This is a genomic window from Agrobacterium sp. 22117 (genome assembly GCF_052045735.1).
Classification (GTDB): domain Bacteria; phylum Pseudomonadota; class Alphaproteobacteria; order Rhizobiales; family Rhizobiaceae; genus Agrobacterium; species Agrobacterium cavarae.
Genome location: NZ_JBQEPP010000008.1, coordinates 113,722 through 163,292, shown reverse-complemented (window position 1 = coordinate 163,292; position 49,571 = coordinate 113,722). Strand labels below are relative to the sequence as shown.

Annotated in this window: 38 protein-coding genes, 2 tRNA genes and 1 rRNA gene (1 of these 41 running past the window's edge); 23 read left to right on the top strand and 18 right to left on the bottom strand. The window is 54.8% G+C overall.

Translation table 11 applies throughout. From position 1 onward, the window contains the following. The 4 genes from rrf to ACTJKV_RS21525 all read left to right on the top strand — a co-directional run. A 5S ribosomal RNA gene (gene rrf, locus ACTJKV_RS21540) occupies positions 1-91 on the top strand; the annotation flags it as partial. Between the two features lie 130 nt (positions 92-221). Further along, positions 222-298, top strand: a tRNA-Met gene (locus tag ACTJKV_RS21535). A gap of 514 nt (positions 299-812) precedes the next feature. Then, positions 813-1,367, top strand: coding sequence for an acyltransferase (locus ACTJKV_RS21530; RefSeq protein ID WP_440599449.1), 555 nt, complete (start codon positions 813-815; stop codon positions 1,365-1,367). 352 nt (positions 1,368-1,719) lie between these two features. Further along, a complete protein-coding gene (locus tag ACTJKV_RS21525) occupies positions 1,720-2,493 on the top strand; it encodes a class I SAM-dependent methyltransferase (RefSeq protein WP_113328072.1) in 774 nt (257 codons plus the stop codon). Here the strand turns inward: ACTJKV_RS21525 and ACTJKV_RS21520 are convergent. From ACTJKV_RS21520 to ACTJKV_RS21510, 3 genes are read right to left on the bottom strand one after another with little or no spacing between them, the layout of a single operon-like run. Next, positions 2,451-3,863, bottom strand: a complete 1,413-nt coding sequence (locus tag ACTJKV_RS21520; RefSeq protein WP_440599448.1) for an O-antigen ligase family protein — start codon at positions 3,861-3,863, stop codon at positions 2,451-2,453. The genes ACTJKV_RS21525 and ACTJKV_RS21520 overlap by 43 nt on opposite strands. After that, on the bottom strand, positions 3,817-4,965 hold the full coding sequence (locus ACTJKV_RS21515; protein WP_440599447.1) for a glycosyltransferase family 4 protein: 1,149 nt from the start codon (positions 4,963-4,965) through the stop codon (positions 3,817-3,819). The genes ACTJKV_RS21520 and ACTJKV_RS21515 overlap by 47 nt, the downstream gene beginning before the upstream one ends. Further along, positions 4,919-6,091: a glycosyltransferase family 4 protein gene (locus ACTJKV_RS21510; RefSeq protein ID WP_440599450.1), complete on the bottom strand. Its 1,173-nt coding sequence runs from the start codon at positions 6,089-6,091 to the stop codon at positions 4,919-4,921. Before ACTJKV_RS21510 ends, ACTJKV_RS21515 begins: the two co-directional genes overlap by 47 nt. Before the next feature lie 453 nt (positions 6,092-6,544). Here ACTJKV_RS21510 and ACTJKV_RS21505 point away from each other — a divergent pair, with 453 nt between their 5' ends. The 10 genes from ACTJKV_RS21505 to ACTJKV_RS21460 all read left to right on the top strand — a co-directional run bounded on the left by ACTJKV_RS21505 (position 6,545) and on the right by ACTJKV_RS21460 (position 18,908). Beyond that, the gene (locus ACTJKV_RS21505) at positions 6,545-7,651 is read left to right on the top strand and encodes a calcium-binding protein (RefSeq protein ID WP_113226914.1); all 1,107 of its coding nucleotides are present in this window, start codon (positions 6,545-6,547) and stop codon (positions 7,649-7,651) included. A 120-nt stretch (positions 7,652-7,771) separates the two neighbouring features. Continuing rightward, entirely contained in the window at positions 7,772-9,034 is a 1,263-nt protein-coding gene (locus tag ACTJKV_RS21500; RefSeq protein ID WP_113226915.1) for a hypothetical protein, read from the top strand. Positions 9,035-9,046: 12 nt separating this feature from the next. Further along, positions 9,047-10,495, top strand: a complete 1,449-nt coding sequence (locus ACTJKV_RS21495; RefSeq protein ID WP_440599446.1) for a hypothetical protein — start codon at positions 9,047-9,049, stop codon at positions 10,493-10,495. Beyond that, on the top strand, positions 10,492-11,901 hold the full coding sequence (locus tag ACTJKV_RS21490; RefSeq protein WP_440599445.1) for a hypothetical protein: 1,410 nt from the start codon (positions 10,492-10,494) through the stop codon (positions 11,899-11,901). Before ACTJKV_RS21495 ends, ACTJKV_RS21490 begins: the two co-directional genes overlap by 4 nt. A gap of 645 nt (positions 11,902-12,546) precedes the next feature. Next, on the top strand, positions 12,547-13,755 hold the full coding sequence (locus tag ACTJKV_RS21485; protein ID WP_062597538.1) for a polysaccharide biosynthesis/export family protein: 1,209 nt from the start codon (positions 12,547-12,549) through the stop codon (positions 13,753-13,755). After that, the gene (locus ACTJKV_RS21480; RefSeq protein WP_156462176.1) at positions 13,715-14,494 is read left to right on the top strand and encodes a hypothetical protein; all 780 of its coding nucleotides are present in this window, start codon (positions 13,715-13,717) and stop codon (positions 14,492-14,494) included. Before ACTJKV_RS21485 ends, ACTJKV_RS21480 begins: the two co-directional genes overlap by 41 nt. A gap of 37 nt (positions 14,495-14,531) precedes the next feature. After that, positions 14,532-16,814 (top strand): polysaccharide biosynthesis tyrosine autokinase, encoded by a 2,283-nt coding sequence (locus ACTJKV_RS21475; protein WP_245495202.1) that lies wholly within the window; start codon positions 14,532-14,534, stop codon positions 16,812-16,814. A gap of 7 nt (positions 16,815-16,821) precedes the next feature. Then, positions 16,822-17,520, top strand: a complete 699-nt coding sequence (locus ACTJKV_RS21470; RefSeq protein ID WP_440599444.1) for a hypothetical protein — start codon at positions 16,822-16,824, stop codon at positions 17,518-17,520. 76 nt (positions 17,521-17,596) lie between these two features. Beyond that, entirely contained in the window at positions 17,597-17,809 is a 213-nt protein-coding gene (locus ACTJKV_RS21465; RefSeq protein ID WP_062597541.1) for a KTSC domain-containing protein, read from the top strand. A gap of 814 nt (positions 17,810-18,623) precedes the next feature. Then, positions 18,624-18,908, top strand: a complete 285-nt coding sequence (locus ACTJKV_RS21460) for a transposase (protein WP_440599443.1) — start codon at positions 18,624-18,626, stop codon at positions 18,906-18,908. Positions 18,909-19,101: 193 nt separating this feature from the next. Here ACTJKV_RS21460 and ACTJKV_RS21455 read toward each other — a convergent pair whose 3' ends face one another. Both ACTJKV_RS21455 and ACTJKV_RS21450 read right to left on the bottom strand, forming a co-directional pair. Further along, positions 19,102-20,406, bottom strand: a complete 1,305-nt coding sequence (locus ACTJKV_RS21455; RefSeq protein WP_130977469.1) for an HlyD family type I secretion periplasmic adaptor subunit — start codon at positions 20,404-20,406, stop codon at positions 19,102-19,104. A gap of 3 nt (positions 20,407-20,409) precedes the next feature. Beyond that, complete coding sequence (locus ACTJKV_RS21450) at positions 20,410-22,179, bottom strand: type I secretion system permease/ATPase (RefSeq protein WP_440599442.1); 1,770 nt, start codon at positions 22,177-22,179, stop codon at positions 20,410-20,412. A gap of 1,470 nt (positions 22,180-23,649) precedes the next feature. On the opposite strand from ACTJKV_RS21450, the gene ACTJKV_RS21445 reads away from it, so the two are divergent. Next, positions 23,650-24,375, top strand: a complete 726-nt coding sequence (locus ACTJKV_RS21445; RefSeq protein ID WP_440599441.1) for a transglutaminase-like cysteine peptidase — start codon at positions 23,650-23,652, stop codon at positions 24,373-24,375. A gap of 775 nt (positions 24,376-25,150) precedes the next feature. Here ACTJKV_RS21445 and ACTJKV_RS21440 read toward each other — a convergent pair. Next, entirely contained in the window at positions 25,151-25,864 is a 714-nt protein-coding gene (locus ACTJKV_RS21440) for a metallophosphoesterase family protein (protein WP_162743330.1), read from the bottom strand. A 1,442-nt stretch (positions 25,865-27,306) separates the two neighbouring features. Here ACTJKV_RS21440 and ACTJKV_RS21435 point away from each other — a divergent pair. Next, positions 27,307-27,927: a sugar transferase gene (locus ACTJKV_RS21435; protein WP_236760387.1), complete on the top strand. Its 621-nt coding sequence runs from the start codon at positions 27,307-27,309 to the stop codon at positions 27,925-27,927. A 1,101-nt stretch (positions 27,928-29,028) separates the two neighbouring features. Here ACTJKV_RS21435 and ACTJKV_RS21430 read toward each other — a convergent pair. Next, a complete protein-coding gene (locus ACTJKV_RS21430; protein WP_440599440.1) occupies positions 29,029-29,865 on the bottom strand; it encodes a helix-turn-helix domain-containing protein in 837 nt (278 codons plus the stop codon). 132 nt (positions 29,866-29,997) lie between these two features. On the opposite strand from ACTJKV_RS21430, the gene ACTJKV_RS21425 reads away from it, so the two are divergent. Continuing rightward, positions 29,998-31,041, top strand: coding sequence for a fatty acid desaturase (locus tag ACTJKV_RS21425; protein ID WP_440599439.1), 1,044 nt, complete (start codon positions 29,998-30,000; stop codon positions 31,039-31,041). Beyond that, positions 31,038-31,805: a phosphate/phosphite/phosphonate ABC transporter substrate-binding protein gene (locus tag ACTJKV_RS21420; protein ID WP_440599438.1), complete on the top strand. Its 768-nt coding sequence runs from the start codon at positions 31,038-31,040 to the stop codon at positions 31,803-31,805. The genes ACTJKV_RS21425 and ACTJKV_RS21420 overlap by 4 nt, the downstream gene beginning before the upstream one ends. A gap of 14 nt (positions 31,806-31,819) precedes the next feature. Here the strand turns inward: ACTJKV_RS21420 and ACTJKV_RS21415 are convergent, their stop codons facing one another. The 7 genes from ACTJKV_RS21415 to ACTJKV_RS21385 form a co-directional block, all read right to left on the bottom strand. Then, on the bottom strand, positions 31,820-33,316 hold the full coding sequence (locus ACTJKV_RS21415) for an HAL/PAL/TAL family ammonia-lyase (RefSeq protein WP_440599437.1): 1,497 nt from the start codon (positions 33,314-33,316) through the stop codon (positions 31,820-31,822). Positions 33,317-33,393: 77 nt separating this feature from the next. Then, positions 33,394-34,134, bottom strand: a complete 741-nt coding sequence (gene hutC, locus ACTJKV_RS21410; RefSeq protein WP_440599436.1) for a histidine utilization repressor — start codon at positions 34,132-34,134, stop codon at positions 33,394-33,396. Positions 34,135-34,226: 92 nt separating this feature from the next. Further along, positions 34,227-35,141, bottom strand: a complete 915-nt coding sequence (locus tag ACTJKV_RS21405) for an ABC transporter substrate-binding protein (RefSeq protein WP_062427649.1) — start codon at positions 35,139-35,141, stop codon at positions 34,227-34,229. A 63-nt stretch (positions 35,142-35,204) separates the two neighbouring features. Then, positions 35,205-35,876, bottom strand: coding sequence for an ABC transporter permease (locus ACTJKV_RS21400; protein ID WP_440599435.1), 672 nt, complete (start codon positions 35,874-35,876; stop codon positions 35,205-35,207). Beyond that, a complete protein-coding gene (locus ACTJKV_RS21395) occupies positions 35,873-36,523 on the bottom strand; it encodes an ABC transporter permease (RefSeq protein WP_062445271.1) in 651 nt (216 codons plus the stop codon). Before ACTJKV_RS21395 ends, ACTJKV_RS21400 begins: the two co-directional genes overlap by 4 nt. Further along, on the bottom strand, positions 36,520-37,635 hold the full coding sequence (locus ACTJKV_RS21390; protein WP_440599434.1) for an ABC transporter ATP-binding protein: 1,116 nt from the start codon (positions 37,633-37,635) through the stop codon (positions 36,520-36,522). Before ACTJKV_RS21390 ends, ACTJKV_RS21395 begins: the two co-directional genes overlap by 4 nt. Before the next feature lie 232 nt (positions 37,636-37,867). Further along, positions 37,868-39,733 (bottom strand): glycoside hydrolase family 15 protein, encoded by a 1,866-nt coding sequence (locus tag ACTJKV_RS21385; RefSeq protein ID WP_440599433.1) that lies wholly within the window; start codon positions 39,731-39,733, stop codon positions 37,868-37,870. A 406-nt stretch (positions 39,734-40,139) separates the two neighbouring features. On the opposite strand from ACTJKV_RS21385, the gene ACTJKV_RS21380 reads away from it, so the two are divergent. Continuing rightward, positions 40,140-42,635, top strand: a complete 2,496-nt coding sequence (locus ACTJKV_RS21380; protein ID WP_440599432.1) for a methyl-accepting chemotaxis protein — start codon at positions 40,140-40,142, stop codon at positions 42,633-42,635. 70 nt (positions 42,636-42,705) lie between these two features. Here ACTJKV_RS21380 and ACTJKV_RS21375 read toward each other — a convergent pair whose 3' ends face one another. Then, a complete protein-coding gene (locus ACTJKV_RS21375) occupies positions 42,706-43,062 on the bottom strand; it encodes a hypothetical protein (RefSeq protein ID WP_113180528.1) in 357 nt (118 codons plus the stop codon). A gap of 301 nt (positions 43,063-43,363) precedes the next feature. On the opposite strand from ACTJKV_RS21375, the gene ACTJKV_RS21370 reads away from it, so the two are divergent. The 3 genes from ACTJKV_RS21370 to ACTJKV_RS21360 all read left to right on the top strand — a co-directional run bounded on the left by ACTJKV_RS21370 (position 43,364) and on the right by ACTJKV_RS21360 (position 46,142). Then, entirely contained in the window at positions 43,364-43,693 is a 330-nt protein-coding gene (locus ACTJKV_RS21370) for a DUF2322 family protein (protein WP_111850774.1), read from the top strand. Positions 43,694-44,340: 647 nt separating this feature from the next. Then, entirely contained in the window at positions 44,341-45,657 is a 1,317-nt protein-coding gene (locus ACTJKV_RS21365; RefSeq protein WP_082447464.1) for an MFS transporter, read from the top strand. A gap of 218 nt (positions 45,658-45,875) precedes the next feature. Continuing rightward, complete coding sequence (locus ACTJKV_RS21360) at positions 45,876-46,142, top strand: hypothetical protein (RefSeq protein WP_162741044.1); 267 nt, start codon at positions 45,876-45,878, stop codon at positions 46,140-46,142. A gap of 104 nt (positions 46,143-46,246) precedes the next feature. Here the strand turns inward: ACTJKV_RS21360 and ACTJKV_RS21355 are convergent. Beyond that, positions 46,247-46,336 (bottom strand) — tRNA-Ser (locus tag ACTJKV_RS21355). A 498-nt stretch (positions 46,337-46,834) separates the two neighbouring features. On the opposite strand from ACTJKV_RS21355, the gene ACTJKV_RS21350 reads away from it, so the two are divergent. Then, a complete protein-coding gene (locus ACTJKV_RS21350) occupies positions 46,835-48,298 on the top strand; it encodes an HWE histidine kinase domain-containing protein (protein ID WP_427927920.1) in 1,464 nt (487 codons plus the stop codon). 37 nt (positions 48,299-48,335) lie between these two features. On the opposite strand, the gene ACTJKV_RS21345 is transcribed toward ACTJKV_RS21350, so the two are convergent. Together ACTJKV_RS21345 and ACTJKV_RS21340 are read right to left on the bottom strand one after the other, a co-directional pair. Beyond that, positions 48,336-48,779 (bottom strand): GNAT family N-acetyltransferase, encoded by a 444-nt coding sequence (locus ACTJKV_RS21345; RefSeq protein WP_113180530.1) that lies wholly within the window; start codon positions 48,777-48,779, stop codon positions 48,336-48,338. A gap of 8 nt (positions 48,780-48,787) precedes the next feature. After that, a protein-coding gene (locus ACTJKV_RS21340) for an aldo/keto reductase (protein WP_440599431.1) crosses the window boundary here: on the bottom strand, positions 48,788-49,571 show its 3' portion. The gene runs 167 nt beyond the window's last position; only the last 784 of its 951 coding nucleotides appear in the window; the start codon falls outside the window, past its right edge — the gene reads right to left on this strand; its stop codon occupies positions 48,788-48,790.

Genomic DNA, 49,571 nt, shown 5'->3' with positions numbered 1-49,571 from the left:
GCACCCGTTCCCATTCCGAACACGGCCGTGAAACGCCCCAGCGCCAATGGTACTCCGTCTTAAGACGCGGGAGAGTAGGTCGCTGCCAGGTCTGCTAAACGCAACTCAAATTATCTTCTCAATCACAAACCGCTCGGCACAAGCCGAATGCAAAAGCCGCCCTCAAAGCGGCTTTATCCAATTCTAAGACATATCCCGATCCAAATCGGGGACGCAGTCAACGCGGGGTGGAGCAGCCCGGTAGCTCGTCAGGCTCATAACCTGAAGGCCGCAGGTTCAAATCCTGCCCCCGCAACCAAAAAATTTTAAAAATTTCAATGTATCAAGCCCTCCCGAAAGGAGGGCTTTCTTGCGTTTTGGGCCTGGCGCGACGCTATCACGAAAAACCGTGGGCGGTTTGATGTAACAGTGCCCAGAAGTTCAATCTTGTTTTGAGTTCGCTCCGGCGGTTTTTAGTTGCTGTCTTTAGGGTGTTAGCCGTGGGTTGCGGCGCCAAGCCGTCCGGCGACTTGAACTCGCATCACGTATCTGATTGACAGCTCAGCGAACTTGAAGGATGTCAGCGACCAAGTCCAATATTGTTGATTATCGTTGTAATCGCTACGCCAGTTTGAGAGCGTTGATCAAGCGGGGGGCAGTGATGAGACAAGCTTTTCATTCAGGAGTACATCTAGCAATTACCGATTTGAGCTTTCGTTGAAGGCGTTCAGGGGCGGCTGAGCAGCTGCAATAGCTAGTTTCGACCGCAGTGGGATTGTAATCTCTTTGGCAAAGTGGTTTCTGAGCGCGACGCTGCTTGTTGGGGAAGTTTCGTGATTAAGAAAACGCTGAATAAAGCGATCGTGCATGGTCTCTACTATGTGAGTTGCCTCCTACCTCCTGATCCGGTGAGTAACCGGGCTCGAGCATACTTCTACAAGCTGAGCGGCGGACGGAGGTTTGGGAAGAATGTCGCTATCTTACCCTTCGTTTATATTAACAGTGGAAAGCTGACGCTCGGCGACAACGTCTATCTTAACCAACGTTGCTACATCGATCTCTCGGCAGAGGTCACAATTGGCGCTAACGTCAAGGTTGGGCCAGGTGTCAGCTTTGTCACTGCCAACCATGAGATAGGCGACAGCAGCACTCGATGTGGCAACGTCAAGCCCGCTCCGATTGTTGTCGGGGATGGTGCCTGGATCGGTGCCAATGCTGTCTTACTTGGCGGCTGCAAGATTGGCCGAGGAGCAATCGTTGCTGCCGGGGCAGTAGTCACCAAAGACGTTGCGCCGGACACAATGGTCGGCGGCGTGCCTGCTAGGCTAATTAGGGATCTGCAGCGAGAAAAGGATGCGATCGATATCTCTTCCCATCCAGCCCAATGAGATCACAACTCTACATGTGACGAAGCCCGAGTAACTGGGATCTGTGCAGCAGCGCGGATAGACACGCCCATTAAGCTGCGAGAATTGCCTCGCTGACTACGGATTTTCTACATGGGTGTCTGGATAGCAATTTATTGCTGCGTAAGTCTCTGATTGCACTTCCTAGAATCACAACCCTATTGGTGCGTGTTCTGGATGCGCCGGCGCGGGTTCCGTCAACAATCGACTTATGCTGGCAACAGTAATCGACAAATATTAGAGACTTGTGGGTTTCAACTCCAATAGTTCTTGCGCGAATCATCGATCAGTTCAACAACTTGTGAACTAGGGGTGAAAATTTTGGCTGGGGACTATGAACCGAAAGCTCGCTTATGAATTGCGAAGATATATTCCTGTCTCTATCGCTAACCGCCTTGCGCGCTATCGCAGGATGTTCCAGGTTCTCCGCGAGTTTAACGGCCGCCACAAGCGCGAGTGTCCTATTTGTGGATACAAGGGCTTCTTTTACGCGGTAGGAGTGCCACTCCGTTTCGACGCTGCGTGCTCGCAATGCAGTTCGGTTGAGCGCCACAGGCAGCATCATCTGTTGACCAAAAAGCACCCTGATTGGATTGATGGGGCGGAAATCCTGCATTTTGGTGCGGAGCGCTGCTTTGTCCCTGAATACAAGTCGCGAGCCTCTCGCTATGTCATGGCTGATGCGGTCCCGACTCGTGAGGAAACACAGGTCGATATCCAAAAAATCCAATATCCCGATAACACGTTTGATACCGTGATCTGCCATCAGATCCTGGAACACGTTGTAGACGACTCTGCTGCGATGCGAGAGCTTCATCGCGTAGTGCGGCCCTCTGGACGAGTGCTCTTAACCACGCCAGTCGTCACCAAGTGGAAGAGTTCACTGGTTGATATTGGCGCAAGTGATGCAAAAACGAGAGATTTACTGTTCGGTCAATCTGACCACCTCAGATACTACGGCGCTGATTTCAAGGATAGTCTCCAGCGGGTCGGCTTCGAGATCGATGAATATATTGCTCAAGAACCTGATGTTTCCAAATATAGTTTGGTGCGTGGTGAAACGATCTACGTAGCGACGAAGTCTGATCCGTCGTTACGCCCGCACTGAAGATTCTTTTTAGCAATTGAGGTCGATATCGCAATAATTGCTGCGAATAACCCTGATATCCCCGGAATCTCGAGCGAGAAATCGACGAAAGCATGTATGGCGACGAGAGCTAGCGAACTGATGCCCATCGCAACATAGGAACGTTGCCGCGGGGCTGCTTTAAGCGATGATATGAGAAGGAACGAGATCCAACCAATTGTCGCAACAATTAATACCGGTCCCATTACGCCAAGTTCAATCCAGGACTGTAAGTAGGTATTATGCGCTTTTTCCCAAATTCCTTGCAATCCGCATCTAGGATCGCGGTAAGGCGCAAAGACATCCCTGAATGTTCCAGCTCCGCTTCCCAGTATCATGTTTGCGTCGAGCGCGCGGAACATCCCCGGCAATGCGCACATGCGGGGCTCGCTCGATCCAATAGCCGTCGCCCGAAATACGACACGCTCGCCAATCAAGACGGTAGCTCCCACTGAAAGAACAGCAATAACTACGATCGAGCCGGCAATATGGCGCGCCAATTTTACTCCGGCATATCTCTGCTTTAATCTAAGCCACACGAGCAGAGATGCCAGCAGTAGTGCAGCGAAGATAGTCGACGCGATGGCGCCTCGCGATTTTGTCAGAAATAAAGCTACAGTTAGTGCGCAAAACAAGATCATGTAAAAATAGATCTTAGTCATTGAGCGGTCGGTAGATTTTGGCATAAACAGCACACCAGCGAAAATATCGCGGCTGCGAAAGTCACGGCACGCAGACCAAAGCTGCCGCACAACAAGTATGATCGTAAGCCCGACAAGAGTACCAGCACTATTTCGATTGATCAATGTTGCTGTGAAACTGTCGATATAAGCCTGTTTTTCGACTGTCAGAACGTATCCTGGGCTCAAAAGGAACTGAACAAACGACACCATGACAAGAGCGCTGCAACCTAACGTCAGCATGACGTTGAATTCTCTTGCATCAGTCTCTGTTTGTAAAACGACGACACCCGTCAAATAGATCAAGACCGGATACGCTAAGAATTGTACGGCGAAAATTGAATCGCTTGGTTGGACGGAGATCGTCCCAGAGCTTCCAGGTATGCCAAAATTTAGTAGTCCCGCTTGGATGAGAATCCATGCGATTGCAATACAGAGATAGCTTGATGCTACGATGACGGGGCTAGTACTCCGGCTCGGGATTCCTCGCAGACAAACGGCAAGAATGAGCAATATCGATATCGCGCAGCATGCGGTTGAAAGGGCGAAAGGACGCGCGGAGCCGAAAGCGACTATCCCTAACAGGATGATGGCGGTGTAAGCCGCCGACAGGAGAGAGGCCAATTTAAAGTGGCGACTTAACCACTTCGGTGGCCGAGGCATGTTGGCCATCGAGAAGCTCGCGATAGAGATGATGCACCGTTGTGTGGAGTTTGTGTTTACTAAAGTTCTTATTGATATGGTCGCGACCGGCGGTCATCATCGAACTAATCCTGGCCTCGTCAGAGATAATCGTTCGTATCGCGCTTTTGAAACCCTCTGCGTCTGTCGCTATGAAGCCAGTGACGCCATCAAGCACCATTTCCGTTGTGCCGCCCGTTGGTGTCGCGATCACTGGAAGCCCCATCGACATAGGCTCTAAAATCGTTCTGGCCAGTGGTTCCGCTGCCTGGGCAGGCGCGCAAATGACGTCCAAATTCTGATAGACAGCCTCTGGATCAGTGAAAAATCCCTCGAATGTGACATTCCGTGTCAAATCCAAAGCAGCGACCTGCGACTTGATTTCCGCCTCGTACTCAGGAGACTCAGCAGCGAACTTTCCACGGACAAACAGATGCGTCTCTAATCCCTCAGAATTTGATTGCTTCACCCAGTTAAGAAGTGTGTGGAGCCCCTTATGAGGATGAATGCGGCCGATGAAACCAACCCTCACCGGCGTACCGGGAGATAACGCAATTTGCGGACGCGGGTCGATGCCGTTAAATATAACTCTTCCATTGCTGGGAAGCTTCTCGTCTGGATAGCAAGCCCGAGAAACAAAAACCGCCCTCGACGCAAGTTTGGTGAGAAGTCGCCATACGGCCTTTTCTTGCGCCGTATAGGCGATGTCCCGAAAGTGCATGACAAGCTTTGGCGACTTGCCAAATTTCGTCAGCAGGGCGATCGAGTGAGCCTTGAGGCCATTCGTGTGAACGATATCAATGTTGTGACGCAAGGCGGTGGACCGCAGATCTCTCGAAGCACGCCAAGCGTCGGAAAGCGCCTTAAGTCCGTGCCATACTTTAAATGGCCGACGTACGTGATGAACAGAGCCAAAGTCGATGACCTCAACCGGAATACTCATGGCCCGCGCTCGCACGGCCAACTCCCCCTCTTCAGGGACAGCCAAAACCGGGTCGATATTCGGGTTTGCTAGAAGATCGAAAAGAGACCGTTCGGCGCCCCCCTTAAAATCTGGAACTGGCGAAAGATAGAGCGCTTTGATCTTCTGCATCTGGCAAGCCTAAATTCGGGAAATAATCCGCAACGAGGGTGGTAATGCCGCTTCTAAAACGTTGAGCGGAAAAATTCTCTGCATTCTTGACGCAATTCTCGACCGTAATTTCCGATCGATGATTTTCGAACTGCTTTACCGCGGCAATGATTGCATCGACTGTCTGTTCGTGAAAGTGGACTCCAGTGGGAGAAGCCTTATCCAAGCCTCTCACAGTTTCGAAAGTGCCGCCTTTCGAGAAAGCTATGACTGGCGTGCCGCAAGCTTGAGCTTCTACGGGGACAATTCCGAAGTCTTCCTCGGCCGCAAAAACAAACGCTTTCGCCTGAGCTATCTTCGATCGCAGCACGTCGCTGGTTTGGTATCCCATCAGCGTGACATTGCCGCTCGCGGCCTTACGAGCCTTCTCATAATCCGGACCCTCGCCAATAACGACAAGGTGCTTATCTGGCATCTGGGCGAAAGCTTCGATGATCAAAGGAATCTTCTTGTAAGGCACCATTCGGGATGCCGTAATATAATAATCCTGCTTTTCATAATGGGGTTTGAAAAAACGAAGATCTACCGGAGGATTGACGACCTTTGCTTCGAGGCCATAGGTCTTCTTAATTCGTCGAGCTACGAACGCTGAATTGGCAATCATTAGGTCGGGTCCGTGGGCGGTTCTTATGTCCCACATCCGTAAATAATGAAGTAGTATGCGAGCAATCCCCGATTTGATGCCTCTCTCCATCCGAGCTTCCTTGAGGTAAACCGCTTGCTGGTCCCAAGCATACCGCATCGGCGAGTGGACATAAGAGATGTGGATCTGTTGCGGCCCAGTTATTATCCCTTTGGCAACTGAACTCGAAGATGAGATCACGAGGTCAAAAGCAGAAAAATCGAACTGCTCAATAGCAAGGGGCATAATTCCAATGTACTGCCGGTGTTTGGTCCGCACCATGGGCATCTTCTGAAGGAAGCTCGTATGTATCTTCTTTGCCTCCAAGAAGCCCCTGTCCGCCTCCGGCAGAAAATCGATGAGGGTGAACAGCTCTGCCTGAGGGAAAATCTCGAATAGCTCCGCCAATACCTTTTCTGCCCCACCCATGACGTAGAGCCAGTCATGTACGATCGCGACTTTCAAGTTAGTATCCTTCCGGCAGGCGAATTGTTCGGGGCGAAGAGAAATCTGCGCCATTTCGATATTGTTAATCCCGAGAGTGCAGCGCAAAAAACAAATAAAGCGGCGCGGGCTAACATGCAAGGCTGTTTCGCCGGACTCACTGGATTATGCAATTTTAAGTTAAATCAATTAAACCGCCGTGCAAAATTAGATCGCAGAATCCCTTGAATCTTTAAGAAAAGTCATGATGGCAGGGAATATTGCTAACATTCTCAAAAATATTCAATTTTACCTTTTTTTCGAGAGCGGAAACTCCGCACTGGGCGATTTGAGCGTTAATTATAAAGTAAGTCTTCTGCGATTACTAGTTGACCATAGGTTAATGAAAAGTTAAATAGTTTCAGAACAGTTAATTTAGACGTGTTCGCTAATTAAAAATAGAGAGCTAGTTAACTTAAAAGAGAGGATTGCGACATGGTTTCGACCATAGCTGATATTGACGTCACGAAGATCGCGGCGGACGGCCAGGGGAACATCAATGGCTCCAGCAAAGATGATCTCCTGTTCATGAGTGGTGCTGGAATTGCGCAGGCCGGCGACGGCAACGACATCGTTTTCGGCGGCACTGGCAATGACACCCTGCGTGGGGACGCCGGGGACGACCTTCTCTACGGCGGCGCTGGCAATGACACGCTTAATGGTGGCGTAGGCGACGATATCCTTCTCGGCGGAGAAGGAAACGATGTACTGTTTGGCGGAGTCGGAAACGACATCCTTTCAGGTGGCAACGGTGCCGACAAGTTCTTCTTTGAAGCAAATGCCGGTAACGATCGCATCACCGATTTGAATTTTGGTGAAGGCGATGTCATCACATTTGCCGTCGGCACCTTGACCGAGATGGGAAACAAGCAGCTGACGATTTCTTCGCAGTCTGACCTGATGGCATTCCTCGGCCGCACCGATGTTTCGTCTGAGGTGAAGGGAAGCGATCTCGTCATCAAGTACGGCCCGAATGGTGACACCCTGACGTTGCAAGGCTTCGGCGACCAGTCGGCTGCCGGTGCTCATATCAACGGCAATTCCGCGGATAACACAATCTTCGGCGGCCAGAACGGCAACCTGATCAATGCCGGTAACGGCGACGATACGGTTTTTGCAGGCGCCGGTGGAACGAAGATTAGCGGCGGAGCAGATCATGATCTCATCGTGGGCGGTGCAGGGAATGACATTCTCGGCGGCCAGGGTGGCGACGACATGATCTTCGGCGGTGCCGGCAACGATGAAATCTCCGGGGGAACCGGTAACGATATCCTGACCGGCGGCAGCGGCAACGACACGTTCAACTTCAAGTTCGGCGACGGTAAAGACACAATCGCCGACTTCTCCGCTGGCGACAAGATCAATCTTTACGACGGGTATGTAGCTGGACAGGCAGTAGCTACGGTCAGCTCTGTCGATGATCTGCATGCTCTCGTCAATTCCGGCTCTGCGACGTATGATACCAATGGCGACTCGGTAACGTTCCACTTTGCCGGTGGCGATATCAAGTTCATCGGTATCGATTGGACGACGCCCGTATAATTGAGAAACTGAGAATGGCCGGCTCAAGCCGGCCATTCTCAATCAATTGGTTTGCTTGTTTGACTCTCAAATTGACAATAATAGATCTTCATGCAACAGCTCAAATACCCGGAGAGTTGAATGAAGCTTGTCTATCGTTGGCCTACGTTTTTTGAGCGATTAATTTATTACTTTCTTCTGCCAGATCTGATGGCAAAGATTGTGTATGAGATTATTCTGAAAGTCCCTGCAATTACTGTAAATCAGCCGAAGCAATTCGTGTTTTACGGACTTGTAGCGCTAGAGTACTTGATAATAGCCTTTCGCTACAAAACGTTTAGGCCTGCCTTGGCGCAGGTTAGTCCTATATGCATCATGCTAATAGTTATGATGTTTCACGGCATAGTTATTGGGCTATGGTGGGGAAACTCTATCTCTCGCATGGTGATCGATACGGTAAACGTCTTTGTAGTCTTTGCCAACGTTGTCATTCTCTCAGACCCACGCAAGATTGCGGATACTGCATTTGACCGCATCTTCTTCGTGAACCGCGTATATGCGGTCGTAATGGTCGCTCTTTCTGCCGTTGCTCTGGTTGTAAATCCCTCTTCCGTCATTTCCCTGGGAGGCTCGACTGCAACTGCGATCTCCGTGTCACTGATATTCACCGAGATCTACTTGATGCGCTCGCTGTCGGGCAGAGCGATATTGCGAGGGACGGTTGGATTGCTGATGCTCGCTGCGACCGTTCAGGGCTGGAATAGAACAACACTTGTATTTGTGGCCGCCGCAGTGCTCATCCTTTTCGCGAGAAAGGTTGGGCAGATGCCTTTCAAAATCGCCTACTTGTCGATGGCATCAGTTATGGTGGCCGCCGTCGCTTTAGCCGCCCTCCCGGAGGATAGTGCCCTCTCTCGTCGACTTGCGGGCCTTGAGGACGTCGATCTGTCAGCCCGTACTGGCTCGATCGGCGAACGTGAAGCAGAGTCCGACGCAGTAGGAGACAAAATTGCCGCGCTTGGACCAACCGGCAGGATTTTCGGCGCAGGTCATGGCGCGTCGTACGATGTGAAATATACGTGGGAATGGAAACTGGACTATTCTAATGCACATTATGGTTGGGTTCTATTTTATCTTCGATACGGGACCTTAGGCTACGTGTATTTAGGGCTTTGGATTTTCACCTTAATGATTTCGATCTTGAGAACATGGCGGTCAGGAAATCCAGCATCAATTTTTGTGTGCTTGCTGTCTATATGGAACGTCGGCTACCTCGGGACCTACGGCTATTTCTCCTTCTTTATCGCGGGCGTGCCTTTCGTTAGGCCCGCCTCTAGAGCCCAGAGGCGGGCGACCTTCAGTGTGACGGAGGGATCGCGTCGAGATCCTGTGCCGATCGCCTAGCAGAGAATGAAGATGGCCGCACGACGCAAAACCGCGATACTCCTTCCACTGGCACTTCTGCTGGCGAATTTCCTCAATATGGTGGGTATCGTTGTTCTTCCCAAGATCATCGACCCCAGCCAGTTTGCTCTCTTCAGCCTCGCCTCATCTTCAGGCCTTTTCCTCATCGCTGTCCTCTACGAATGGAATCGCATTACGATAATGCGATACAGCGTTGCCGTTGATCCCGAGGAGATGAGCCGTCGTAGGTCAGTATTGAAGCGCGCCAATATCGTTACCAGCATAGTTCTGCTCGTGATCAGCATTGTTGCCTACAGTTTTAGCAGTAACTGGTATGCTCTTGTTTTTAGTATGGCGTGCCTCTTCGCGGTATCCCAAGCTATGTTTGAAGCTCGCCAGGCGTTTTTTCGAGCAGACTTTCTGGACCGGAATTATGCTGTAAGCCTTGTCTCCAGAGCTCTTCTGGGGTTCTCTCTTTTATGCGCGATAGGGTATTTATCCAACGACGCTTTTTTCGTGATGTGCGGATGGGCGGCGTCCTACGTGGTGGTCCTGTTTTTTACCCGATCGCTTGCAGGAAAATCGGTCCCGCAGCCTACGGATTGGAAAACTCTCAGGTTCTTACTTGGTTTCGGGGTCGGGGTTGCAATGGCTGCGATCGCCAACACGCTGCTATCTCCGCTTGTGCGTCTTCTTGCTGCAGAGTTCATCACACTTTCGGACAGCGGAAAACTCATGCTCGCGATGGATATTTCACAGAAAATAGTCGGGGTAATCGGCGTCAGTATCAACATTCTAACTCTGCAAGCCACTTTCCGTGCGCGCGAGTTTGGGGAGCATGAGGTTGTCAGGCAGCGCATCGGCATGCAGCTTTCAGTGGTGGTAGCTACAATCTTGCCGGCCGTAGTTGGGTTCATCGCGGTACAAGACGGATTTACTTTCATCTTCATTCCCGATGCCTACCGCGATGTTTTTCTTCCAAACATCGCGTGGTGCATGGTTGCGGCTGGGTTGCTCGGATTTCGAGCTTTCGCACTCGACAGTATATTTATCGTTCTTGGTAGACCGTATACTGGACTGGTAGGGCCGCTCGTTACGGCCGCGGTTACGATTGCGTCCGTTTTTGCGCTTACTTCATTAGAAAATCCGTCAGCACTTCTATTTTCGAAAGCTCTCTGTTTCGGGGTCTTAGCGGGATCGATCTCGTCAATCATCGTTGCTCGGCGCTTGTTCCATTTCTCTTCGGATTTGCCAAACCTCATTCGAATCACGGTCGCGGCAATCACCATGTATGCTTCGATCCAGCTAGTTCGTTTTGATAACGCAATAGTCGACTTCGCGGCATCGGTCGCCGTAGGTGCCTTCGTCTACGGCGGCATACTTCTCGCCTCAAATGCCTTCGGTTCGCATAAACTTCTACGTCTAGCCCTAGCCCGGCTGAAAAGAGGAAACGTTACATGAGAAAGTTGTTCGCAGTCGCGTTTGCTCTAGGGCTCGGATATTCCAGCTGGGCACAGAGTTCAGACGGTGGGAAAGCGGGTTCGGAGTTTTTCGGTGTCGTGAGCCATTTCTTACACACCAGGCAAATCTACACAGATAAAGATGACAGTTGGTCGCTAACCCGGACCGCCCCACTTCAAGCTAGACTGGGAAATCCTTGGGTTACCGAGCAAATCTATGCATTGACGGCAAAGAGCCGAGCTCTCGTCGATGACGGCACAGCCAACAATGCCGATAAGTACAGAATATCCGAACGACGGAAACTGATAGACAAGTGGTTGTCAAACTACGACGAGGCCGGAACCAAGGTTCTGCTGACAGTGATGGCTGCTGCCCCTCGGGCGAAGAATTCCGATAAAATCAATGACGACTTCGGCAATTGGATTGCAGAACTTGTGTCGAGGCATAAGTCGATCAAAGTCGTACAACTTCATAACGAGCCAAATTTACGTTCGTTTTGGCCTGACAGTGCCGCTGACTATGTCGAGCTCTACCGTGGAATTGCGGGAAAGATAAAACAACAGAACCCGCAGGTCGCTATAACGGTCGGCGCGATATCGAGCCTTTCTTGGGAGCCGGGTCGAAAATGGCTTCGGGAGGCTATAAGCGCTGGCTTGCTGGAATTTGCCGACGGAGTTTCCGTTCATCCCTACAATCTCAAGGAAGCTCCAGAAATTGATCCGCACCTTAAGAGGGGCTCTCAAAAGGGCAGTCTCCGCGAAGGAATGCTGGCATTTTGGAAGGAGATGAAGGCCGCTTCCCCTGCAGGGAAAAATTTGAAAATTTACCTCACGGAGCTTGGATATTCCAGCGCCCCTAATGGTATAGCAGGAATTGGAAGCGAGGATCTACAGGCCAAATACTTGGCCCGATTGATGATGCTTCATCTAGACTTCAAAATACGTGACGGAATACCAACCGAAGCGGTCTTTTGGTACGATCTGAAAAACGACGGCGCAGATGCGAGCAATCAGGAGCACAATTTCGGACTTGTCTCTGCCGATTTGAAGCGTGAGAAGCCCGCCTTCGACGTCTATCGTCGAATTATGGAGGCATTGCCAGATGTCTCTGAGCTAAAACCGAGCAACGTGACACTCACGCCTGACGCCTCAGATGTACAGGTTCACCCGTGGGTCGATGCCAAAGGTAGGACCATAGTTGCCATCTGGCGCACAGGGCCATCGAAAGAGCCGGTTAATTTCGTACTCACCTCTACCGCAGGAGTTCAGTCCAATACTGGAGATAGTTTGGATGTCGTCTCGGGCGTGAAATCCAAACTAGAATTGAAGTCTGCTGCCGGTGGTCAGGCATTTACGCTTGAAGATCTTTCCGATGTAAAACTTGTCACTTTCAGCAATGGTTCGTGAACCGACTTTCTTTCGGTTCGTTGGCTCATTGATGTTTCGTGTCCTGAAGAAGGGAGCGGAAACGCCCTAAGCGACGAGGTAATTCTGCAACGTATTCGCTTGGGAAAGCCACGGCCTTTGGAGGAACCGGTGCCGAGTGGAGCGCAGCAACGGAGACGCTTGGATACCCTCATAGTCGATCTCCACTGACGAATCAGCGCAGCCGTGCTTTCGGGTTTCGGGACTGCATGTAGATACCCAGTGGCGAAAACATCCCTGCACGAGGCTTAGATTTGAAGAGCGAGACGCGTCCTTAATGCGTCTAGAAGGACGCGCGGCGCTCTAAGTTCGGTCGCTCGATGAAGAAACGGACCCGATGACACTGGCCCGGTTCGAGCGGTATCGAGGCGTAACGTCGGACTTTTCAAGATGACGGAAGCCGCGAAGCGTACGGTGCCTATTACCGGTCTCTACCGCCATTTGTTCGCTAAGCTTCGTATAATTTATGTAATACATACAACTGCCGAAGGCATCTCATCGAAACGAAAGAATCATTGTGTCCCCATAGACACATCCCTCTGATTATTGCCGAGGCTTATAATTAACTCCTTTTACAATAATCTGATCTATGTAATTCATGATCAATAACAATCCCACTGTTCGAGAATGAATTTGGCTAAATTTCTATTGCTAGCACTATTTGCATCAACGGCCGCATTGTCCGGATGCACGGCGTTACCTCGATCTGGGCCCGACGATGCTGCCGTTGAAAAGCAGGCGTCTGTCCGCGTGACGACTGAAGGTCGAAAAGTGGGAATCGACTACATTCTCGTTGATATCAACAAGACAATTTTGCCAAGTTTCCAGCAGCCGGCCGCGACGTCGATTCGTGATAGTTTCGGTGGCGGGCGCGGCGGTCCGCCTGATGTACCTCTCGGTATTGGTGATACCGTCCAGGTCTCCATTTTCGAAGCTCAGGCAGGTGGATTGTTCATTCCGACCGAAGCGGGTAGCCGTCCCGGAAACTACATCACATTGCCTTCTCAATCGATCGACAGAAGTGGAACACTTACGGTTCCGTATGCCGGACGAATCGTCGCGGCAGGACGACCGAAAGAGCAAGTCGAGCGGGAAATTGAAGAGAAGCTCTCAAACCGCGCGATCGAGCCGCAGGTCGTTATAACGACAGTCAACGGCCGATCGAGTGAGGTTGCAGTCCTGGGTGATGTCGCCAAGGCCGGTAAGTTTGAGGTGACATCGGCTGGGGAACGCGTTCTTGACCTGATTTCGGAAGCTGGGGGCATCAGTGCGCCGAGTATCGAAACCTATGTGACCCTCCAGCGCCGCGGGAAATCGGGGACAATTTCTTACGACAAGCTGCAAACAACGCCAGCTGAGAATATATATGCGTCTCCAGGCGACACTATCCTCGTGAATCGCGAGCGGCGGACCTACACCGTATATGGTGCTGCGGGCCTGAATGGCCGTTTCGATTTCGAAGAAACGAAACTTACTTTGGGTGAGGCGCTTGGGAAGGCTGGCGGCCTGTTGGACGCACGTGCCGATCCAGGCCAGGTCTTTCTCTATCGGAAGGTTTCTCGTAAGACGATGCAAGCGCTTAGCATAGACACCAGCCGCTTCGTTGGAGAAGATATACCTGTGATCTTCCGCGCAAACATGCGTGACCCGGGATCGTTCTTCGCCGTCCAACAATTCGCGATGCAGGACAAGGATATTATCTACATCTCGAATGCGGACTCTGTTGAAGTCGTCAAGTTCCTGAACGTCCTCAATTCGGTTACATCCAACACCTCGGGTGCTGTGACCGACGCAGTTGACGGACGTGACGCTGCCAAGAGAATTTTCCGCAATTAACCGTTTAACTCTTAATCCTAAAGCAAAGCCTGCTGGGCTTGCTTGTGCGACATTCTGGACGTATTGTATTTCCAGAAAAACCACGATGGTGATAGATAGTATGAGTAGATTAACGGTAGGTTCGGTTTTATTGGCATTGGCAATTATTGCGCCGGGTCAAGTATTCGCGCAATCTCATGCGGCTGGCTGTTTTATCGCTCCAGCTAAGGCAGGCGACGACGTGATCGGCGCTTTTTTGGGTGCGCCAGCGGAGATGGTCACCGTCTATCCTAGCGGCGGTTTCGAAATGGTAAGTCGCGTGCGCGCTCTCGCGGGCTCTAGTGCCGACGTGCTCGACCCGATGATTGGTCTTGTGCCGCAGTTCAATGCGACACAGAAGGCGGCATTGGGTACAGGGTTGGCGCGGGTTGCGCGCGCCTGTGCGGCTTCGACTCCTGAATACGCTCAGACAATTCAAGAAAAGGTTGCTGCTGCAAATTCGCCTGAGGTCACGACGGCATTCCTTTCTGCTTTGAATGAAGTGCAGACAGCGGCACTTGGCGCCGGCGCTGGCGGGGGTGCTGGGGGCGCAGCAGCCGGTGTTGGAGGCGGCGCTGCAGGCGACAGTTCAGGCGGTCTCGGAGGAGACAGCTCAACTGCGCAGACGGCTGGGGACTTCACGACCGGTTCGCGGTCCCGCAGGCTCGTGACCAACATCACAAACATTACAAACGAAGTTAACGGCACTAGCCCCTTCTAAGCAGCGGGCTGCCATCTGTCGCCACTTGGAGTATCCTGTGCAGTCACCCAATAGTAAATCGGGCTCGCAATTTGTATGGGAGGACAACGGGCCGCTTGTCAGTTCAATTGACCTTGATCGCGCATTCGCGATCATTCGGCGGCAATGGAGAGTGGTAGCGGGTATCACGCTGATTTCCATGCTACTGGGCTGCGCCTATGTCATTACTGCGGTTCCTCGTTATACTGCTACAGCCAGTGTGCTCATCGGCGGTTCGCCGGAAGGTCTCGTGACGAGGCTTTCGATGGACCAGGCCGCGGCAGATGATGATGCGACTATCTTGAGCCAAATCGAGATTTTGAAATCTGACACGATCGGCTTGGCCGTCGTCAATAAGTTGTCGCTTTCGACAAATGGCGAGTTCATGGCCTCTTCGGGAGGCGCGGTCGACACGCTGAAGCGTGCGTTCAACGTGCTCCTGGACTTGCCCTCTCTGTTTGTGAGTTCCGACCTGGCGCAGACTGACGAAGAAGAGGCCAGCCGCGATGCATTAAACGTCCTGCAGAGCAATATGACCATTGCGCGCGTGGGAAAGTCTTACGTCTTGGACGTCAGCTTCACCTCACCGAACCGGGAGATGTCCGCGACGGTGGCGAATGCGATTGCCGACATCTACATCAACGACAAGCTCGAGGCCAAGTATGAGGCGACGCGTCGCGCCAGTGAATGGTTGCAAACGCGCATCGACGAACTCAAGCAAAAGGCTCTGGAAAGCGATCTGGCGGTTCAGAAATACCGTGCTGAAAACAACCTTTTGGCGACAGGGAACGGCCTTCTCGCTGATCAGCAGCTTGCACAATTGAATAGTGCTATGATTGTTGCGCAAGCGGATACTTCGAAAGCCCAAGCGAAATATAATCATATCCAGGAAATACTGAAGTCTGGTCAGTCCGATGCTATCGTACCCGAGGTGCTTGAAAGCTCGGTGTCCAACGAACTCCGCCAAAAGTATCTTGCAGCGTCTAAGCTCGAAGCTGATATCTCTTCGCGGCTGGGTCCGAACCATATTCGTGCGGTTCGCCTTCGCGAAGAGATGGCAGAGTACCGCCGCCTGATGTTCGAAGAGCTAAACCGTATTTCGGAAAGCTATAAAAACGAGCTCGATGTGGCTCGTTCTCGTGAGAAGTCACTTGCCGATAGCGTCACTAGTGCCAAGACTGAAAGTGCATCGGCGGGGCAGAGCAGCGTACAGCTGCGTGAATTGGAACGTTCAGCGGAAACATATAGAAATCTCTATCAGACATTCCTTCAGCGATACCAAGAAGCGATCCAGCAACAGTCATTCCCCATAACAGAAGCGCGTATCATAACCCGCCCGGTTAAGCCGCAACGCCCCAGCTATCCACGAAAGTTGATGGTCATTGCACTTTTTGGCATCTTTGGTGCTGCGCTTGGGTCTGGATTTGCTGGCATCCGTGAAATGCGCGACCGTTTTTTCCGGACGGGAGAGCAAATTCGGGACGAAGTTAATCTGGAGTATTTGGGCTCCCTTCCGCGGCTCGAAGACAAGCCTCTCGGCTTGACGGTTATCGATAATACAAAGAAACGAAATCTGCAGAAGACTGGGACACTTGCCAGTTACGCCATCGATCACCCTCTCTCGGTGTTTGCCGAGACACTTCGCAGTGCCAAAATGTCGATTGACATGCGAAAGGCCGGTGAAGGTGGCCGTGTCGTCGGAATCGCATCGACCCTCCCAGGAGAAGGGAAGTCCACCGTCGCGCTCAATCTCGCTGAATTGGCGGCGTCTCAAGGTTCCCGGGTGCTGCTGATCGACTGCGATTTCCGGAATCCAGGAGCAACGAAAGCCGCTGGATCGCATGCTGAGGTCGGGCTTTTGGAGGTATTGATTTCCGGTGCACGGCTTCAGGACGTCATCCTTCAAAGCGAAAAAACTGGTCTTTCGTTTGTGCCTGCTGTTGTTCGGCACCGAGTACCGAACTCATCCGAACTACTGTCTTCGCGAATGATGCGTAACGTTCTGGATCTCGCTCGTTCTAAGTTTGACTATGTCATTCTTGACTTGCCACCTTTGGCGCCCGTTGTTGATGCACGTGGTATTGAACCGCTCATCGATGACTTTGTGTTTGTCATCGAATGGGGCAGGATTTCTCGACGGATTGTTTCGACGACCTTGGGCAGAGACGAAGAGATCCGTTCAAAATGCGTTGGCGCCATATTGAACAAGGTTGATACGAAGAAAATGAAACTCTACGAGACGCATGGCTCGGAGGCGTATTATATGTCGCGATATACGTCCTACTATTCCGAGGCGAGCTGAGGTTAGAGTGAAGCTGCTGTCCGGTGCACTTGTTTTAATTGCAGCAACGTTGGTTTTTGCTGTCGCGGCGAATGAACTTGCCAGGACGCTCCGATATGTCGACCTTGTGTATGTGAACGAGAAGTTCGAGGGCAGGGGCGAACGTGCCAACTCCATCATTCACGAATACGCATCCGTAGCCGAGAAAGTGTCGATGCGTGGCGAGTGCCGCTCGGATATCTTAGATGCTGCGGTCGGTGTCGTTCTTGCGGATCTTGATCGGCTAAACCCTGATACAGATTACGAACGATGGGTGGAGTCGGCAGCTCGCGCGCAAAACGTGGTCGAACATGCTGTACGCTGTGCACCGTTCGTCTCCGATTATTCACTCAGGCTTGCTATGATCAAGAGAGCTGCGGGTGAGGAGGCTAGCCAGCAAGCTACTTTGATGTCCAGGGCTGTAGAGCTTGATCCCGCGAGCATGCGTGGTTTGCGCAGTCGATTTGCGCAATGGCGAAAGCTGGATGCGGCCAGTCTCATGGCAGCAGAGCCCGCTCTCACGAGAGACCTCACTACCCTGTTGGGTTACGCATCGCCCGCGACAGTTCGCGAGCTGCTGAAGCAGCCGAGCCCCACGCTATCTAGTTATATCTTTAGCGTTACCATGCATCTTCCAGAAGAACGTCGTCAGAGACTGGAGCGGTGGAAAGTGTTACCGAAAACTTAAACGCATGCGCTCAGTTTGCTTGACTTTTTTGCGATGCAACGTAACCTATGCTGCATAGCAAACAGGAGGCTGTCTCATGAAAGTACTTCTGAAGTCGAAGTTGATTGAAGGCGTAGACTATGATGAGAGCGCGAACCGCCTAAAAATCTTTCTCACAAACGGTCAACGCCGCGAATATTGTGATGTGCCGCGTGACGTCTATGAAGGTTTCGTAGACGCAGAGTCACCCGGTAGTTACTATGTTAGACAGGTGAGGGGCAATTTCTCCCACAACGTTCAACACCAGTGAGATGAATTAGAGCATCGATCGACTAAGCTTAATCGCATGGATTCCATTTTGGACAATCTCTGATTCCCTTTAAATGGGGGATCGTCACGGGGTCGGTTTCATTCGTTTGATATTTGCGCACGTGTTGTGGCGGTAGGTAACTGCCGCCAGTCGTGTCGGTCTGCGGCACGGCAGTTCCGCGTCAGCGAGATCGCTGCGATCAAACTTGTTCGGCGTCATGCGGTGAGCGGCATGATCGAGCCGTTGGGGTAGGGGTGCCCGCCGGGCAGCGGAGAGCTTTCTCCCTATCGATCTTTGCTGATCGCCAAGGTCGAGCGCAAGCCCGACATCACTATGCCGGAACTGACTGACAAGCTTGATGAAGCGTGGCGTGCGGGTTCCGCCTCGTCGCTGTCGCAAGGCCTGCTGGCTCAAGTGTTCACATAAAAGCGCCCTGATGGCATCGGAACGCGCACGCACGACGGTGCAGCTGGGGGTCGTGGTGTCTCGACTGCCAAACGTCCGCCTGGGATGAGACTGGAGCCGCATTGTGGTGTTTTCAGTGACGAAACATCGTGAACGCCAAGATAGTCCAGTTGCGCTGTCGCTGCCACGTTGGCGTTTAGACGCGCCGTTCGGACAGTGGGGAAGACGTCAAAGCCGCCACAGCAAACTCAAAGCTGGATGAACCTTGGGGCAACGTCACACAGACCTTCATTGCCGCACTGCGCTATCACGGCCTGACTGCGCCATGATTATCCATCACCCCAAGAGCCGCGTCTTGTTTGACAGCTGCATCCAGACCTGACTTGTACCAGCGCTTGAGCGAGGCGACGTGGTCTTCATCGACACCCTCACGGTTTACAAAAGCGCCAAGGCGGCACAGGCGCTGACAGAAAAAGGCGCATGGTTTCTGTTCCTGCCGCCCTGCAGTCCAAATCTCAATCCCATTGAGATGGCGTTCTCCAAGATCACGGCCCACCTGCGCACCGCAGCCGCAAGGACCTTCAAGGCCCTTGCAAATGTTCTCGCATCAATCTGCATCTCTTCGACGGAGCCGAGTGTTGGAGCTATCTCAAAGCCGCGGGCTATGCATCCGATTAAACGCGCGGTGCTTTAGACATTTCAATCGGCTCACTCGACTCCGGTGCCAACGCTCTTGCGGTAGCGTGCACTTGGCCCGTCAAGTATATCCTTTTCATTGGAAGGTCGCACCGGTGCAAGCGCACTCACCCGAGCCTCGAATAACGTACTCAAGGCAAGGTACGCCTTGGCGTGCAACGAGTTTTGTGTTGGGCTCGATCTCTACGCAGTCACTCTTCCCGGAAGGCGTGTTTCATTTGATCGGTAAGTGGTTTAGCGAAGTAGGACAGCGCCTGCCGATCGGCAGTTTTGATAAATACTTCCGCAGGCATGCCGGGATAAAGGCTCTTGCCGTTCAGGTTCTCAAGGCTCTCGATGTTCGGAACAACGCGGACTGCGTAGTAAGATTGCCCACTCTTCTGATCTATGATGATGTCTGGCGAGACCGAAGTGACGTTACCGGTGACTTCTGGAGTGGTTTTTTGGTCGAACGCAGTGAATCGGATATCTACCTGTTGGCCGAGCGTGATTTGGTCAATACTGCGGGCAGCAATGCGGGCCTCAACTGTGAGTGCTCGCTGGTCAGGTGCCAAAAGCATAAGAGGTTCGCCAGGATTTATAACGCCACCAACAGTGTGAACGGCCAGCTGGTATATTTTACCATCTAACGGCGCTCTGATATCAAGACGTCTCAGCTGATCTTTACCCGCCACCTGTCGCTCTTCGAACTCAGCAATTTTCCCTTCTGTATCGGCAAGGTCTTTGGCAATCTCGGATCGTCTATCCTCATCCAACTGGAGAATTTGAAGGTCGATTTCACTGATTTTGCCTTGGGCTTGAGCGCGGGAGGCGAGGCGTTCTCCGCGGTTGCCACTCAGCTCAACCTTCTGCCGACGCAGACTGTTCACCTTCTGCAGCGTAACCAGCTTTTGCCTGTACAATTCTTCCGAAGCGTCTAGTTCCTGGCCAACAAGTTTTGCGCCATCATCGATCGACTGGAGTTGTATCGTATCTCCCTCGATCTCGGCAGAGAGCTGGTTCTTTCGTTCCTCCAACTGTCGACGCATGCCAGCGAGCGAAGCAACGCGGCTGGTAAAAAGCCGTACCTCTCCTTCTACCAAGTTTAGATCTGCATCGGGCTCAAGACCGTTCAAGTCAACATCGTTTACGGTAAACTCGGTGGCGCCACTGCGTTCTGCGATAAGTCTACTACGCCGCGCATACAACTGAGCCAAACTACTATTGATGATGCCCAGGCTCGCTCTGATGGAGGTCGCGTCAAGCCTTAAGAGGAGATCGCCTGCTTGAACGTGATCGCCTTCCTTAACGACCAATTCGGAGACGATCCCCCCGGTCAAGTGTTGGATTTTTTTGACATTCTCATCGATGATGACCATACCGTCTCCGACCACGGCGCCGGAAAGCGATGCCGTCGCAGCCCACCCGCCAATGCCGAAGACCAACACTGCGCCGAGAAGCCCCACTATCAAGACATGACGCTTTATTGAGGTCAGGGAGTTCGTGTTGTCATTCATGAGTTAAGCCTCTGATCCATCAACGACCTTCAATGTAGGTGCGCGCTCCAGCGTTACTGGCCGTTCCTGCTTCTGAAGTATCGAATTGATCACGTCTTCTTTTCTTCCGAAAAGCTGCATCTGACCGTCTTTTACCATCATCACGTGGTCGACGCCGGCAAGTGCGCTCGGACGATGGGCGATGACGATCGCTATCCCGCCGCGGGCACGTACGCTGAGAATTGCAGCAGTCACCGCTGCCTCACCATCTGCGTCCAGGTTCGAGTTCGGTTCGTCGAGAACAACTAAGAACGGATCACCGTAAAGCGCGCGAGCCAGACCCAAGCGTTGACGTTGCCCTGCCGACAGCATGTTTCCGCCGGTGCCTATTTCCGTCTCGTAACCTCGGGGGAGTTTTAAGATCAACTCATGGACACCAGCAGCGGTTGCCGCGGCGATGATGGCAGAAGGGTCAGCATCCCGACGGAACCGGGAAATATTCTCCGATACCGTCCCTGAGAAAAGCTCAATGTCCTGAGGCAAATATCCGATATGAGACCCAAGCTCGACGTCGCTCCATTGATTGAGCGCAGCGCCGTCAAGACGAATATTCCCACGATAGATTGGCCAAACGCCAGTCAGAGCTCTAGCAAGAGATGATTTTCCCGAAGCACTTGGCCCTACTATCCCCACAGCACTGCCGGCGTTAAGTCTGAAGTCAACCCCTGCAATCAGCGCTTGGGATTGCCCAGGTGCGCCGCTGACAAGGTTGTCTACGGACAGTGATCGGCGAGGAGACGGTAGCAGCATGGGGAAAGGCGCGGCGGGGAATGCCTTTAACAGCTCTTTCATACGCCGCCAGGCCTGCAGGGTGGCCGCATAGGCTCGAGCGTTGGCAATTGCCTGCTCGACGGGAGCCAGCGCGCGCGAGGTGAGGATCGATGACGCGATAATTATACCGCCCGATGCTTGGTTCTCAATCACGAGAACGGCGCCGGCTGCGAGTACAGCAGATTGAAGCACCATTCTGAAAATCTTTGAAACGGTCGCGTAGGAATTCGCCACATCTGAATTTTTGCGGTAAGCCGCCCGGTAGGCATCATTTTGCGAAACCCATCGATTGGCGAGCGTATCGGCCATTCCCAAAGCTGTGACGATCTCCGCATTTCTTTGAGCCGCCTGGATATCGGAGGTTCGCCTGTTGCTGAGATCATGTATTTTCTGTGCGGATTTCTGCGTGCTTTTGTTCGCTACCAGCGTCAATAATGCCAGGATGATGCCGCCGACAATTGTCATCGCACCGATAAGGGGGTGGAAGAGAAAGCAGATCGCAACGTAGAACGGGATCCAGGGCAAGTCGAAGATGATCGTCGGGCCCGAACCGCTTAAAAATGTTCTAAGCTGATCAAAGTCCCGAAGAAGCTGCAGTCCGTCGCCGCCGGACCGTAGTTTAAGTGCGCTTCGAACAGTCGTGCTGAATATGGCCCTAGCCATCATCTCGTCGAAAACGCCGCTGATGCGAACCAGAATTCGATTACGAGCAATCTCGAACGCCGCGTGGAAGGCGTACAGCATCAGGGCAAGCACACCAAGCGCCACGAGTGAGGCAATGCTCCTGCTTGGGATAACTCGATCATAGACTTGCAGCATGAAAAATGACGCAGTGAGGTATAGGATGTTGACCAGAGCGCTGGCAACTCCCACTGCAACGACACCAGGTCGACATTTTTTTATAATCTCAGCTATAGGATCGGTATAGTCCGATGTATTGCTTCGAGAATTAAGTGTTTTCACGCCAACCTCGCGACGGCACGATAGCTATGCTACTAACAATGTACCAACAAGCTAAAAGGTAATAGGTATGCTTATTGCTGTTCATAACTGAAAGTTATAATATTATCCACAAAACAAAATGTTGTGACCGAAATAAATATGGTTTTGGTAAATCGGCATGAGTGCAACGTTCTTCCGTGGATAAAACCGTTTCGCGACTATCTGTCTTAAGTTATTCGACGGCACTATTTTTCGCCGGCAGCAGTAGCCAGGGCGGTGGCGGGAACATCGGAATCCGGGATGCGCTGGGTTTAGGTTTATACTTCTGTCGACCTCGTCAAAATTTCTGTCTGGCAATCCTTCGTATTGTAACTGGCGTAACGAAAAAGTCTTTAGCCTGACGCTTCGCCGCAGTGCTCTCTCCGCCGTCACTTCGGGATCATATGCGAACGGTTGCAACTTTAATTTCGACGTCGGATAAAGATCGACATCTACCGAGTTTCGACGGACCGCAAAAACGTCACATATACTGGGCTCGAGCAGTTATTATCGTAAAAAGTGGCGCCACGCTATTGATTACATAAGGTACGTTAGTTGGACTGCCGTCAGTGAAGGAGTCCTCTTCTTTTTAAAGGCATATACTACCGACACACCGCGTTCCCGTAAGAGTCGACGACACAGCTGCGATGCGTAGCCCCCGAATTTCCTGACTTAGCCCCATTAGGATCGCGAGGAAGGGGACGAACCAGTCTTGGAGAGATTTGTCCAGGCTGAGGCGGAACATCGAAATTTTGGTTGCCGTAAGTGCCGGTAACGCCTCCATCGAGGCTCTTTTGTTCCTCATAGTTTGGGTATTGCTGCTGTTGCGCGGCTGCGCTTCCAAATAAGAGGCAAGACCAGACAATCCCTGGAACGAGTATACTGACAACTTTTACCAACTGCATGCTTGATCCTGTCCGGGTTGCTAGGCCACGTGTGATGAGCTTTGTGCCAATCGAGCATTTCCAGCTTCTCAAACGCGTAGCTTAGCGCCATCTATCCAAATAGAAAATTCACTATATTGTGGTTTAAAAAGGGTGGAGCCTCCCCAATATAGCCCTCTATCGAAATGAATACACGAATTTGCTCTCGTGAATAGGATTTACGGACGGCCGCCGTGCGTGACGACAGAGACGAGCAATCGCCAGGCGAAGTTTCGAAGACAGGCATGCCTGCTCCTCAAGCAAGGATAAACTACCGATACAACGCAGCCATAAGGAACAGAGCGTTTCCGCCACTGCTAAATGGCACCTGAGTGTCGGCAAGTGCGTATCAATCCGTCAGGAACATTGTGAATGAAGTATAATCAGCGAGCCGTTCTAAGAGTGTAACCACGATGGCGAAGAACATAATTCCCAAAAAAAACGCATTTCCATAAAATTTGAACATTTCTCACCACCAAATCTGCAGAAGGCGTGCGGTACTTCTTGCGACATAACAGCGAGGTGTTCCATGTCTCTGCCAGTGATGTCGAAGAAAATCCGGTCAAATTTTTGTGTGCTCGTTAGCGCCGTAATTGCGTTCTCATCAGCGCCGGAAGTTGCAAGGGCATTCGGGCCCTCCGGCGTACCTAAAGAGTTTGGCTCTGATGTTGTTCGAATGCTCGAACAGGAGGGGACATTGGCGCCCTTCGCGAGTGTCGTGTTCTGCATGAAGGCGCCAGAACAATGCCGAAAGGTTGGCGGTCAGAGCATAATGGATCTGGATGCGGAGCGCGGAGCGCAGCTGTCGAGGGTAAATTCGACTGTCAACAGATCCATCCGGCCTGTTAACGACCGATCGGGTACGGACGACTGGGAAGTAGATGTCAAAAGCGGCGATTGCGAGGATTTTGCGCTGACAAAGCGCAAACAGCTTATCGAGCTTGGCTGGTCGTCCTCGAGTTTGCGTATTGCTGTGGCGCTAACCTCCAGCGGTGAAGGGCATGCGGTCCTTATCGCAAAGACATCCGCCGGTGACCTCGTGCTCGATAACCGCACGAGTGCGATCATGGACTGGCGTAAAACCGACCTGAGGTTCCTGAAAGTGCAGTCGCGGGACAATCCCAAGCAATGGCAGAATGTTGGTCAAAAAGCTAAGCTGGTCGCCTCTGCGCCCAAGAAAGTTCGCACTGTGACAGCGACGCTCAGGAGAGCGGATCCAGTGCTTCGCCAAGCATCTGATATCGGCAATTATTGACTTTTGCTATTCTCAGGTAGCTGGTCATAGCGGCCTACACCGGTGCATGCCGATCGGCGCTCTGCAACCAGTGCGGCCTGCCCATCAGAAACGGGCAGTTAAAAAACTGGCGGATGACAGACGGTAACTATTTCGGTGCGAGGGACGTAACGATACTCAACGATGAGGTCGCCGCATTCAAGGGCCTTACGACGTTCGACGTAAGTGGCTCTCACTGGACGCTCGTATCGGACATATTCTCGTTTTCGCTGCGGCTCGTAATTTTGGATCATGTCGGCGGATACCGCAGGAAACGGAAGCAAGGCAGAAAGGCTCAAAATGCAGATGGTGCGCAATCGCATAATTTTCCCCGTGAGCTAGAATAACGAAATGATTTTAAATGAGTTTGATTTGCGTATCGGTGTACGAGTCAATTTTTGAGCGTGCGGTTTGTTCCACGTCGCTCGCTTCGACAATCCAATTTTTACGGCTTGAGTGAGCGTTTTTCGCGTTCTCGCTCAGGCGGCGTAGGTCAAAAGCCGCTTCAGCCGGGCCAGCGAGCCAAGATTGCCTTGGATCAAGTTGATTGCGAGATCCTGCTACGCGCGCCTGCTAAATCGATTTTCAAACCTATCTTCGCACAGAGTCGCGACTTGAATCCTGCGGCGGTCGAAACGCGTGGTAGCCTAAACCCGTTTGCGTCGTGGCACGCTGAAGCCCTTCGATTTTTATTGCGCTTGTCAGAGAAGAGGAGACGTTCTCTGTCTTAGCGAGAATTCCACTCTTCATGAGTTGCTCAATTCGACGCTTGTATTGTGGAGAACTTCGTCCCGACAATCCTAAGAACGGTAAGCTTACCGGTTGCGACTGCCGCAGTGTCTATGCCAAGTCGGGCGTTCCCGATATTCACAGTGATGCCAGGAGTGTGCCCGTGGATCACGAAGATCGGTAACTGTGGTCCATCCTCCAGGAAAGGTTCGCGTATCCACATAAGGTCGTTATCTGTCTGCGACGCGAGTGCCACACCAGGTCTGACGCCGGCATGCACGAAGAGAAGATTATCGATCTGCAATGATACAGGCAGAGCTTCTAGTCTTGAAATGTAGGCGGTTGGTATAGTCTCTCGGACGACGTGATGTAGCCCTTTTAATCCAACCCTTTTTAGCACATTTTCAACATCTATCCCGAAAGAGGTTAGTGTCGCGCTGCCAGCAAATTCCAGCCAAGCATCAATTGGCAAGTCGCCACGCACCATTTTGACGAGTTGGTCGTCATGGTTGCCGCACAGGGCAATGTCCTCAATTTCTTCTGATATCGGTTGGGTGAGCAGTTCCAAAACGTCTCGACTTGCCGGCCCCCGGTCTACATAGTCTCCAAGCAACACGACAAGCTTTCGTCCCGGATAGCCCTGCGCATCGCGCGCGATTAAACGGCGTGCAGCCCTGAATGCCGATGCGCAACCATGTATGTCGCTTATTGCGTATAGTGCACTGAAATCCGATCCATACATCGTCAACCTGGGCCTCGGGGAAGCCGGCGCGATACTAGGTCGGAAACGCTTCATCAGGTGGCGGTGAACCATTCCAAAATTACATTTAGGAAACACGTGTCATGATCCGTATCGATGTCCAAGCTATCTCGAAGCGATGATGTTCGAGGGAAATCGATCCTGTTTTGAGGCGGCCCTGTGGGAGTGATTGGAGTATCGTGCTCGGCGATTCCATCACCTACACACCTATTGCGTGCAGGCATACCTTCAGTATCGCCGCTTCTTTATCACCTGTGGCGATGAAATCAAGGCGCTCAACAGGACCTGAGCGCTTTCAACCAGCACACGATCGAATAGGTGCGAAAGAGGGTCCTGGCGCGCCTGCATGTTTGGTTCATTGTCACGCGCGCTCGATTACAAAAGCTTCTAAGCGCAGGCGCTTTTTAGGGGTCACCATAGCAATGCTATTGCGATGATCGCGACGGCCCACATTGCCAGCGAAATGCTAAGTAGGATTAGGTAGTTACGGAATCGCCGTGTCATAAGCGAGACAATGCCTCGACTTTAATCTCAGTAGAAGCGCGGGTCATCATCATGTCTAACGCTCGGTTAACGGCTATCGAGGACCTATCGCTTTTCAAGACATGTCGGCCTCGGGTCACTCTGATTCAATTGAACCGGTTTCCCGGCATTCCTGCTTGTCGAAGATCATTCGGTGATTGTTTCTACAACTCCCCGTATCAACTACGAAAGAGTGGTCTGCGTCTATTGGCTGATGTTGCGGGTTTGAATTCGGCCCCTTTGTGGGGAGTGACGTCAAGGACCACCTTCCCCACGGATCGCGGTCGAGCTGGCGTGAATTCGATATCGGCAGCATAGGCAAAAGGAAGAATGACTTATCCTACTCGACGCTCTGACAGCGCGCCCCGCACCTCAAGCGGCTGTGGACTTAGGATGGCGATCGCTGGTCTCGTCGGAAAAGAACCAGATGATCTATTTGGCTCCTTTAGGCTGACTTGTGGAGACGAGACATGGGCTGAAGAGAAAAGATCTTCAATCCTGCTTAGCCTCCAAGCCTAGACTTGAATCTTCGACGTCCACAAGGTTTCCGTCGAACAAGCCGTCAATAATCCGGGGCTCAATCAGAAAGCTCTTCCAAGGCGCCGTAAATGTAGCTTCATCTTGTCCTGGCACCATCAAGTCTTCGTAGTGATCTAAAACTGCATAGCATGTCTTCGTATTTTGCAAGCTAAAACAGGTTAACCAATCTTTAATTTTGGTACTGACAGTGTTACAGAGTTAGAATATAAAGCCGATGAAAGTAACTTCAGCGATTATTTTAGCGGTGCGTCATATGTGCGCAATGTGGGGCGACAAAAATGTCAGACTTCCAATCAGGTGAGTGTGTTCTCGGGACTCTGGATTCCAGTCCGGTTGAAGTATTTCAGCCGTTTTCCGTTCAGATGTCCCAAAAGAATATTTCGCATTTAGCTGCAAAACGATTTCTCGATATAGTGTTAGCTACGCTCGCCCTTATTGTGCTGGCGCCGCTTTTGTTGACAGTTTTTTGCTTGATCAGATGTGAAAGTCCTGGCGGGGCACTCTTCACGCAGACCCGTTGGGGGATGAACGGGAAGAAAATCAAGGTCTATAAATTCCGTTCTATGTACACGGACAAAGGCGATCCCAGTGGGGTTGCGCAGACCGTCGTAGGCGATCCGCGGATCACAAAGGTGGGGCGCTATCTGCGTCGTTTTAACGTTGATGAACTGCCACAGCTCATAAATGTCATTCGTGGTGATATGTCTGTTGTCGGGCCACGCTGCCACGCCGTTGGTATGTTTGCAGCCGGCGTACCGTATGAAACCCTTGTTCCTGAGTATCATCAGCGCCATGCGATGCGTCCAGGTCTCACAGGGCTTGCCCAAATGCGTGGTCTGCGAGGCCCTACAGATCGTCCTTCGAAAGCCCGCGCCCGGATTAATGCCGATCTTCACTACATCGAAAATTTTTCTTTTTGGCTCGATTGCCGAATTATCGTCGGAACCATCTATTCGGAGATGCAGGGCGGTAACGGCTTCTAGCGTGACCATCTTCATCAGCCAAAACTAGATTTGGCTGATGAACGCAGCTTAGATCGATCGTGAAGTGTACGAGAACGCATCTATTTTTGCCGCTGTCCTTCCGACCATGAGTACTCCCAGAATGAAGTGATCAAGTGAGGCGTTGCGAAAGAGGCAAACTCAAGAGCTCACGTATTTGACTAACTCGCTTGAAGTTGACCTGGCACAAATTTGCCTTTTTTTACAATCGGCTCAGAAGTCTCGGGCGAGCGCATAAATGCCTTGATCGGCTGAAACCTGAGTTCGTTAATCGGCCGCACTGAGCAGAGGCTTCGGTGAGCGGAGACTTGGGATCCTGCGGATCAATGCCGCCCTATCGGTAGGTCTAGAGGTTCAGGCTCAGGGCATGCCAAAATGTTGTGGTCGAACTTGTTGGCACCGCCAGAACGTTCTCCTAACGCGTGAAGAGATTTGCGGGCGAGCGTACATTTTAAAGAAAATTTTACTTTATTTCAAAGTATTATCTGCCTTTAGATAGTTATGGTAAATAGTGCTTCACGCTGTGTAATAATCTGTTAACAAGAAAGCAGGAAGAATAGCGTCGTTCGTTAGTTTAGGGTCGGTAATGACTTTCAATTCAGACAAAATTTACTCCTGAGTGACAGCCTGGTGGCTCACAAGGAGTCTCGTCCGTGTCACTCAAACTTCGAAATATTATTCTCGCTGTCGCGACGTCCCTCGTCATGTGGGTGATGTTGATACAAGGTTCACTGGTAACGTTTCGGTTCTTTCACCCGCAAACGGACATGATGACGACCGCAAGCGTTGGACGGTGAACCACATCTCGCGATCGTGTGTCCGGTAGTCTGGTAGCAACGAGTTGCGTGGGTACCACGATAAAGCGCGTACCAGTTAGCAACCGGTTCACCATGCTCTGAGGCTGTGCTGCAACCCAAAGAGCTTGCGGCAAGGATGCGGTTGAGAAACCGGTCTCAAGCAGGTCTCAAGCAGGTCTCAAGCAGGTCCGCAGTGGTATGCTCATCCGAAGCAATGCCCCGACGGTTTTGCGAAGACCACGCATAGCGAATTGGACGCGTTACTGCGTGCTGTCACCACGACCCATCACGCAACCTCCAGACTTTTAACAAAATCAGCACTCTCATGAGCATGAATGCGGGTGAACCGGATCAGTTCGTCGAAGTGGCGCTGCATCTTGCGGATGGATTCGGCGTTGTTGAGAACGAGATACATGCCGCCCACGAAGATTGCTGCGCGCTGCGAGCCGAAGATCGTATAGGGTACGGAAAAGCGCTCTTTCTCGTTGAACAGGAATAGCCGGAACGACGGGTAGAGCTCGTTGATGAGTTCGGACATGTATTGCAGCTGTGTCGCCCTGATCTCCTTCTTCAAGCCACTCCACATGCCGCGCCCCTGGGCAAAAGCTTCCAATGTCTCGCAGGGCATGCAGACTTCCATATCCGTGCCAGGCTGGCGGTTGTAGTCGAGGCGAAAAGCGGACTCGCTGGCTTGTGCTTTCACGCTTTGGTGCGCGCTTTCGGCTTCGAAGGTGATGATTTGCGGGGTGCGCAGCAGGTCCGGGATTCGGGCTGGCACGTAGCGGATCTTCGAACCTGTGGCCTCGGCATGCCACTTCATCAGCAGCGTGTCGGTATAGTCCTCACCGCCTTCCTCGATCTCGAAGCTCGGGCGTAGTTCGCCCGTCAGGCCTGGATCGTGCGAGATGCCGAGCAGCCAATCGAGCGATACGGCGTGGCGTTCGGCAATGTTGAGAAGAGTTTCCACGCGCGGTAGACGCGCCGAATCACCCGACAAAAGCTGTGATAGCGCCGAGCGGTCGATGCCGATCCCGGCCGCAAAAGCCGAATGGCTGTCACCAGACCGTGTGACCAGCTCCAGCAGGCGGAGGCGAAAGAGCTCCGCCAGGGCGCGTTTGTCCATAATCAACCCCAATGTTCACTATTATCAACATTGTATGGTTTCTGTTATCAAAATCAACAGTCGGTCACCAAACTCTCATTGTGCGCGTCGCGGCCCGGTGAAACTCTGTTCCGGGGCAAAGCATCAGGGGATATGATGAGCGACACGTCATTCGATAGGCAACACCGAGGAATCCATCAACGTCGAACAAGGGCGCCTAGAATAGAGTGGCCGACAGTCGCTCTGCTTCTTGCATGCTACGGCCTGTGGGGGATGGCCGGCTACAGTCTTTATCCGGCCTATCCCATCGTCGCGCTCGTGCTGATGGGCGTGGCGGTCGCGCTTCACTCGTCGCTTCAACATGAAGTTCTGCACGGACATCCCACAAGGAGTGCCAAGGTGAACGAGGCGCTGGTCTTCGCTCCGCTCGGGGTGTTTTACCCCTACCGCAGCTACAAGCGGACGCATCTTCAGCACCACGCGGATGAGCGTCTCACCGATCCCTTCGATGATCCCGAGAGCTACTACCGCGCCATGAGCGACTGGGAGACGATGCCGACTTTTCTGAAGCGCCTGCTTGCCTGGAACAACACGCTGATTGGACGTGTGCTAATCGGTCCGCCGCTGATGGTGGTCGGGTTCACCGCTTCCGAATGGCGTAAGATTTTCAAGGGAGACCGCAAGGTCGCCATGGCGTGGACCCTCCACCTTGCCGGGCTCATTCCGACCTTGCTGGTGGTCTCGAACCTGTTCGGCATTCCCGTCTGGCTCTACGTCGGCGTCTCCGCCTATCTCGGTGTTTCCATCATCGCCATCCGCTCCTATTGCGAGCATCAGTGGGCTGAGCAGCCGGATGGGCGCACGATCATCGTCGAAAACTCGATTCTGGCACCGCTCTTTCTCTATAACAACCTGCACTTCGTGCACCACAAGCTGCCTACCGTCGCATGGTACAGGTTGCCATCGCTCTATCGCGCCGGACGCGCAGAATGGCAGAGGATGAACGAGGGATATGTCTTCGCCAACTATTTCGAGGTTTTCCGTGCATTCGCTTTCAAGGCGAAGGAGCCGGTGGTGCATCCTGCCTGGCGGCGGGCGGAACCGGTCGTGGCGAACGATATCGTTGTAAAGGATCAGGGCGAGGTCGCGAGCTATCAAGCCGCGGGTGGTACCGCAATTCCGGATCTTCCGGCATGACGTGGATTGCCGCTCTGCCGATGTATGACTGGCCGGAAGTGCGATCCGATGTGGATCGCAGCTGGGAAACGATGCGCGCGCGCTTCATCGCAAATGGCGTTGATGCGCCTGAGCACCTCGTTCGACGCAACGCGGACATGCCGCCGGTACCGGGCGGCATTCGTGGTGAGGATGGTTCGATCATCGCGCCAGACCCGGCAACGCTCGATCCGGATGCGCTCGATCTCGATGTCCTGTGGCGCCATCCGGCTCTTCTCTTTTCTGCCACCTGTTGGGGGCCGATGGAACTTGGCTTGCAGGATCATGTCCAGGTCATTGGGCAAAGCCCGTATGATGATGTCGCGGGAGGCTCGGGAATATTCTATTCGAGCGCCATTGTTGGTCGGAGAGGGGAGGGCGCCAGCGTGATGGCGCCTGAGACCGGCGAACCGATCTTGCCGATCTCGTTACTTCGAGAAAGAAAACTTGCCTTTAACGAGCACCGCTCGATGTCCGGTCATCTGGCTTTGAAGCGCGATCTGGAAGCCATGGGCGAAAGCCTTGAGCTGTTTTCCGAATTGGTGGAAACCGGGGCGCATCGGGCGTCGGTGACGGCTGTCGCACGGGGAGAAGCCGACTTCGCGGCAATTGACTGCCGATCCTGGATGCTGGCTGAGCGCCATGAGCCTGCGGCGAGGGATCTGCATGTCGTCGGCTGGACAGGGCGGCGCAAGGGCCTGCCCTTTATCCGCGCCAGAAACATACATCTCGACTTCCTGATGTAGGCGCGGCGCGCACCTCAGACGCTGTGATGGGGAGGCAGGGCCTTCGATATGAGCGCTCTGGTCTTCTCCATGTCGGATGAGATCGGCCGATCGTCAGAATAATGGCTGACGTGCGACCGGAGCACGCTGTAGAGAGCGTCCGTCCCCGGTGCTCTGCGCGCCACGGTTTCCAGAAAATCATGGGCCTGCGTAGCCGCCAGCCACTCGATCGCGAGGATGTATTCGGCATTGTCGATGACGGCGAGAAGCTTGTTGGCTGCAGCGGTCGGATGGGCGAGGAAATCCTCCTGAAGCGCCGAGGTGAGGCCGCCATCGGTGGAGGCGGGCGCTGCAAGCCTGCGGTTTTCGTTTGCAAGCGCTGCTGCCGTGTATTGGGCGATCATGAAGCCGGAATGGCTGCCTGGGTCGGAGGCGAGGAAGGGCGGAAGGCCGCTCACCAGCGGGTTGACCAGGCGGTCGATCCGCCGTTCGCTCATGGCCGCAATTTGCGCAATGGCAATGGCAAGCGCGTCGGCGGCCTGACCGAGTGCCGGCGCCACCGCATGGGCTTCCGACCAGACAAGCGGCTCCTCCGGCGTGCCGGCGACAGCCGGGTTGTCGGTGACCGACGCGAGTTCGCGGTCAACCACGGCGGCGCATGTCTCGAACAGATCGCGGGCAGCGCCGTGGGCATGGGGGATAGAGCGCAGGCTCAGCGCATCCTGTGTGCGCCGGCCTCTAGCGGCTTCGATCAGTCCACTCCCGGCAAGACGTGCCCGCAGCACCTTGCCCACCTTGGCAATACCATCGGAGACTCGTAACGACAGGACGACCTCGCTGAAAGCCGGCATCTGGCAGCCAGCCGCCTCAAGCGTCATGGCGGCAATGGCATCGGCCCAGTCGAGCAATTGCGCGGCCCGGTCCAGCGCGATGCTGGAGAGGCCGGTGGCGCAAGCGGTGCCGTTGACGAGGCTCAATCCCTCCTTGGCGCCGAGAACCAGCGGCTCAAGTCCGAGCTCCGCCAAGGCCTCACGCCCGCTCAAGGCACGTCCACCGATATGGGCGGAGCCTTCTCCAATGAGCACCAGCGCCGTATGCGCATTGTGCGTCAGGTAGCCCGCCGATCCGCGGGAAGGGACATCCGGAATGCAGTCGCGTTCGAGAAAGGTGGTAAGATGGCGAACGATCTCCAGGCTGACGCCGGAATACCCATGGGCAAAGTTGGCGATCTGCGCGGCGATGATGGCGCGCACCTCACGAGGGGGAAGCAGCGGACCGACGCCGCAGGCATGGCTCAGAATGATGCTGCGCGAAAGCTTGCCCTGCGCAGTGCGATCAACAACGGTATCCGAAAGAGCGCCGACGCCGGTATTGATGCCGTAGGCACGGATGCCACGCTCGACGATGCTCTCGACGATCCGCGCCGCGTTTTCGATCCGCTGAATTGCAGCGTTGGTGAGCGCAAGTGTTTCTCCCTGGCCGACCTTTGCCACGTCCTGCCAAGTCAGCCTGCTATCGAGCAACACGGTCATTCGGTTTTCCTGATAATATTCAATGGAAAGAGAGGGTTCGTCTGGAACGCGCGGTTTCAGCTTTCCCAGACGCTGGATCAGGTGCTGTAGAGGCGATAGCGGCTGCCGGGATAGAGCAAGCGGACGGAAGAGATCACGCCGGCTTCAGACCATGTGCGGCGGCGCACCAGAAGGCAGGGCTCCGTCTTGGAAATGGCAAGCAGCTTGCACTCCCACGGCTGCGCCGTCACCGCCTCGATATGCTGCTCAGCCCTCACGATCGGCGCAATAGCGGTCAGATAGCCGTTCGGCGTCGCCTTGCCGAAATCCTGATCGATATAGTGCGGAACGATGGCGTGGTTGACGAAACGATCTTCGATCTGCATCGGCACGGAATCTTCCGCATGCACCATGATCGAATGGGACACCGGGCTGCCGATCTCGATCGAAAGTGCCTCTGCCAGTTCGGCATCGCAGCTTTCCATCCGCAGTACGATGACATTGGCCGTATGGACACCGCCATTGCGGGTAATTTCGTCGGCAATATTGGGAACGCTCTGAAACTGCGACGTCCGCTTCTTGCTGGCAACGAAAGACCCCTTGCCCTGTACCCGAACGACAAAGCCTTCATCGGCCAGTTCGCGCAACGCGCGGTTGGCCGTCATGCGGCTGACGCCAAGCAGCTCGACCAGTTCATTTTCGGACGGCACGCGATGGCCGACAGCCCACTCGCCGGTTTCGACGCGGCTTCGAACATAATCCTTGAGCGTGACGTAAAGCGGCTTGTCGGAGGCCGGCTCGTGCTGCGCTTTTTCGATCTGTTTTTCTACCGTTTGCATGGGGCTCCAAAAGGCGAACGACGAAGGTTCGGCACCGGACGCGTCCGGGGCGCGTGTGCGGGTATGGTGCGTGCCATACCCGCAAACAGCCGTCAGTTCAACTTGTGCGTCGTCAGCCACTCTTCGGCAACCACGTCGAAGCTGTCATGGTTGGCAAGGCGACCGTTCATAACGATGAGGTCCTTGGTCGTCAGAGCGGCCGAAACCGCATCCAGTGTCTTGGTGACCGTGTCGTTGACCTTGGCCTTGGCCATGATCGGCACGATGTTCTGGGCTGGGAACAGGTTCTTGATGTCTTCCAGAATGATCAAGTCGTTGGCAGCAATCGCCGGGTCCGTCGAGAAGAGGTTTGCCGCCTGAACCTGGTCGTTCAGCAGTGCCGACAGGGTCAGAGGGCCACCGACGTCGAGAGACTTGAACGACTTGAATTCAAGACCGTAGAGTTCCTTCAGGCCAATGATGCCTTCCTTGCGGGTCTTCCATTCCGGCGGGCCACCAAGCACCAGTTCGGACGCCACGGGCTTGAGATCAGCAATGGTCTTCAGCTTGTATTTCTCGGCAGTGGCACGGGTGACCGCCACACCATCGGAATCCTGAGCCGCGGATGGCGTCAGCATGACGACACCCTCGGGCAGCGCCTTTGTCAGTGCTGCAGCGACGTCCGCCGGCGAATGGGCGGTGGCGTTCTTGTCGAGATAGCTCAAGGTCGCGCCGGCATATTCCGGCAGGAGGTCGATCGAGCCATCGAGAAGTGCCGGCATATAGACTTCGCGGCTGCCGATGCTGAGCTTGGTTTCCGTCTTGATGCCCTTGGCGGCCAAAGCCTTGGCATAGATGGTGGCCAGAAGCTGGCTTTCAGGGAAGTCGGCCGAGCCGACGATGATGGTGGACGTGTCCGAACGCTGAGCCGGAGCATTCCCGAGAGGATCGGTCTGCGCAAGCGTCGTGGTGGCGGAAAGCGCGATCAGCGCGAATGCGCCGGCGGCCTTTAAGATATTGAATGCCATGCAAGCTACTCCTTTTGTGTCAACGTCTTCAGAATGAAAATGCAGTTTTGGTTGATGCCCACCCTATGCCCGGCGGGTTAGTCCTGGTGAGACCGTGAGCCTCGATATGATGCCGATCACCAGGTCGACCATAAGGGCGAGCGCACCGACCAGAACGGCGCCCGCCGCCATCTGGTAGTAGTCGTTCTGCGCACGGCCATCGATGATGAGGCGCCCAAGACCGCCAAGCGATACGTAAGCCGCAATGGTTGCCGTTGAGATGATCTGCAATGTCGCGCTCCGAAGCCCGGAGAAGATCAGCGGCAGGGCGCAAGGAAGTTCGACATCAAAGAGAATATCGAGCGGCCGCTTGCCCATGCCGCGCGCCGCATCCACCGCTGCGGGATCCACCGCCGCAACGCCGGCATAGGTCGCGCTCATGATGGGCGGCACGGCCAGAAGCACGAGAACAATGATGCTGGGCACGATGAACGCCATGTCGGAGGCAAAGACCGGACCGAAGAGAATGACGAGCAACACGATCAAACCCAGGCTCGGCAGTGCACGCAGGGCATTGGCAAGGCCTGCGATGACAACCACGCCGCGGCCGGTGTGGCCGACATAAAGACCGATCGGCAGGCCGATCAGGCAGGAGAAGAAGAGGGCAATGCCGCTATAGATCAGGTGCTGGATGACGAGCGCGAAGACGCCGTCGGTGCCTGTCCAGTGGGCCGGATCGGAAAACCATGCGATCATCGTTCTGCACCTCCGGGCTGCCATGGTGTCAGGCGTTTCGTGGCAAAGAGCACGATCCCGTCGAGCAGCGCTGCCAGCAGCACGCACAGAACGATACCGGCGATGATCGGCGTCAGGAAGCGCAGTTGAAGCCCTTGTGTAAACAGAAGACCGAGCTGCGGCGTGCCCACGAGTGCTGCGACGGAAACGATACTGACGTTGGATACCACCGCAACGCGCAGGCCCGCGGCAATCACGGGTACGGCAAGCGGTAGCTCAACGAAGAGAAGCCGCGGCAATGTGCGGTATCCCATGGCATTGGCAGCCTGAATGACATCGGGCTGTACGGAATCGAGACCGTCGGTGACAGTGCGGATGAGAAGCGCCAGCGCATAGATCGTCAGCGCGACAACCACGTTGAGCGGATCGAGAATGCGTGTGCCGAGAGCGAGCGGTAGCAGAACGAAGAGGGCAAGCGACGGGATTGTGTAGAGCAAACCAGCCGCACCAAGCATCGTGGAGCGGAAGAAGCCGGCCCGGTGCGCAAGCCAGCCAAGCGGCAGCGCGAGGAGGAGGCCAATGACGACGGGGATGACCGAAAGCCAGAGGTGCCAGAGGAAGAGTTCGGCGATACGGCCGGACTCGCGGTACAGCCAATCGAACCTCATGCTTGCGCCCTCGCGCGACCGGTGCGTGCGGCCTCGATCGCGGTGACAACATGAGACAAAGCGACGGTGCCTGCCAATGTGCCTGACGGACCGACGATCACGCCTCGGCCTGAGGGTGAACTGAGGGCGGCGTCAAGAACGTTGCGCAGACTGCTGCCTTCCACCGCAAGCGTGCCGCTGAGATTGAGATCGCCCTCTCTCAAAGGAGCCTTGATGCTTTCCACATCGGCCCAACCCAACGGGCGGTTCTCGGCGTCGGCGACGAGCACCCATCTGTCGGTCGCAATCTGGCGAAGGGATTCCGGTGTGGCGCCGAGCGTGGCTGTCGGTTCCTGGCCAAGTTGCACGCCATCATCGTTGAAGTCGGCAAAACCCAGGATGCGATAACCCCTGTCGCGTCCGATGAAATCGGCGACGAATTCGTCTGCGGGTCGTGCCAGCAATTCCTGGGGAGTGGCGATCTGCGCCAGCGTTCCGCCAGTGCGCAGAACCGCGACCTGATCGCCAAGCTTCAGAGCCTCGTCGATATCATGCGTGACCATGATGATGGTCTTGCCGATTTCACGCTGGAGGCGGAGGAATTCGTCCTGCAATTGACCACGGACCACGGGATCGACGGCGCTGAAAGGCTCGTCCATCAGCATGAATTTCGGATCTGAAGCGAGTGCACGCGCAACGCCGACGCGCTGCTGCTGGCCGCCGGAAAGCTGCCAGGGATAGCGATTGGCGAAAGCCGAAGAGAGGCCGACGCGCTCCAGAAGATCGTGCGCGGTCCGAAGCGCCTGCTCCTTGGGCGTTCCGTTCAGCCGCGCGGTTGTTGCAATGTTTTGCACGACGGTGCGGTGGGGAAAGAGGCCGGCATTTTGAATGACGTAACCGATCTTGCGGCGCAGCAGCGCCACATCCATGGCGTCCGTCGGTTCGCCATCGAGAAGAATCCTGCCCGAGGAGGGCGTGATCAGCCGGTTGACCATGCGAAGCGACGTCGTCTTGCCGCAACCCGATGGGCCAACGAAAATGGTGAGCTTGCCGCTGGGAGCCGTCAGCGACAGATTGTCGACAGCCGTGGTCGGCCCCCGATAGTGCTTGCTGACATGATCGAATGTTATCATAGGCGCGTTCCCTTTTCTGGTCCCGGATGTCGCCAGCGATCCAGTCTCCTTGGTTGTCTATACAAGCACGAAGTTATGCGGTGCGCAAGCGGGGGTGCTTAAGGAAAATGCGTCTTTTTTTGTGCTTAAATCTTATGCTGAGGCTATAGCGCTTCCGCGACCCTGACGCCCGCAGATGGAAGGCGGGAATAAAGCAAAACAGCTGGTATGACGGTTCCCGTCGTGAATGATATCAGGGTCGCCATTGCTGCGGACTTTTGCCGTCAAGCTCTCTGTCCAGATAGAAGGCGGCACTGATCAGGGCCAGATGTGTAAAGGCCTGCGGGAAGTTTCCGAGCAACTCACCACGGTGGTCGAACTCTTCTGCGTAAAGGCCCAGATGGTTGGCGTAATTCAACAGTGCTTCGAAGGTCGCACGCGCTTTCTTCAAGTCACCAGCCCTTGCCAGGCATTCGGCGTACCAGAACGAGCAGGCAGAGAACGACCCCTCCTGACCGCTCAAGCCGTCCTCGCTCTTGTAGCGATGAACCAGTCCGTCATCGGCGAGCGTGTCACCGATCGCGTCCAGAGTTGCCAACCAGCGCGGGTCGGTGGCGCTGACGAACCTCACAAGCGGCATCAGCAGCAGCGAGGCGTCGAGGGTGTCTCCACCCTTGGTCTGGACGAAGTGTCCTTTCTCCTCGTTCCAGAAGTTTGCCCAGATGTCTTCGTAGATATTGTTTCTAACGTCGATCCATCGGCTGAAGGGTGCCGCGAGCGATCGCTTGCTCGCCAGGCGAATGGCGCGGTCGACTGCGACCCAGCACATGAGGCGCGAATGCAGGAAATGCTGCGGGCCGCGCCGCATTTCCCAAATGCCGGCATCAGGCTCTTCCCAGTGTTCGCAGACATAGTTGATGATATCGCGCACACCGTTCCAGCCATCATGGGAAATGGCGTGGCCGTATTTGTTGCTGAGATAGACGGCATCCATCAACTCGCCATAGATATCGAGTTGCACCTGTTTTGCCGCACCATTTCCGATCCGCACGGGACGCGCTCCGCCATATCCACTTAAGTGATCGAGAGATACCTCATCGGCGACTGTGCTTCCGTCGACGGCGTACATGATGTCGAGCTTTCCATTCGCACCGCATCGCATCGCGCGTTTGCCGATCCAGGATGTGAAGTCTTGCGCTTCCTGCTGATAGCCAAGCCGCATCAGCGCATAGACCGTGAAGGATGCGTCGCGGATCCAGGTTGCGCGGTAGTCCCAGTTTCGGACTCCGCCAGGTGCCTCTGGCAGCCCGAAGGTTCCCGCGGCAATGATCGACCCGTGGCGGCGTGACGTCATCAGTTTCAGCGTCAGGGCAGAACGGGTCACGATTTCGCGCCACCGACCACGATAGGACGATTGTGCGGCCCAGTCCTGCCAATACTGGATCGTCGCGTCCTCGAACCCCGCGACGTCTGCCAGGTCCATTGCCTCTTCGTCGGCGCCGGTCAGAACGAAATCGGCTGTTTCTCCGGCGGTCAGGTTTGCCTTGCAGATCACGTCGCCATCGAGCGGCTGAAGCGTGAGACTGGAAGTGAGCCTGATCCCGTCGCAGTGCTTCGGCCGCCAAAGGGCAGTGTGACCGTAAACCTCCGCTGTTTCTTTCTGCCTTGCATAGTCGAACCGAGGCGCACAGCGTAGCGTGAGGGCAATCGTCCCGCGTGTCACTCTCAGTCGCCGCACCAATGTCGTTGAGGTAGAGGCACTGTCTTCCCTCACCGCCATGAAGTCCGTGAGTTCGGCGCTGGCGTTCTCGCCCATCCAGCGAGTGACCAGCACATTGGTATCTGGCCGATAATGCTGCACGATCCGAACATCGGGAATATCCGGCAGGATTTCAAACAGACCACCGCGTTCCGGATCGAGCAGGCCGGCAAAGATGGTTGGGCTATCGAAATTTGGCCAACACATGAAATCGATCGCACCGTCTTTAGCAATAAGCGCCAGTGTTGCCAGATCGCCGACGATACCGTGATCTGAGATCGGCCGCGGGATGTTGCTGCCCGCGTTCTCATCTCTTGAGAGATTATGGCTTTCGACGTCAGAGTGCGTGCGGATGTCCATTCGATAATCCATCATGTGTAATCGCATGCCAGCCGAAAGAAGCGTCTAATTTCAACGTGTCGAAAAAGTCGAGCAGTGCTTCTTCATCCATGACATTTTCTTCACAACGTCATCTTTCGCCTTGTGTTCCAAGCCCGCCAATCTCTTAGCGAAAGGACTGTATTCCGTGGCGAGAGTGGAAGGTGCCGAGACATGAAGACCAGACCTCGTCGCCCAAGCGCATCGTGCATCAACAGCGACGACCATGACATATGATGCAATCCTGCTGATACCGGGGCCTTTTCGAAGACGTCTCCGTATCGGCGTGGCCGATACTCGTTCGATACTTAAGATGTTTTTTATCCATTTCCTCTAGCGTCTGCCGGTGGTCAGCCGGCTAAGCCGCTGTGGGGAAGAGGGTACGAGCATGGCATTATCCCAGAAGGTGAAGTCCATCGGTTTCAGAACGACGGGTGGGATGGCGCTGCTGCTCATATCGGTCGTGCTTGTGGCAGTTGTTGGCATTCGGGGCATGGGAAGCCTGACCGGCGCCGTAACCCAGACGGTGGACACGTCGAAGGTGCTGATCGGCGCCAACAAGGCCGAAGGCGCGATCATCCAATATCTCGTCAGCAAGGATCCCAAATGGATCGACGAGGCTGTCGGCGCTCTCGATACGGCCCAATCCAAGCTCAACGCGCTTGCTCTTTCCACAAGCGAGAAATCCGAACTCTCCAGCGGGATCGCCAAGACATCCGACGCGGTAAAAGCCCTTGCGGCCTCGCAGGATACTGTTCAGAAGGCGGGGACTGCCTTGCGCGATGCCGCTGGCAGCATGGTGACGCTTGCCGAACAGACCGAGAAGACCTCTCAGGATATTGCCAGCCAGGCAGAGACCAATTCCAACAACGCGCTGGTGACGCTCAACAGCATCCGCATTCTCATTCAGAACGCCAGCACCTTCAATGAAGGCATCAACGCGATCGAGCTTGCGCTGGTTCGTGCCGCAGGCCAAGGCGCTCAGGTCTCTACCGCGCAGCTTGCCGAACCGATGGCGCGTGCCGAGGCAGGCCTTGCCGAAGTCGTGAAGCTCGGCGGCACGCCGGACATCCAGCCGATCGTTAGCAATCTGGCGGCGACATTTGCGGATATCCAAGAAGCGATTGCCAAGGACAATGGCGCGGCACTGGTTTCAACGCAGGATTTCGCCCTCTTCTCCAAGATTTCCACCATCACCCAGGCGCTTGACGAAGCGCTGCGCAAATCCGCCGAGACCGAACTTGCCTCCAAAAGCGAGAAGGACAAGGCGCGCTCCAAGGCGCGCATCATTTCCGGTACGGCGCGCAATTTCAGCAATGTGTTGAAGGACACGCTTGCCCAGGTCGAACGATACCGCGTCCAGCCATCGACAGACTCCGCCGAGGTGATTGCGGCCGGGCTGAAGAAGGCGCAAGCGCTGGGCACCATGCTGTCGAAAACCAGCGGCACCGATATGACCGCCAATCTCGCTCAGCTCGGTCAGTCCTTCGACGCGATGAAGACCAATCTGGCGACATCCGACCAGCAGGCGTCGCTCGTCGTTTCCACATTGCAAAGCGTTACCGACGGCATCGTGAAGATCGCCGGCGAAATCGCCTCGACTTCGGAACGTCAAGGCAGCCAGGGCACATCCTGGATGTGGGGTGCTGGCCTGTTCAGCCTTGTCCTGGCGATGGCGATCGCGCTCTTCATGGTTCGCTCCGTGGCTCGCCCGATGATGCAGGTGGCGCAAGCCATGGCGCGGCTCGCACGGGGCGAGGCCGACACCCAACTGAAGCTTGCCAAGACAGACAACGAAATCGGTGAGATGATCGGTGCGCTGCAGGTGTTTCAGCAAAATGACCGCGCCCGCATCCATGCCGAGGCGGAGGCCGATCGGGAAAGACAGCAGGCCGAACATATGCGCCTCGAGCGCGAGGCTGAACGCATGACGGAAGCGCAGGCGATGGAACATGCCTTCCGCCAGATTTCGACGGGTCTTGATGCGCTTTCCAAGGGCGACCTGACGGCGCGCATCGGCGCAGTCGATCCACGCTACGATCGGATCAGAGACCACTTCAACAGCGCGGTTTCTACGCTTGAAGAGGCCATCGATGCGGTGATCCAGAGCGTCGGCACCATTCAGTCGGGACTGTTTGAAATCTCAAGCGCCTCCAACGATCTCGCCCGCCGCACGGAGCAGCAGGCCGCTTCTCTTGAAGAAACGGTTGCCGCACTTGGTGAAGTGGCAAGCGGCATCAACGGCACTGCCGATGGCGCAAGCCACGCGCAGAAGACGGTGTCCCTTGCCAAGACCAATGCGGAGAGTGGCGGTATCGTGGTGGAGCGCGCCATCGGTGCCATGAGCGAAATTCAGGAATCCTCGACCAAGATCGGCAACATCATCGGCGTGATCGACGAAATCGCTTTCCAGACCAACCTCCTGGCGCTGAATGCCGGGGTGGAGGCGGCCCGCGCCGGAGAGGCCGGTAAGGGTTTTGCTGTCGTCGCTCAGGAAGTGCGTGAACTGGCGCAACGATCGGCCGGTGCCGCACGCGAGATCAAGGCTCTGATCTCCACATCGTCAGCCCAGGTCACGACAGGCGTTCAGCTCGTCGATGAAACGGGGATGTCTCTGAAGGATATCTGCGAGCAGGTGGGTGGTATCAGCGCTATCATTGACAGGATTGCGATTGCAGCGCGCGAACAGGCGGTGAGCCTGCGCGAAGTCTCCGCTGCTGGCGACGCAATGGACAAGGTGACCCAGCAGAACGCGGCGATGGTTGAGGAGACGACTGCAGCAGCACAGACCCTGGTGCACGAGACCGAAAGACTGGCGCAGATGGTGGGGCAGTTTGCCACCACGCGTTCGGTCAGGGGCGGGATGCACGCCGCGGCAGCTTAAGGCTGCCGCGCGCGATCAGTCGCTCGGCAATCGGATGACCGATCGCTTCGCAAAGCCGATCAGGCCATTTTCACGCCTCGACGGGTTCGCGCACCTCATCCAATAGGAAATGCACGATGACGTATCGTGTCGTGTATGTGTGGCCGCTGTCTGCCACGCCTTCTTCGCTACCGCCATCAGACGGGTGCCACTGCCGGTAATGCGGGTTGTTGGCGATGAGCGTAATCGCCTTGCCCGAAAACTTGCCATCCAGCCGGTAGCGTGCTTCCGCCAGGGGCCAGATCTTCTCAAAGTCGTCCTGGGTGATGCGGGCTTTGAGGGCCTTTCTCGTGGTCGGCTCCTTGCCGCCGCCGCCCTCTGCCGGTGGAATGGAGAGGTTCACCTCTTCGGCATGGTCGAGTAGAGCGGAAAATTCCTCTGGCCACATGCGTCTCATTATTGCTCCTCCCAAAGACAATGATCTTACAACACCGCGATGATAGCGCCTTTATGCCGACAGGCAATCAGGATTTTTGCCTGCGTGATGGCAGCGAAAGCGTCAATTCAAAAGCTCAGTCGATGCCGGTGGCGGCAGCGTGATGAAGCTGCTAAACGCTGGCGAAACAGACGCTAAAGCGCCGTGCGTCCTATTGGACGGACAAAAGACGCTTTACCTTTTTGAATCGACGCATCGTGTTATCCGAAAATCGAGTCCGATTTTCGGGCCGATGCTCTAGGAGAACCAGATCATGATTGAGCCGACCGCTTCCTTCAAGGATAACCTGCAATTGCTGCCTTCGATCGATGGACTGGCGAAGATCAACCTCATTGATGCCGACGGCAATATTGTTGCCACGATCGAAAACCAGCCCGGCAAGCAAGGCTCGCTCGCCGTCTATCAATATCTTGAGCAATGCTTCGGGACGCTGAGCAGGCAAGCAGCGACCCATGGGCTCGATATTTTCGCCGAGCACACGGCCGACGCAAAGAACCGTCCCGGCGCCCATCCGAACATCGACCGCTTGCTGGAGATCGTGGCCGGTGCTGCTCCATTGAAGATCGAACTCGCGGCGCGCTGATTGTCGCGCATGGCCCAGCAATAAGAACGCGGATCAGTCACCGTTCTTGACCGACACGGAGCACGGCCTGCGCTTAAGAAGCCCTAAAGCGCCGTGTGTCCTATTGGACGCACAAAGGACGCTTTACCTTTTCAAATTTACACATCGTGCTTTTCCGAAAATCGAGCTCGATTTTCGGGCCGATGCTGTAGCCGCATTTTGCCTCACCAGATCCACACTCACGGATGGAGTGACCGCATCCATCCGCATCTCTAGTCTTCGTCCATGTCGGGCGAACTCTTAAGGCTGAGCGAGCAAGTCGCGCAGCGTCCATCTGCAGAACAGCTTATCGATTATTCGACCCAGACCCCGACCAACAGACGATAGGGAGCCAGCGTCCCAACGAGAGATAACGTTGTGCCCTGCATCCCAGCGTCGCCTGTCGTTCGCATCGGCTCGCCCGTTTCGTCTATTTACTGGTGGAGAGTTGATTGATAAATGAATGATGCTGGCCATTATCGGAGGACGTCTGTTCTTCCGTTGATGTTGCCCGGCATGCCGAAGGCCTTCCATCGTTCTGAAAAGATCGGTGCCATCTGCTCGATCCTCAGAAGCAGAGCAATCCCGCGGCCTGCGGTGAGTTCATCATGCTAGGGAGGTTCGATGTCATGATAAACCCAAAGAGTGCGCCCGCCGGCGCCACGAAAGTTCGATATTTTATTCTGTTCATGTGTTTTGTCGGGATTTCGATCAACTATCTCGATCGCGCCAATATGAGCGTCGCGCTTCCCTTCATCGACTCCGAGCTTGGCCTGAATCTCACCAACACCGAGAAAGGCTTGATTCTCGGCGCGTTTTTCTGGGCCTATGACGGCATGATGCTGCTTGCCGGCTGGATCACCGACAAGCTCGGCGCGCGCAAGACCTTTTCGCTTGCCGCCGTCTGGTGGTCGGTCTTTACGGCATTGACGCCGCTCGCCTACAGCTTTTGGACCTTCTTCGCCGTTCGTTTCGCGCTCGGTGCCGGTGAAGCCCCGGCCTATCCGTCTGCCACCAAAGCCGCCTCCCGATGGTTCCCGAAGAGCGAGCGCGCCTTTGCAACGGCTGTCATCGACTCGGGCTCTCGCGTCGGCACCGTCTTGGCGCTGCCCATCGTCACGGCCATCATTGCCGTGGCGACCTGGCACTATTCCTTCATCATCCTCGGCGCCGTCGGCATCATCTGGGCCTTCTTCTGGTACGTAACCTACCGCGATCCCACAGAGCATGAGCGGGCAAACGACCTGGAGCGTCGCTACATCATCGAGAATGGCGGGCGTACCGTCGAAAACGACGATCCTGAAGCAGCCAAGATCAAATGGGTCGATCTCTTCAGATACCGCACCATCTGGGGCATGATGATCGGCTTCTTCTGCCTCAACTTCGTGATCTACTTCTTCCTCACCTGGTTCCCAAGCTACCTGAAGACCGCCCGCGGCCTCAACCTCGCGGAACTTGGCCTATATGGCATGCTGCCAGGTCTCTCTGCTGTCGTCACCGCATGGATTGCCGGCGCGCTGGCCGATAGAGCAATCCGCAATGGTGCCAATGTCACCACGGTGCGCAAGATCATCATGGTCGGCGGCATGCTGGGTGGCGCTGCCATCCTGCCGGCATCGTTGACACAGTCGCTCTATATGGCGCTGTTCTTCCTGGCGATCTCTTACAGCAGCCTTGCCATTGCCGCGACAGGCATCTGGTCGCTACCCGCCGACGTCGCGCCAAGCTCCCGCCACGTCGCCTCGATCGGCGGCATCCAGAACTTCGCCTCCAACATCGCCGGCATCATCAGCCCGCTGCTCTTCGGATTTCTGCTGGACATGTTCGGCGGAAGCTACACGCCATCCTTCATGATGGCAGCCGGCATGGCACTGGTCGGCGCCTTCTCCTACGCCTTCATCGTCGGTCGCGCAGAACCTCTTCCAATTCTGCCGCCGAGGTCTTGATGGGTTTGGGCTGAACAGCACAAAAACTCATGACGGCCTGCGTGGGCCGTCATGATCGCATGCGTCGAGAAGCTGATAAGGCAACGCAAGCGGCTCTCACGTGGCATAATCTTGCAAATGCCAATATGCCATCAGGTGTCGCCTGAAACAGATGATGGAGATTACCCGCCGGGCGGCGCGTCAATGGACGACCGAGCCATGTCGCGCACAAGCGGACCATGATAGAAGCCTCAGAAATTCTTCAAAGGTGTTGGCCGTTTTTGAGAAGAGCTATCGACGAAAGTGCTGAGATAGTGCTTTCCGGTTATTCAGGAAACAATACCCACCTGAATCAAACGATTGCTGAGAAGCGAAGCAGCAAATCAGTCAGAGTGGTGGGGTGGCTAGGTTCAGGGTTTAAAGACGTTCGACAACCATTTTGGGACGAGCAGCTTGGCGGAGAGGGTGAAGCTACTTCTCAAAAAGGACGTTTTGACATTCACTGACTGGTGGAGCGCCTCAAATTTGGCCCTCGCCAATTTGCGCAGCGGCATTCACGTTCTTGAATAATCGGAAAATCATGAAGAGCGCTGATAACCCAAGTTATTTATGGCGGAGAGGGTGGGATTCGAACCCACGATACCCTTGCAGGTATGCCGCATTTCGAGTGCGGTGCATTCGACCACTCTGCCACCTCTCCGGCGCGCTGTGGTAAGCGGGCCGTTCATAGCCACAGCCATGGCGCCATGCAAGCGTAAAATTCTGTTTTGTCTTGAAAACCATGCGAATTGCGATCCTGGGAATAGGCAGGGTTTCGATATCGCGCCGGCTAAAGAGTCTTGGAGTTCGGTAAGCCTCTGTATTCTGGGATTTCGACCTTAAGCAACAGCACGTCCGCGCGTGGCCATGTCTCTTTCAGGCAGTTGAGTAGGCGCCTCCAGGGGCGCTCAAACGCAGTTTCGGAAATCCACGCAGCCTGCGACCCTTTGCATATTGGCGGGCTCTCTGGCACGTTCATGTGTATTCGGCTATTGTGCTTCTGATTTGAATGAGGTCACGAAATGGGGCGGTCGCTGCTGGCAACGGCAACGCTGACTTTCGTCGGGACCAACTGGATTTTGGTACTCGGATTTTATAGTTGCGGTTGGCGTGTTCGGGAACGATGCTGCCTTGATACGCTTGCTCCAAGGGGATGTCTTTGCACTATGTCAGCGGCGGTGAATGCGGGCGGATTTTTCGGGAGTTTGATTGGGACAACAATCCCCTAGGGCCAAAGGACGCGTGGCCCGTCGAGCTGAAAGTTCTTGTCAACGTCATGCTTGGCTCGCTTCAGCCGATGCTGATCGTTTGGGGGCCGCAGCAGATCACCCTTTATAATGACGGCTATTCGCTCATGTGCGGCAACCGTCACCCGGACGCCTTTGGCAAGCCTTTTCAGGATCTGTGGTTTGACATCTGGGACAAGGTCGAACCGATCATCAGTGCCGCCTATGCTGGTCAGGGCACATCGATGGACGACATCGAGTTTACCATGCACCGCAAGGGCTATCCGGAGGAAACGCATTTTGCCTTTTCCTATACGCCGGTTCGCGATCATTCGGGGACGGTGCTCGGCATGTTCTGCGCGTGCTCGGAAATCACCGGCGAGGTGCTGATGCGCCGTGAGCAGAAGCTGCAGCAGGAGCGCCTTAGGCAGGTCTTCGAACTGTCGCCTGGCGGTATCGCCACATTGATCGGTCCCGACCACATTTTCGAATTTGCCAATGAGGAATGTTATTCCATCATCGGTGCCGGGCGCGAGATCATAGGCAAGCCAATCGCCGAGGCGCTTTCGGAAGTGGCGCAGCAGGGGCATATCGAGAAGATCGACGAGGTCTACAGGACAGGTAAACCCTTTGTCGCAAAAGGCCAGTCGATCGAGCTGAACCGCGGGCCGGGCGGTGAAAAGCAGGATCGGTCGATCGATCTGGTCTATCAGCCGATGCGTGATGCCGTGGGCGAGATCTTCGGCATCCTGGTTCAGGCACAGGATGTGACCGAGCGCCTGGCCGAAGAGCGGCACAAGGAACTGGTGGCGCATGAACTTGGGCATCGCCTGAAGAACCAGTTGGCCATGGTTCAGGCCATCGCATCGCAAACATTGCGATCCGCACCGGATATGAATGTGGCGCGGCAGACGCTCGCCGAGCGCATCAATATTTTGAGCCGTGCCCATGATACGGTGATCCAGGGAGGGCTAGGTTCCTCCACGGTCCGCAATCTCGTTGGGCAGATGCTGGCGGTGCATGATGACCCGAGCGAGCCTCGCTTCATCGTGGAGGGGCCGGAAATCCACGTCGGCTCTCGCCCGGCGCTGTCGCTTTCCCTTATTCTCCATGAGCTTGCCACCAATGCCGTGAAGTATGGAGCGCTCTCGACGCCGACTGGCAAGATCGAGATTTCCTGGCAAGTTGTTGGCGAGAACCGGGAGACCTTCGAATTTACGTGGCATGAAAAGAGCGGTCCGCCGGTCTGCCCACCGGACCGCGAGGGCGCTGGCTCACGATTGATCAAGGCCGGGGTGTCCGGGGTCTCGAATAGCAAGGTCACGGTTCGTTATGAGCCGAGCGGTCTGCAATGCAACGTCGTGGCTGATCTGCGCGCATTCCAGCAGGATCACTGAGCGCCGCCAGAGGCTGGCAAACCTCTGCGGGAGCGCTCTAGAACTTCAGCCGATAGCGGATATGACCGTCGCTCTTGACGTAGCTGTCATATAGCGCTTGGGCGCGGTGATTGCCTTCATCCGTATGCCAGTAGAGGCGCGACCATCCGTTTTCGTGGCAGATCCGAATGAGATCCTCGATCAGGGCGCGACCGATGCCTTTGCCGCGGATGGTGCCATCAACGAAGAGATCTTCAAGATAACAATCCGGCGTCTTGGCCCAGGTGGATTCATGAAAATGGTGGATGGCGAAGCCGACGACCGTGCCGTCCAGAACGGCAAGTCGCACTGATAGCCGCGATACCGGGTCCAGCAATCGTTCCCAGGTATGGTCGGTCACGTCGTCTAGTAGATCGACCTTGTAGAAGGCGAGGTACGCCTTCCACAGACGGAGCCAATCATCCCGGTCACTGCTGGTGGCATCGCGGATCGTCAGTGTCATTGTCTCTGTCAGGCTCCTGCTTCGTCCAATAGCCGGATCATCTCGTCGCTCAAGCGAAGGTTGACCGAGCGTTTAAAGCTTTCCAACTGCGAAAGGCTCGTGGCGCTGGCGATCGGGGCCGTTACGGATGGTTTTGCCAATAGCCAGGCGAGCGCAATGTCGGCGTGCCGTGCACCGGTCTCAGCAGCGATTGTGTCCATGGCGCCAAGGATGGCAAGCCCACGCGGATCGAGATAATTGGCGACGCGATAGGAGCGCGCAACACCCTCGGTGTCGGCCTTGGTTCGGTATTTGCCGGTCAGGAAACCGGCAGCGAGGCTGTAGTAATTGATGACGCCGATGTCTTCGCGGGCGCAAAGGTCCGCGAGCGGGCCTTCAAACTTGTCGCGGGTATAGAGATTGTATTCCGGCTGAAGAACGTCGAAACGTCCGAGCCCGGTCGCTTCCGCGACATCGAGTGAGGCCTGAAGCTGCTGCGCATTGTAGTTCGAGCAGCCGATGGCTCTGACCTTGCCAGCCTCTTTCAGCCGGGCAAAAGCGCCTAGCGTTTCTTCAAGAGGCACGGCATCATCCGGCTTATGGGCGAGATAGAGATCAATATAGTCGGTCTGCAGACGACGCAGCGAATCGTCGACCGCCTTGGCAATCCAGTCAGCGCTCAGCCCTGTCTTGCGCTCATTATTGTCAAAGCCGACCTTGGTGATGATGACGGCGTCGTCACGCTTCACGGAGCCGCTCTTCAGCCACTTGCCGATGATCGCTTCGGATTCTCCACCCTGATGGCCTGGTACC

What these genes read in the sequence shown, in the direction of transcription:
- ACTJKV_RS21525 (WP_113328072.1), top strand. Translation starts at nt 1,720, where the DNA reads ATGAACCGAAAGCTCGCTTATGAATTGCGAAGATATATTCCTGTCTCT.
- ACTJKV_RS21520 (WP_440599448.1), bottom strand. Translation starts at nt 3,863, where the DNA reads ATGGCCAACATGCCTCGGCCACCGAAGTGGTTAAGTCGCCACTTTAAA.
- ACTJKV_RS21515 (WP_440599447.1), bottom strand. Translation starts at nt 4,965, where the DNA reads ATGCAGAAGATCAAAGCGCTCTATCTTTCGCCAGTTCCAGATTTTAAG.
- ACTJKV_RS21505 (WP_113226914.1), top strand. Translation starts at nt 6,545, where the DNA reads ATGGTTTCGACCATAGCTGATATTGACGTCACGAAGATCGCGGCGGAC.
- ACTJKV_RS21500 (WP_113226915.1), top strand. Translation starts at nt 7,772, where the DNA reads ATGAAGCTTGTCTATCGTTGGCCTACGTTTTTTGAGCGATTAATTTAT.
- ACTJKV_RS21495 (WP_440599446.1), top strand. Translation starts at nt 9,047, where the DNA reads ATGGCCGCACGACGCAAAACCGCGATACTCCTTCCACTGGCACTTCTG.
- ACTJKV_RS21490 (WP_440599445.1), top strand. Translation starts at nt 10,492, where the DNA reads ATGAGAAAGTTGTTCGCAGTCGCGTTTGCTCTAGGGCTCGGATATTCC.
- ACTJKV_RS21485 (WP_062597538.1), top strand. Translation starts at nt 12,547, where the DNA reads ATGAATTTGGCTAAATTTCTATTGCTAGCACTATTTGCATCAACGGCC.
- ACTJKV_RS21465 (WP_062597541.1), top strand. Translation starts at nt 17,597, where the DNA reads ATGAAAGTACTTCTGAAGTCGAAGTTGATTGAAGGCGTAGACTATGAT.
- ACTJKV_RS21455 (WP_130977469.1), bottom strand. Translation starts at nt 20,406, where the DNA reads ATGAATGACAACACGAACTCCCTGACCTCAATAAAGCGTCATGTCTTG.
- ACTJKV_RS21445 (WP_440599441.1), top strand. Translation starts at nt 23,650, where the DNA reads ATGTCTCTGCCAGTGATGTCGAAGAAAATCCGGTCAAATTTTTGTGTG.
- ACTJKV_RS21440 (WP_162743330.1), bottom strand. Translation starts at nt 25,864, where the DNA reads ATGTATGGATCGGATTTCAGTGCACTATACGCAATAAGCGACATACAT.
- ACTJKV_RS21435 (WP_236760387.1), top strand. Translation starts at nt 27,307, where the DNA reads ATGTCCCAAAAGAATATTTCGCATTTAGCTGCAAAACGATTTCTCGAT.
- ACTJKV_RS21430 (WP_440599440.1), bottom strand. Translation starts at nt 29,865, where the DNA reads ATGGACAAACGCGCCCTGGCGGAGCTCTTTCGCCTCCGCCTGCTGGAG.
- ACTJKV_RS21425 (WP_440599439.1), top strand. Translation starts at nt 29,998, where the DNA reads ATGATGAGCGACACGTCATTCGATAGGCAACACCGAGGAATCCATCAA.
- ACTJKV_RS21420 (WP_440599438.1), top strand. Translation starts at nt 31,038, where the DNA reads ATGACGTGGATTGCCGCTCTGCCGATGTATGACTGGCCGGAAGTGCGA.
- ACTJKV_RS21415 (WP_440599437.1), bottom strand. Translation starts at nt 33,316, where the DNA reads ATGACCGTGTTGCTCGATAGCAGGCTGACTTGGCAGGACGTGGCAAAG.
- hutC (WP_440599436.1), bottom strand. Translation starts at nt 34,134, where the DNA reads ATGCAAACGGTAGAAAAACAGATCGAAAAAGCGCAGCACGAGCCGGCC.
- ACTJKV_RS21405 (WP_062427649.1), bottom strand. Translation starts at nt 35,141, where the DNA reads ATGGCATTCAATATCTTAAAGGCCGCCGGCGCATTCGCGCTGATCGCG.
- ACTJKV_RS21400 (WP_440599435.1), bottom strand. Translation starts at nt 35,876, where the DNA reads ATGATCGCATGGTTTTCCGATCCGGCCCACTGGACAGGCACCGACGGC.
- ACTJKV_RS21395 (WP_062445271.1), bottom strand. Translation starts at nt 36,523, where the DNA reads ATGAGGTTCGATTGGCTGTACCGCGAGTCCGGCCGTATCGCCGAACTC.
- ACTJKV_RS21390 (WP_440599434.1), bottom strand. Translation starts at nt 37,635, where the DNA reads ATGATAACATTCGATCATGTCAGCAAGCACTATCGGGGGCCGACCACG.
- ACTJKV_RS21385 (WP_440599433.1), bottom strand. Translation starts at nt 39,733, where the DNA reads ATGGACATCCGCACGCACTCTGACGTCGAAAGCCATAATCTCTCAAGA.
- ACTJKV_RS21380 (WP_440599432.1), top strand. Translation starts at nt 40,140, where the DNA reads ATGGCATTATCCCAGAAGGTGAAGTCCATCGGTTTCAGAACGACGGGT.
- ACTJKV_RS21375 (WP_113180528.1), bottom strand. Translation starts at nt 43,062, where the DNA reads ATGTGGCCAGAGGAATTTTCCGCTCTACTCGACCATGCCGAAGAGGTG.
- ACTJKV_RS21370 (WP_111850774.1), top strand. Translation starts at nt 43,364, where the DNA reads ATGATTGAGCCGACCGCTTCCTTCAAGGATAACCTGCAATTGCTGCCT.
- ACTJKV_RS21365 (WP_082447464.1), top strand. Translation starts at nt 44,341, where the DNA reads ATGATAAACCCAAAGAGTGCGCCCGCCGGCGCCACGAAAGTTCGATAT.
- ACTJKV_RS21360 (WP_162741044.1), top strand. Translation starts at nt 45,876, where the DNA reads ATGATAGAAGCCTCAGAAATTCTTCAAAGGTGTTGGCCGTTTTTGAGA.
- ACTJKV_RS21345 (WP_113180530.1), bottom strand. Translation starts at nt 48,779, where the DNA reads ATGACACTGACGATCCGCGATGCCACCAGCAGTGACCGGGATGATTGG.